This is a genomic window from Tissierella praeacuta DSM 18095 (assembly GCF_900128955.1).
In the GTDB taxonomy this organism is placed as follows: domain Bacteria; phylum Bacillota; class Clostridia; order Tissierellales; family Tissierellaceae; genus Tissierella; species Tissierella praeacuta.
The window spans coordinates 230685-288355 of the sequence record NZ_FQTY01000002.1; the positions used below are offsets into that span (position 1 = coordinate 230685).

The 57671-nt window shown below is 30.3% G+C and carries 53 protein-coding genes (2 of these 53 cut by a window edge); 47 read left to right on the forward strand and 6 right to left on the reverse strand.

The window, feature by feature from the left end:
* The 4 genes from BUB33_RS03770 to BUB33_RS03785 form a co-directional block, all read left to right on the forward strand.
* Positions 1–700: the end of a sugar ABC transporter ATP-binding protein gene (locus BUB33_RS03770; RefSeq protein WP_072973296.1), read on the forward strand. The gene continues 881 nt to the left of window position 1, outside the view; only the last 700 of its 1581 coding nucleotides appear in the window; its start codon lies beyond the left edge, outside the window; the stop codon is at positions 698–700.
* Positions 690–1733: an ABC transporter permease subunit gene (locus BUB33_RS03775; RefSeq protein WP_072973298.1), complete on the forward strand. Its 1044-nt coding sequence runs from the start codon at positions 690–692 to the stop codon at positions 1731–1733. The genes BUB33_RS03770 and BUB33_RS03775 overlap by 11 nt, the downstream gene beginning before the upstream one ends.
* Complete coding sequence (locus BUB33_RS03780) at positions 1720–2766, forward strand: ABC transporter permease subunit (protein ID WP_072973301.1); 1047 nt, start codon at positions 1720–1722, stop codon at positions 2764–2766. Before BUB33_RS03775 ends, BUB33_RS03780 begins: the two co-directional genes overlap by 14 nt.
* Positions 2767–2968: 202 nt before the next feature.
* Positions 2969–3928 carry an LCP family protein gene (locus tag BUB33_RS03785; protein ID WP_072973303.1) on the forward strand — a complete coding sequence of 320 codons (960 nt, stop codon included), beginning with the start codon at positions 2969–2971 and terminating at the stop codon, positions 3926–3928.
* Between the two features lie 68 nt (positions 3929–3996).
* Here BUB33_RS03785 and BUB33_RS03790 read toward each other — a convergent pair whose 3' ends face one another.
* The gene (locus BUB33_RS03790; RefSeq protein ID WP_072973305.1) at positions 3997–5553 is read right to left on the reverse strand and encodes an ABC-F family ATP-binding cassette domain-containing protein; all 1557 of its coding nucleotides are present in this window, start codon (positions 5551–5553) and stop codon (positions 3997–3999) included.
* A 251-nt stretch (positions 5554–5804) separates the two neighbouring features.
* On the opposite strand from BUB33_RS03790, the gene BUB33_RS03795 reads away from it, so the two are divergent.
* On the forward strand, positions 5805–7430 hold the full coding sequence (locus BUB33_RS03795) for a DEAD/DEAH box helicase (RefSeq protein WP_072973307.1): 1626 nt from the start codon (positions 5805–5807) through the stop codon (positions 7428–7430).
* Between the two features lie 244 nt (positions 7431–7674).
* Here the strand turns inward: BUB33_RS03795 and BUB33_RS03800 are convergent, their stop codons facing one another.
* Positions 7675–8316 carry a Crp/Fnr family transcriptional regulator gene (locus BUB33_RS03800; protein ID WP_072973309.1) on the reverse strand — a complete coding sequence of 214 codons (642 nt, stop codon included), beginning with the start codon at positions 8314–8316 and terminating at the stop codon, positions 7675–7677.
* 110 nt (positions 8317–8426) lie between these two features.
* On the opposite strand from BUB33_RS03800, the gene BUB33_RS03805 reads away from it, so the two are divergent.
* The 10 genes from BUB33_RS03805 to BUB33_RS16260 all read left to right on the forward strand — a co-directional run bounded on the left by BUB33_RS03805 (position 8427) and on the right by BUB33_RS16260 (position 17191).
* A complete protein-coding gene (locus BUB33_RS03805; RefSeq protein ID WP_072973311.1) occupies positions 8427–9110 on the forward strand; it encodes a GTP-binding protein in 684 nt (227 codons plus the stop codon).
* A gap of 9 nt (positions 9111–9119) precedes the next feature.
* The gene (locus tag BUB33_RS03810; protein WP_072973317.1) at positions 9120–9854 is read left to right on the forward strand and encodes an ATP-binding cassette domain-containing protein; all 735 of its coding nucleotides are present in this window, start codon (positions 9120–9122) and stop codon (positions 9852–9854) included.
* Positions 9835–10728, forward strand: a complete 894-nt coding sequence (locus BUB33_RS03815) for an ABC transporter substrate-binding protein (RefSeq protein WP_072973318.1) — start codon at positions 9835–9837, stop codon at positions 10726–10728. Before BUB33_RS03810 ends, BUB33_RS03815 begins: the two co-directional genes overlap by 20 nt.
* Entirely contained in the window at positions 10683–11498 is an 816-nt protein-coding gene (locus tag BUB33_RS03820; protein ID WP_234949976.1) for a nucleotide-binding protein, read from the forward strand. Before BUB33_RS03815 ends, BUB33_RS03820 begins: the two co-directional genes overlap by 46 nt.
* On the forward strand, positions 11479–12738 hold the full coding sequence (locus tag BUB33_RS03825; protein WP_072973320.1) for a nitrogenase component 1: 1260 nt from the start codon (positions 11479–11481) through the stop codon (positions 12736–12738). The genes BUB33_RS03820 and BUB33_RS03825 overlap by 20 nt, the downstream gene beginning before the upstream one ends.
* Positions 12739–12740: 2 nt before the next feature.
* A complete protein-coding gene (locus BUB33_RS03830) occupies positions 12741–13895 on the forward strand; it encodes a nitrogenase component 1 (protein WP_072973322.1) in 1155 nt (384 codons plus the stop codon).
* Positions 13892–15049, forward strand: coding sequence for an ABC transporter substrate-binding protein (locus tag BUB33_RS03835; protein ID WP_084725137.1), 1158 nt, complete (start codon positions 13892–13894; stop codon positions 15047–15049). Before BUB33_RS03830 ends, BUB33_RS03835 begins: the two co-directional genes overlap by 4 nt.
* Before the next feature lie 2 nt (positions 15050–15051).
* Positions 15052–16068 (forward strand): FecCD family ABC transporter permease, encoded by a 1017-nt coding sequence (locus tag BUB33_RS03840; RefSeq protein WP_072973324.1) that lies wholly within the window; start codon positions 15052–15054, stop codon positions 16066–16068.
* Positions 16065–16868, forward strand: a complete 804-nt coding sequence (locus tag BUB33_RS03845) for an ABC transporter ATP-binding protein (protein WP_072973326.1) — start codon at positions 16065–16067, stop codon at positions 16866–16868. The genes BUB33_RS03840 and BUB33_RS03845 overlap by 4 nt, the downstream gene beginning before the upstream one ends.
* A gap of 209 nt (positions 16869–17077) precedes the next feature.
* Complete coding sequence (locus BUB33_RS16260; RefSeq protein ID WP_279432562.1) at positions 17078–17191, forward strand: helicase-related protein; 114 nt, start codon at positions 17078–17080, stop codon at positions 17189–17191.
* Positions 17192–17272: 81 nt separating this feature from the next.
* Here BUB33_RS16260 and BUB33_RS03855 read toward each other — a convergent pair whose 3' ends face one another.
* A complete protein-coding gene (locus tag BUB33_RS03855; RefSeq protein WP_072973328.1) occupies positions 17273–17656 on the reverse strand; it encodes a helix-turn-helix domain-containing protein in 384 nt (127 codons plus the stop codon).
* Positions 17657–18065: 409 nt separating this feature from the next.
* Between BUB33_RS03855 and BUB33_RS03860 the strand changes: the two genes are divergently transcribed.
* Both BUB33_RS03860 and BUB33_RS03865 read left to right on the forward strand, forming a co-directional pair.
* A complete protein-coding gene (locus BUB33_RS03860) occupies positions 18066–19094 on the forward strand; it encodes a threonine aldolase family protein (RefSeq protein ID WP_072973330.1) in 1029 nt (342 codons plus the stop codon).
* 34 nt (positions 19095–19128) lie between these two features.
* Complete coding sequence (locus tag BUB33_RS03865) at positions 19129–21390, forward strand: EAL domain-containing protein (RefSeq protein WP_072973332.1); 2262 nt, start codon at positions 19129–19131, stop codon at positions 21388–21390.
* Positions 21391–21395: 5 nt separating this feature from the next.
* Here BUB33_RS03865 and BUB33_RS03870 read toward each other — a convergent pair whose 3' ends face one another.
* Positions 21396–22148, reverse strand: a complete 753-nt coding sequence (locus tag BUB33_RS03870; RefSeq protein WP_072973334.1) for a hypothetical protein — start codon at positions 22146–22148, stop codon at positions 21396–21398.
* 259 nt (positions 22149–22407) lie between these two features.
* On the opposite strand from BUB33_RS03870, the gene BUB33_RS03875 reads away from it, so the two are divergent.
* Genes BUB33_RS03875 through BUB33_RS03885 form a run of 3 tightly spaced genes read left to right on the forward strand, consistent with a single transcriptional unit; the run spans position 22408 to position 25184 of the window.
* Positions 22408–22623, forward strand: a complete 216-nt coding sequence (locus BUB33_RS03875; protein WP_072973336.1) for a heavy-metal-associated domain-containing protein — start codon at positions 22408–22410, stop codon at positions 22621–22623.
* Positions 22624–22652: 29 nt separating this feature from the next.
* A complete protein-coding gene (locus BUB33_RS03880) occupies positions 22653–24521 on the forward strand; it encodes a heavy metal translocating P-type ATPase (protein ID WP_084725139.1) in 1869 nt (622 codons plus the stop codon).
* 12 nt (positions 24522–24533) lie between these two features.
* On the forward strand, positions 24534–25184 hold the full coding sequence (locus tag BUB33_RS03885; protein ID WP_072973339.1) for a Crp/Fnr family transcriptional regulator: 651 nt from the start codon (positions 24534–24536) through the stop codon (positions 25182–25184).
* A gap of 43 nt (positions 25185–25227) precedes the next feature.
* Here BUB33_RS03885 and BUB33_RS03890 read toward each other — a convergent pair whose 3' ends face one another.
* Positions 25228–25479 carry a hypothetical protein gene (locus BUB33_RS03890; RefSeq protein ID WP_072973341.1) on the reverse strand — a complete coding sequence of 84 codons (252 nt, stop codon included), beginning with the start codon at positions 25477–25479 and terminating at the stop codon, positions 25228–25230.
* A 323-nt stretch (positions 25480–25802) separates the two neighbouring features.
* Here BUB33_RS03890 and lysA point away from each other — a divergent pair, with 323 nt between their 5' ends.
* The 25 genes from lysA to BUB33_RS04015 all read left to right on the forward strand — a co-directional run bounded on the left by lysA (position 25803) and on the right by BUB33_RS04015 (position 54672).
* Complete coding sequence (gene lysA, locus BUB33_RS03895) at positions 25803–27065, forward strand: diaminopimelate decarboxylase (protein WP_072973343.1); 1263 nt, start codon at positions 25803–25805, stop codon at positions 27063–27065.
* A gap of 40 nt (positions 27066–27105) precedes the next feature.
* Positions 27106–27903, forward strand: a complete 798-nt coding sequence (locus tag BUB33_RS03900) for a M55 family metallopeptidase (RefSeq protein ID WP_072973345.1) — start codon at positions 27106–27108, stop codon at positions 27901–27903.
* Between the two features lie 65 nt (positions 27904–27968).
* Positions 27969–29825 (forward strand): sigma-54 interaction domain-containing protein, encoded by a 1857-nt coding sequence (locus BUB33_RS03905; RefSeq protein ID WP_072973347.1) that lies wholly within the window; start codon positions 27969–27971, stop codon positions 29823–29825.
* 316 nt (positions 29826–30141) lie between these two features.
* Positions 30142–30744: a nucleoside recognition domain-containing protein gene (locus tag BUB33_RS03910; protein WP_072973348.1), complete on the forward strand. Its 603-nt coding sequence runs from the start codon at positions 30142–30144 to the stop codon at positions 30742–30744.
* Positions 30745–30764: 20 nt separating this feature from the next.
* A complete protein-coding gene (locus BUB33_RS03915; protein WP_072973350.1) occupies positions 30765–31304 on the forward strand; it encodes a spore maturation protein in 540 nt (179 codons plus the stop codon).
* A gap of 24 nt (positions 31305–31328) precedes the next feature.
* Complete coding sequence (locus BUB33_RS03920; RefSeq protein ID WP_072973351.1) at positions 31329–32258, forward strand: S66 peptidase family protein; 930 nt, start codon at positions 31329–31331, stop codon at positions 32256–32258.
* Positions 32259–32408: 150 nt separating this feature from the next.
* Positions 32409–33494: a dipeptide epimerase gene (locus tag BUB33_RS03925; RefSeq protein WP_072973353.1), complete on the forward strand. Its 1086-nt coding sequence runs from the start codon at positions 32409–32411 to the stop codon at positions 33492–33494.
* A gap of 287 nt (positions 33495–33781) precedes the next feature.
* Positions 33782–35614 (forward strand): peptide ABC transporter substrate-binding protein, encoded by a 1833-nt coding sequence (locus BUB33_RS03930; RefSeq protein ID WP_072973354.1) that lies wholly within the window; start codon positions 33782–33784, stop codon positions 35612–35614.
* A 156-nt stretch (positions 35615–35770) separates the two neighbouring features.
* Entirely contained in the window at positions 35771–36715 is a 945-nt protein-coding gene (locus BUB33_RS03935; protein ID WP_072973356.1) for an ABC transporter permease, read from the forward strand.
* The gene (locus BUB33_RS03940; protein ID WP_072973358.1) at positions 36715–37683 is read left to right on the forward strand and encodes an ABC transporter permease; all 969 of its coding nucleotides are present in this window, start codon (positions 36715–36717) and stop codon (positions 37681–37683) included. The genes BUB33_RS03935 and BUB33_RS03940 overlap by 1 nt, the downstream gene beginning before the upstream one ends.
* Before the next feature lie 10 nt (positions 37684–37693).
* Entirely contained in the window at positions 37694–38743 is a 1050-nt protein-coding gene (locus BUB33_RS03945) for an ABC transporter ATP-binding protein (protein WP_072973360.1), read from the forward strand.
* Entirely contained in the window at positions 38736–39677 is a 942-nt protein-coding gene (locus tag BUB33_RS03950) for an ATP-binding cassette domain-containing protein (protein ID WP_072973361.1), read from the forward strand. The genes BUB33_RS03945 and BUB33_RS03950 overlap by 8 nt, the downstream gene beginning before the upstream one ends.
* A gap of 124 nt (positions 39678–39801) precedes the next feature.
* On the forward strand, positions 39802–40575 hold the full coding sequence (locus BUB33_RS03955; RefSeq protein ID WP_072973363.1) for a serine hydrolase: 774 nt from the start codon (positions 39802–39804) through the stop codon (positions 40573–40575).
* Positions 40576–40599: 24 nt separating this feature from the next.
* Complete coding sequence (locus BUB33_RS03960) at positions 40600–41418, forward strand: NlpC/P60 family protein (RefSeq protein ID WP_084725141.1); 819 nt, start codon at positions 40600–40602, stop codon at positions 41416–41418.
* 162 nt (positions 41419–41580) lie between these two features.
* Positions 41581–42984, forward strand: a complete 1404-nt coding sequence (locus BUB33_RS03965; RefSeq protein ID WP_072973365.1) for a sigma-54 interaction domain-containing protein — start codon at positions 41581–41583, stop codon at positions 42982–42984.
* A gap of 246 nt (positions 42985–43230) precedes the next feature.
* Complete coding sequence (locus BUB33_RS03970; protein WP_072973368.1) at positions 43231–44160, forward strand: ABC transporter permease; 930 nt, start codon at positions 43231–43233, stop codon at positions 44158–44160.
* 28 nt (positions 44161–44188) lie between these two features.
* Positions 44189–45145: an ABC transporter permease gene (locus tag BUB33_RS03975; RefSeq protein WP_072973370.1), complete on the forward strand. Its 957-nt coding sequence runs from the start codon at positions 44189–44191 to the stop codon at positions 45143–45145.
* Between the two features lie 9 nt (positions 45146–45154).
* Positions 45155–46198, forward strand: coding sequence for an ABC transporter ATP-binding protein (locus tag BUB33_RS03980; RefSeq protein ID WP_072973372.1), 1044 nt, complete (start codon positions 45155–45157; stop codon positions 46196–46198).
* Complete coding sequence (locus BUB33_RS03985) at positions 46188–47162, forward strand: ABC transporter ATP-binding protein (RefSeq protein WP_072973374.1); 975 nt, start codon at positions 46188–46190, stop codon at positions 47160–47162. The genes BUB33_RS03980 and BUB33_RS03985 overlap by 11 nt, the downstream gene beginning before the upstream one ends.
* A 48-nt stretch (positions 47163–47210) precedes the next feature.
* Positions 47211–48965 (forward strand): peptide ABC transporter substrate-binding protein, encoded by a 1755-nt coding sequence (locus BUB33_RS03990; protein WP_072973376.1) that lies wholly within the window; start codon positions 47211–47213, stop codon positions 48963–48965.
* Between the two features lie 153 nt (positions 48966–49118).
* A complete protein-coding gene (gene eutH / locus BUB33_RS03995; RefSeq protein WP_234949977.1) occupies positions 49119–50198 on the forward strand; it encodes an ethanolamine utilization protein EutH in 1080 nt (359 codons plus the stop codon).
* A 183-nt stretch (positions 50199–50381) separates the two neighbouring features.
* The gene (locus BUB33_RS04000) at positions 50382–51809 is read left to right on the forward strand and encodes a phospholipase D family protein (RefSeq protein ID WP_072973380.1); all 1428 of its coding nucleotides are present in this window, start codon (positions 50382–50384) and stop codon (positions 51807–51809) included.
* Between the two features lie 87 nt (positions 51810–51896).
* On the forward strand, positions 51897–52655 hold the full coding sequence (locus tag BUB33_RS04005) for a class I SAM-dependent methyltransferase (RefSeq protein ID WP_072973382.1): 759 nt from the start codon (positions 51897–51899) through the stop codon (positions 52653–52655).
* A 187-nt stretch (positions 52656–52842) separates the two neighbouring features.
* Positions 52843–53358: a sigma-70 family RNA polymerase sigma factor gene (locus BUB33_RS04010; RefSeq protein WP_072973384.1), complete on the forward strand. Its 516-nt coding sequence runs from the start codon at positions 52843–52845 to the stop codon at positions 53356–53358.
* Positions 53359–54672: a DUF4179 domain-containing protein gene (locus BUB33_RS04015; RefSeq protein ID WP_072973386.1), complete on the forward strand. Its 1314-nt coding sequence runs from the start codon at positions 53359–53361 to the stop codon at positions 54670–54672. It begins immediately after the preceding gene.
* Positions 54673–54879: 207 nt separating this feature from the next.
* Here the strand turns inward: BUB33_RS04015 and BUB33_RS15795 are convergent, their stop codons facing one another.
* Positions 54880–55008: a helix-turn-helix domain-containing protein gene (locus tag BUB33_RS15795; protein WP_115322201.1), complete on the reverse strand. Its 129-nt coding sequence runs from the start codon at positions 55006–55008 to the stop codon at positions 54880–54882.
* Between the two features lie 336 nt (positions 55009–55344).
* On the opposite strand from BUB33_RS15795, the gene BUB33_RS04025 reads away from it, so the two are divergent.
* Entirely contained in the window at positions 55345–57135 is a 1791-nt protein-coding gene (locus tag BUB33_RS04025) for a flavocytochrome c (protein WP_072973390.1), read from the forward strand.
* Between the two features lie 87 nt (positions 57136–57222).
* Positions 57223–57671: the beginning of a sensor histidine kinase gene (locus tag BUB33_RS04030; RefSeq protein WP_072973396.1), read on the forward strand. The gene runs 1174 nt beyond the window's last position; the window shows 449 of its 1623 coding nt (coding positions 1–449); it begins with the start codon at positions 57223–57225; the stop codon falls past the right edge of the window.

A 57671-nucleotide genomic window follows, 5' to 3' on the forward strand; every position in this document is an offset into this window, starting at 1 on the left:
ACAAGGGGAAGTCCTTGGAATAACAGGATTGGCTGGTCATGGTCAAGAAATTTTTGGATATGGACTTATGGGACTATATAATATGACTGGTGATGTAAAGTATAAAGGAGAGAAGTTAGTTCCTGGAGATTCAACTTCTATAGTGAGAAAGGGGATATATCTTTTACCTGATGAGCGTAAAGAGATGGGATTACTTTTAAATAATAGTATTTGGGAGAATTTAGTCTTTGAATCCTATGAAAAACAAAATAGATTTATGAAGTACCCAAAATTAGGGAAATTGTCACCTTTAGATTATAAGACTATATATGAATATTCAACTAATATGGTTAGAGAATTGAATATTAAAGTTAGAGATATAAATCAAAATATAAAAGAATTAAGTGGTGGGAATCAACAGAAAGTATGTATTGGAAGAGCTATTACCATAAATCCTGAAATCCTTTTTGTTGGGGAACCTACTAGGGGCATTGATGTATATTCTAAGGAGATAATTTTAGATATGCTTTTAAAATTAAATGAAGAAAAGAATACGACTATCATTATATCATCAGGTGAAATAGCTGAATTAAAAAGGGTCTGTGACCGTATAGTCATTATGTATGAAAATCAGGTATTTGATATATTTGATAATGATTTTGATAGTGAAGCCTTTACCTTAGCCATATCAGGAAGGAGATTAGATAAGAATGGACAATAAAAGAATTAAGATAGAGCCACCACAGCTGATAATAATATTATATCTGATTATCTTAACAATTAGTCTTAAATTTATTGGTATCTCCTATATAGATATGATAAATGATTCTCTAACAAAATGGGTAATGAATGGAGTTTTAGTATTATCTTTATTACCAATGATAAATGTAGGGGCGGGGAGAAATTTTGGATTGCCCATAGGAATATCTGCAGGGTTAATTGGTATGTGTATATCTATTGAGTACAAACTAACAGGATGGATGGGATTTAGTATATCTATTTTAATAGGTATAGTTATTGCTATACTATTTGGATATATTTATTCAGTTATATTAAATAGATTAAAAGGAAATGAAGAGATAGTAGGAACTTTTGCTGGTTTTTCATTTATACCTATAATGAACTTTTTTTGGTCTTTAGCACCCTTTAAAAACAGACAAATGCTCTATCCTGTAGGGGGCAAAGGATTGAGACCAAAGATTAACTTACAGAACTATTTTGGTGGAGTTCTAGATAATTTTATAAAGATAAATATAGGGAAGTTTATTATCCCAGTAGGATTAATATTGTTTTTTCTTGTTTTATGTCTTTTAGTATATTTATTTCAAAAAACAAGAATGGGCATTGCTATGGCTGCCATTGCAGAAAATCAAGTGTTTGTAAAGTTATCAGGAGTAAATATAAATAGGTATAGGACTTTTGCTATTATATTCTCTACAATTTTAGGTGCCATTGGAATTATTGTATATTCCCAATCTTATGGATTCGTCCATTTATATGATGGACCGTTTATGATGGCTTTTCCAGCAGTATCAGCAATACTAATTGGAGGAGCATCGAAAAAGAAGGCTACTGTATTTCAAGCTATGCTGGGGACTTATCTCTACCAAACTACATCTTTACTTTCCGTTCCTGTAGCTAATGCAATTTTAATACCAGAAATGTCAGAAGTTATTAGAATGATAGTAACTAATGGAATTATTTTATATGCATTTTTATATGAAGGAGTGAGAAGAGTCAATGAAAAGATATAAAGATTATTATGTTCCCATGTTTTTTCTAATTTTATCTATGGGGGGCATTATAGCCGCTAGAGTAAGCGGTAATTTTATATTAGGGGAATTATATTCTAGATTTGTTAGAAATGGAATTTTTTTATTGGCTCTTATACTTCCAATAATGGCAGGTATGGGAATTAATTTTTCCATTACAATAGGAGCTATAGCAGCACAAATATCTATGTTAATAGTAATAGATATAGGATTAACACAAGTATGGGGATTTATTACAGCAACAATATTTAGCATAATATTGTCCATAGCATTTGGCAATATAATTGGAGATATACTTAATAGGGCTAAAGGTAAAGAAATGATAGCAAGTATGGTAATAGGATTTTTAGGAACAAATATATACCAACTTATATTTATGGTAGGATATGGTACAATAATTAAACCCTTTAATAAGGAAATTTTATTAACAAGAGGTATTGGTGTAAAGAGTATGTTAGATGCTGGGATTTATAGGGATTTATATAAGAATATACTCCCAATAAAGATTGGAGATGTAGAAGGTTCTTTAATACCTATAATAATTATTATTTTAGTAGGTACAATAGTATATTTTATAACTAAATCGAAAATAGGGTATCATATAAGAGCTGTAGGTGAAAATATGATTTTAGCAGAGAAACTAGGTATGGATGTAAACAAGATTAGAAAAACATCAATAATATTATCTACTATATTAGCTTCTTTAGCACAACTTATGTTTATACAAAATTTAGGAGTCTTAAATGTATATACGGGACATCTTAATCTGGATATATTTTCAGCAGCAGCATTGTTAGCAGGTGGAGCTACCTTTAAAAAGGCGAATATTAAAAATGCTTTTATTGGAATATTTTTATTCCATACTCTATTTATTGTATCCCCATTAGCAGGACAAAATATATTTAAAAATCCAGCCCTTGGAGAATACTTTAGGTCATTTATAGCCTATGGGACAATTGTATTTGCATTGATGATAAATTTAAAAAATGTAAAAGAAAAAAGCAGACAAAATTGATTGCCAATTTTGTCTGCTTTTTTGTTGGATTTATATTTTGTATTTGCCTTATGATTAGCAAATATGTCTTTAATTATATTGTATTATAATTTTATACAGCTATTCAACAGGTTTTAGAATTCTAAGATTGACTGCTATCTTTTATATTGATAATATATAGATAAATTGTTTTAGAATTCCATATAAAAATTGAGGTGTTCAAATGAAAAAGAAGTTTATATTATCATTTATATTATCACTAATATGTTTTACTTTAGTATTTAAACTATTTGGTGATAAAATTTTTTTAGGAAAGAATTCAATACCAGTTACAGATAATGTTCCTCAAAAAGAATTAGATTTAGGAGAAGATAATAAAATAGAGAAAAGAGTTGAAAATGAAATTCTTTTTTTAATGATGGGTGTAGATGCTAATGGGACAGGTGAATATAAAAATATTCGTACAGATACAATGATGTTATTTAAAGTCAATTTTCAGAATGGAGAAATAAATTTACTTTCTATACCTAGGGATACAAGGGTTCTTGTAAAAGGAAAGAAGGACAAAATAAATCATGCTCATTCCTATGGAGGACCAGAACTTACAATGAGAACTGTAAGGGATTTTCTTAATTTAGATATAGATTATTATGTAAAGGTAGATTATAATGCAGTAATGAAAATAGTAGATGCCATAGGTGGAGTAGAGATAGATGTACCTTTTGATATGAAATATAAAGATAATACTCCAGGTTATCCACCACTTAATATAAATATAAAAAAAGGATTAAGAGTACTAGATGGAAAGAATGCCCATGATTTTTTAAGATGGAGAAAAAATAATTCTAGAACAGTACAATATCCAGAAGGTGATGTAGGTAGAATTAAGGCTCAGCAAATGTTTATGAGAGAATTAATAAAGCAGACTTTGAAGCCTAAAAATATAATAAAGATACCTTTTCTTGTAGAAACATATATAAATAATGTGGAAACAAATATACCTACAAAGGAAATTCTTAAGGGAGCAAAGCTGGCAAGTAAAATAGATATAGATAGTATTAAAACAGATATAATCCCAGGAGGAGGAAAGACCATTAGGGGAACATCATATTTTATATATGATGAAGCTGAAACTGAAGAATTAGTAAGAAGTATATTTAAGGATTATTTACTTAATGAATAATTACATATTATATAAAGTAAATAACTGATAAAATTGGTCACCAATTTTATCAGTTATTTATTTTTAGGCTAAAATATTTTCGTTGTCCAGTTTTCACAATTCCAAATATCAGTTGCTACATCTCTATAAAAATCGGGTTCGTGAGATATAAGGAGGATACTTCCTTTATAAGCCTTTAATGCCCTTTTCAGTTCTTCCTTAGCATCAACATCTAAATGGTTAGTAGGCTCATCTAGTATAAGTATATTGGTTTCTTTGTTGATAAGCTTACAAAGTCTTACCTTTGCCTGTTCTCCACCAGATAAAATCATTACCTTAGATTCAATATGTTTAGTAGTCAATCCACATTTTGCTAGAGCTGCTCTAACTTCATATTGTGTATAACCTGGAAATTCCTGCCATATCTCATCTATACAAGAATTGTTGTTTTGAGTCTTGATTTCCTGCTGGAAATATCCTATTTGAAGATTATCTCCTAATTCAACACTACCTGATACGGATTTAATTTCACCAAGGATACTCTTTAATAAAGTAGTTTTACCTAAGCCATTAGCTCCAATTAGGGCTATTTTTTGACCTCGTTCCATTATTAGATTAAGAGGTTTTGATAAAGGTTCATCATAACCTATAACTAAATCTTTAGTTTCAAATATAAGTCTACCTGCAGTTTTGCCCTCTTTAAAATTAAACTCTGGTTTAGGTTTTTCACGAGCCAATTCTATTATTTCCATTTTATCTAGTTTTTTCTGTCTAGACATTGCCATATTTCTAGTTGAAACCCTAGCCTTGTTTCTAGCTACAAAATCTTCAAGTTCTGCGATTTCTTGTTGTTGTTTTTTATAGGCTGCTTCTAATTGAGCTTTTTTAGCTTCATATACTTTCTGGAAATTATCATAATCCCCTACATATCTGGTTAATTCCTTATCTTCCATATGATATATTAAGTTGATAACAGAATTTAGGAAAGGAATATCATGGGATATAAGGATAAAAGCGTTCTCATACTCTTGAAGATATCTTTTAAGCCATATAATATGTGGCTCATCTAAATAGTTAGTAGGCTCATCAAGTAGTAGTATATCTGGTTTTTCTAACAGTAATTTAGCAAGAAGTATTTTAGTTCTTTGTCCTCCTGATAAGTCATTTACATCTCTATCAAGACCAATATCATCAAGACCAAGACCCCTTGCTATATCTTCTACCTTTGCATCTATTATATAAAAATCATTATGGTCTAGTATATCTTGTATAGTACCTACCTCTTCTAATAAAACTGAAAGCTCATCTTCTGATACATCGCCCATTTTTAAATACATATCCTGCATTTCTTGTTCTAAATCAAATAAATATTTGAAGGCACCCTTCAGTACATCCCTAATGGTTTGACCTTTTTCTAATGTTGTATGTTGATCTAAATATCCAACTCTAACTCTTTTAGCCCATTCTATTTGACCTTCATCAGGCTCTAATTTTCCAGTTATTATATTCATAAAAGAAGATTTACCTTCTCCGTTAGCACCTATTAGACCCACATGTTCGCCTTTTAATAGTCTAAAGGACACATTTTTCAATATTTCTCTATCTCCAAAACCGTGACTTAAATTTGTTACAGTTAAAATGCTCATTTATATCTCCCTTCATTGATAGAATCATCTTTAAAGATTATATAAAAAAAACACTAGCAAGTCTAGTTTTTTATAAAGAAAAAGCCTTCTGTAAATTGATTTTGATAAAATTTACCTTAATATGTTTTTAATAGAAGTTTTTTTATAATTATGGGTATAATATTGTTAATAGCACAATGTTTTTCTTGCAATTAGTTAATATTATATGTATACTTAATAGGTTATAGATTAAGGAGGACGATTTTAAATACATGGAAAAATTAAGATTTGAAGAGATGAATTTATCAATAGAGGTACAAAAGGGAATTAGTGATATGGGATTCGAGGAAATGTCTCCTATTCAATCTCAAGCAATACCGGTAATATTAGAAGGTAGAGATATTATTGGGCAAGCACAGACGGGAACAGGTAAAACTGCTGCATTTGGTATTCCGATTATTGAAAAATGTAATCCAGATGAAAAGTATGTTCAAGCATTGGTTTTATGTCCAACTAGGGAGCTTTCAATACAGGTAGCTGAAGAGATCGGAAAACTTGCTAAATATAAAAAAGGCATATCAGTAATCCCTATATATGGAGGACAGCCAATAGATAGACAGATTAAAGCTTTGAAAAAAGGTGTTAATATTGTAATTGGTACACCTGGAAGAGTGTTAGACCATATAAGAAGAAAAACATTAAAAATTGACAATATTAGAATGATGGTGTTAGATGAAGCAGATGAAATGTTTGATATGGGTTTTAGAGATGATATTGCCCTTGTAATGAATGGTTTAAGTGAAGAAAGACAAACCATATTTTTCTCGGCAACTATGCCATCTGAAATTATGAAATTTGCTGCAAGCTATCAAGTAAACCCTGAGATTATTAAGGTTGTTCACAAGGAACTTACAGTGCCAAAGGTAGAGCAAGTTTATTTTGAACTAAAACAGCATATGAAAACTGAAATCTTATCTAGGCTTATAGATATGTACAATCCAAAATTGACTGTAGTATTTTGTAATACGAAGAAAAAGGTTGATGAATTAACAGAAGAATTACAAGGAAGAGGATATTTTGCAGATGGATTGCATGGAGATTTAAAACAAAATCAAAGAGATAATGTAATGAGTAAGTTTAGAAAGGGTACTATAGATATTTTAATAGCCACTGACGTGGCAGCAAGAGGTATAGATGTAGATGACGTAGATTTAGTTATTAACTATGATATGCCTCAAGATGAGGAGTACTATGTTCACAGAATAGGTAGAACTGCTAGAGCAGGTAGAGAAGGAAAAGCATTTAGTTTTGTAGCTGGAAGAGATATCTATAAGTTAAGGGATATACAAAGATATACTAAAACAAAAATTACGAGAATGGATTTACCAACTCTTAGAGATATAGAGACAAATTATACTACAATAATGCTTCAGAAAATAAAAGAAGAAATTGATAAAGAGGATTTAAGTAAGTATGAAAAGATTATAGAAACTTTACTTGAGGAAGATTATACCTCTTTTGATATAGCAGCTGCATTATTGAAATTCTATATGGCTGATAATAGATTAGAAGGACATGAAGAATTAGATATGGTAGATTTTGGAGGGAAATCTAAATCAGGTGGAAAATCCAAATCATTTAAACCTTCAGGCTCTTCAACAAGAATTCATATAAACATAGGTAAGAAAAAAGGTATAAGCCCAAGACATATACTAGCTGCTATAATACAAGAAACAGGAATAAGTAAAGGCTTGGTTGGAAATATAGATGTATATGATAAATTTACATTTGTAGAGGTATCAGGAGACTATGCCGAAGATATTTTAGAAAAATTAAATGGTGTAAGGATAAAAGGAACAAAGGTTAAAGTTGAAATAGCGAATCCTAAAAGGAAATAATATAGAACAAGTTAAAAAACTACTCTTTCTTAGTCTGAATTTTATTCAGTTACTAAGAAAGAGTAGTTTTTTTTAAGATAAATTAAAATTAGAAATACAAAAGTTGTTCAGATATTCTATTAATTATCTTTTTTAAAGATTTTAATGCATTTGTAAATGTCAACCATTTTCACATTAATATTTACACTAGGAGCCAAATATCTATTGAAAGATATTTTTTAATATGCTTTTTTATTCCATACTTTTATCTATTATTCAAATCTAGTTTTAAACTAATACTTCCATCTGAATGTTTTTTTATGTATTGTTCGTTTTCAAGTTGGTTTAAAGCTCTATATAGAGAAGCATGACTTATGGATAATTGATTAATAAGTTTAGATTTATTAAGTTTTATCCTATCTTCTTTATGTTTAATTTGTTGACATATAAAACATAATAATCTTTCTTTTGTATTAGATATAGCAAGCAACTCAATTTTACTGATCAAATAGCGTAAGCGACTGCTTATATAAACCATGAAGTTATTAAAAATAGTACAATCTAACTCAAAAAGCTTTAAAAGAGATTGTTGAGTTAGAAAAAGTATAGTACATTCACAATTTGTTTTAATAAAAGCAGGAAATACTTTATTTCCACTCCATGGACAACTAAGACCGATAATATCATTATTGCATAGTTGATTGATTATAATTTCATTACCACAATAAAGATTTGCATATACAGTGACTTTGCCTTTTAAGATAATTCCTATCTTTGAATTAGATTCAAAAGGAGTCCAAATAAGTTCTCCGCAACCATAAATTTTAGTAGCTGATTGAACACAATCAAGTAATTGTTGAATATATGCGGGTTCCAATCCTTTAAAAAGAACACAATTGTTAAGCAAGATATCATTTCCTTTCAAAATAATGATAATTTGTATCAAATGATATAGATTATCATTATCATTATCATTTATAATATACTAAAATAAATATAAAATCAAGGGGGATTTTCGTGCATTTAGTAATAATAGGAGGACCTACAGCAAGTGGTAAAACCGCTATTGCCTCAAGGCTAATTGAAAGCTTGAAGGAGAAGAACATAGAAATAAGTGTAGTGAAAATTGATTGTTTGACTACGCAAGATGAGGAAGTTTATAAAAAATTAGGAGTACATGCTATAAGTGGTCTTAGTCAAGATATTTGTCCGGATCATTTTTTAGCAACCAATTTTTTAGAGATTTTTAAATATGGTAAGCAAAATAATAGTGATGTTTTAATTATTGAAACAGCAGGTCTTTGTAATCGTTGTGCTCCTTTTTTAAATAATACACTTAATATATGTTTAGTTGATGCTTTTTCTAGTTTTCAAGCACCAAAAAAATTAGGACCTATGCTAACAACTGCGGATATTGTTGTGATTAATAAATGGGATATGATTTCTAGATGCGAAAAGGATGTGTTGAAATATAATATAAAACAATTAAACAGTAATGCAAATATTATAGAGATGAATGGTGTTAGTGGATATGGTAAGCAAGTATTAAGAAAGGAAGTTTTAAAATCTAATCAATTGGAGAATCTTGAAGGAAGTATGCTAAAACATCAAATGCCTTGTGCTACGTGTTCTTATTGTGCTGGAGAAACACGTATAGGAGCTGAATTTGAGCAGGGCATTGTGAATAAAATAAGTTATTAGGAGAAAAAAATGAGAAATTTTATTGAAATTAAAAAGGGTAAAAGTAAAAATAAAAAAGATGAAATATGGATAAAGCTAGATTTTGGACGAACTTATACAGTTGTAGGTAATACAGGTTCAGGAAAGAGTCAATTGATTGAAGATATAGCTTCTTTTAGCCAAGGAGATTCTATAACACAAAGGATAGTAAGTTCTAAGCATCCTATTAATTTAGAAAGTGCTATTGCTCATCTAAGTCAACATATGACTTTTGTAGCAGATTATTCTGTAAAAGAGTTTTTTGAAATTCGTTTCCAGTGTCAAAATAAACCTGCTAAATATTATAAAGAAGTTATAAAAATAGCAAATCAATTAACTGGTGATGGAATTAAAGAAAGTAACATTATGACAAAATTAAGTGGTGGACAAACTAGGGCATTAATGATTGCAGACATTATATTAAATAAGGAAGCATCAATTATTTTGATAGATGAAATAGAAAATGCAGGCATTAATAAGTCAAAAGCTATCCAAATGCTCCAAGCAAAAAATAAGTTAGTTATTATAATTACTCATAATCCAAGTTTAGCCCTTCTGGGAGAGTATCGTATTGTAATGAGGGATGGCGGAATGTATCAATGTCTAAAAAGGGAAACAGATGAAATCAAAGTTCTTAAAAGGCTACAGAGTTTAGAAGTAAGGTTAGAGCAAATTACTGAAAATATTAGAAAAGGAAAGATAATAGATGAAAGTTTATTGGAATAATATATGTTTAATTTCTAGGTTTGAAAAATCATATATAGAAGAAAAGTTGAAAGAATGTAATCTGGAAAAAGAGTTTCAATTTGAATTTTTTGGCTTAGGTAAAGAAACCGAATTGTTTACAAAAATACAGAGAGATATAAAAAATGATAGTTTACCAGATGTTATCATTTCAACGGATTTTGAAATATTTCGCAATAAGGAGGGGTTATTAAACAAACAGGATTTATTACAAGATTATAAGCCATGGGGATTTAGAAAAGAGCTAGTCCATGTTTCTTATCAAGAAAAGTTTCAGCCAATGTTATATATACCTATGGTTATGATTGCAAACAAGGAAAGGGTAGATAATATTCCCAAATCTATTAGAGAAATATTAGAAGATGATACTTATGAGGGGCAGATTAGTTTTGGAGGAATGTTAAATTCAGCGGGGAAAATACTTTTAGCAACTGTGGAATATTTATATGGGAAAGAAAAAAGTGAAAAGTTGTTACATTGGTCAAATACAACATCAATGCCCATAGGTGCTTTTAAAAATGTAGTAGATGGAAAAAGTAAAATAGGATTTGTTCCGACTATTTTTGCTATGAGGGATGGCATAGATAAAATAGAAATTATATGGCCTAAGGAAGGTGCCATAGTTATACCATCATTTGTAATAATAAAAAAGGAAGCCAACAAAGATAAATTGTATCAACTATTTAATAGAATAATCAATACAGAGTTTATTGAACAAATAAGTAGACAAACAGGAGTTATTCCTTGCATAAAGGATACTCATACTATAAGGAAGTTCCAAAAATATGAAAAACAAATAGTTTATCCTTCATGGCAATTTATAAGAGAACAACAAGAGAAAGGAAGAGATCAGTAGTGATAAAAATAGCTATTTATGGTAAAGGCGGTATTGGTAAATCAACGACTACATCTAATTTAACGGTAGCACTTATTGAACAGGGGTATAAGGTGATGCAAATTGGTTGTGATCCTAAGGCAGATTCGACAAAAAATTTACTAGAAGGTAAAGAAATCAAAACAGTGCTTGATACGATTAAAGAAAAGGGAAACAATATAGCATTAGAAGATTTGGTAGTGGAAGGATATAAAGGGGCATTGTGTGTAGAAGCTGGTGGGCCTACTCCGGGAATTGGTTGTGCAGGTAGAGGAATCATTACAGCTTTTGAAAAGCTAGAAGAACTTAATGCGTATGAAGTATATAAGCCAGACATTGTAATTTATGATGTGCTGGGGGATGTTGTATGCGGTGGTTTTGCAATGCCTATTAGAGGTGGATATGCAGATTATGTATTTATTGTATCTTCAGGTGAAATGATGGCTCTTTATGCGGCAAGTAATATTGTGAGAGCAATTAAAAACTTTGGGAATAGAGGATATGCAAAGTTAGGGGGAGTGATTTTAAATGCTAGGAATATAGAAAATGAGGATGAAATTGTAAATAAGGCAGTTTCAGAAATGGACACAGTCGTAATCAAAAAAATTCCCCGTGATGGGTATGTTCAAAGGGCAGAAGTACAGGGAAAAACAGTTGTTCAAGCTTTCCCCCAATCGGATATTGCAAAACATTATAGAGAACTTGCTGTAAAAATGATGGAGGCGGTTAAAGATGAATCAGAAGCTATGTAATCAGGATACTGTCCATTATTGTTCTCCAGCTCATGGAGGATGGGGTATTGTAAGAGTAGGAATGTTGGTTCCAGAAAGTTATCAGCTTTTTGTATGTCCCTTTGCATGTGGTAGGCATGGAGCTTTGGGAGCATTACAACAAGGAACTAAAGACCGAATTTCATATTTATTTATAGATGAAGCGGATATTGTTTCAGGAAGTTATGAAAATCTCATAGAAGAGAGTATTGGTCAAGTATTAGAAGCTATTGAGTATGCACCAAAGGTTATTTTTATAGGCGTAAGTTGCTTAGATGATTTACTAGGTACAGACCATACTTCTTTATTGGAGCGTTTGAAAGAAAGATATCATATAGACTTTCAAGTTTTACATATGAATCCTATTACTATTGGTTCAAAGAATCCGCCTCCAGTGTGTATTCAGAGGAATATGTATGCATTAATTAAAGGTGAAGCTAAATCTAATGGGATTTTAAATTTTATTGGTAACTTTATACCTGTAGCACCAGAGTGTGAATTGTTTGACATATTAAATCAACTAGGTATTCAAAAGACAAAGCATATTAGTCAGTTTACAAGCTATGAAGATTTTCAAACTATGGGAGAGAGTCAATACAATATGGTTTTAAGACCAGAGGGTTTATTAGCAGCTAAGGATATGGAAGAAAACAATAAAATAGAGTTTTGTTTTACACCTGTAAGTTATGAAATAGAAACAATTAAAGAGTATTATCAACTACTTAGACTTATGATAAATCCAAATATAAATATAGATTTAAGTTCTTATGAATCTAGTGCTTTGAACAAGATAAATAAAACAAAAGAGTTAGTAGGAGATACACCTATTTCAGTTGATACTTCTTCTGTATGCAAACCATATAATCTAACAAAGGCATTAATAAATTATGGATTTAATGTAGTTACTATTTATGCAGATGAGTTGCCTAAGCATGAAGAAAATTCTTATCATTGGCTTTTGGGCAATGCACCACATTTGAATATTTATCCTGCACAGCATCATTTGATGATAAAGAGAGAAAAAATAAAAGATTCTAGTGAAATAGCTATTGGTTATAATGCAGGATATATGTCAGGGACAGATAAAGTAGTTGATTTAGTATATGATGAGACCATGTTTGGATTTCATGGAATATGTCAGCTTATGGATAAGATAGAAGAAGCATATTTAAATCCTAAAGATTTAAAAAGGATGATTGAGAACTATGGACTGGTGGTGTAAAAATGAATAAATTATGTATAAAACTGCCCCCTTTAGCCCCAGATTATTCTGGAGTATGTTCGGCTTTGTATGAATTTGAAGGAATGAGTATTATTCATGATGCATCTGGATGTACAGGTAATTATACAGGGTATGATGAGCCAAGGTGGTATGAAAATCAGAGACTTGTTTTTTGTTCAGGGCTTAGAGAAATCGATGCTATCTTAGGAAATGATGAAAAACTTGTTAATAAAGTAAAAAAAGCAGCAGAAGATTTAAAGCCTAAATTTATAGCGGTATTAGGAAGTCCAGTCCCAATGATTATAGGTAGTGACTTAATAGGGATAGCAAAAGAAATAGAAAATGAAACTAAAATACTAACAATAGGTTTTAATACTAAAGGCTTACAATATTATGATATAGGTATTCAGAAGGCTTATATGGAAATTGCTAAAAGATTTTTAAAAGAAAAAAAAGAAACCATTAATAAAAGTGTTAATTTATTAGGGGCTACACCTTTAGACTTCTCTATTAATTCCAATGTACAAGATTTAAAGCAATTTTTTATATCCAATGGATATAGTATTAACGCTTGTTGGAGTATGGGATGTAGCTTTGAAGAAATAAAAAATACAACAAAAGCTGAAATAAACGTAGTTGTATCAGTAAGTGGTTTAGAATTGGCAAGATACTTAAAGAAAAAATTCGACATGCCATATATAGTAGGTCTACCAGTAGGAGAAACAGGTGAAATGAAACTTTTGAATCTTTTAAAAGGTAATCAGCCAATGAAATTTTTTAATATGTATACAAATAAACAGAAAGTTTTAATTATAGGTGAACAGGTACTAAGCAACAGTTTAAGAGAGCTATTGCAGCAAGAATATAATCAAGAAACTATAGATGTAGCAACCTTTTTTATGTTAGACAAAGAAATTGCTCAAAAAAATGATATTTTTATTGAGAATGAAATGCATTTAATAAAATTATTGGGACAACAGAAATATACCACCATTATAGGGGATCCTTTAATTAAGGGCTTATTATCTAATGATAATGTGAAATATATAGAATTACCTCATGTTGCCGTTTCAAGTAAAATTTGCTTTAATAAAAATTCAGAAGTTATATCAAATAAAGTATATAGATTATTTAAGGAAGAGGAGGAGATAATATGAAAAAACTTAAGAATATATTTGCTATAATATTGAGCTTGTGCATGATTATGAGTATTTTTGTAGGATGTGAAAATAAGAAAATAGATTCAACTATGGATGAAAATCAGACAACTCAAGTAAAGCAGGGAAAAGATGATAAGGTAGAAGGAAGGGTAATTACTGATCAGGTGGGGCATGAAATTGTTTTACCTGATAAAATAGATAGAGTAGTTATCAGTTCATTATGGCCATTGCCATCTGTGTACTGTTTATTTCAAGGTTCAGCAGAAAAGTTAGTGGGAATACATCCAGCATCTAAAAGTGCGGCAGTATATTCTTTATTGCCTAAAATTGCTCCGGAAATAAAAGATGTAGAAACAAGCTTTATTCAAAATGGAGAAATGAATGTAGAAGAATTATTAAAATTAAAACCAGATATTGTATTGGGTTCAAATGCAGCGGAATATGAAATGGTTACAAAGGCAAACATACCATATGTTCAATTTGTTGCTAATCCTAAAGGAGATGGAAATGCTATTGAATCTGTAGGAGCGTGGCTTAAATTATTAGGTCAAATATTTGATAAAGAAGACAGAGCAGAAACAATTATGAATGAAGGATATGAAGTATTAGAACAAGTACAAACCGTTGTCAATGAGATTAAAGAAGATGAAAAAGTAAGAGCCCTTATAATTTTTAAATATGGTGAAGGTAAGCTAATGGTGGCAGGCAAAGGTCACTTCGGTGATTTTTGGTTAAATCAAACAGGAGCCATTAATTTAGCAGAAGAAATAGAAGGCATTAAAGAAGTGAATATGGAACAAATATATACTTGGAATCCAGATAAAATATATTTAACAAACTTTACTAGCTACATGCCAGAAGATTTTTATAATAATATTATTGAAGGACATGATTGGAGTGGTGTAAAAGCAGTGCAAGACAAAGAAGTTTATAAAATCCCATTAGGTATGTATAGATGGTATCCACCATCATCAGATACGCCACTAATGCTTAAATGGCTTGCACAAAAAAATTATCCAAAATTATTTGAGGATATGGACATATATGAAGAAGTAAGAAAATATTATAATGAGTTTTATGAGATGGATCTTGATATTAAAGAAATAGAAAAAATCTTTATGCCTAGTAGAGAAGCAGCTAAAGGAGTTTAAAAATGGGGAAAGGAAACATAAAAAGGCGTTTAAGGGTATTTCTAATATTGATGCCGATAGTAGTAGGGTTTGTTGCTCTATGTATAGGTAGATATATGGTAGAACCTAAACAAGTAATAGATGTGTTGACTAATCAATTTCTAGGATTTCCAGAAATAGTGGAGGATATTGATTTATCAGTTGTATGGAAAATTAGATTACCTAGAATTTTCCTATCTATGTTGGTAGGTATGGGACTTGCAGTATCGGGTGCTGCTTTTCAAGGGTTATTTAGTAACCCTCTAGCAACACCTGATACTTTAGGTGTTGCTGCAGGGGCTGCATTTGGTGCGGCCTTAGGTTTATTGTTAACATCTAATATGTTTCTTGTTCAAATTATTGCACTTATATTTGGAATTATTGCAGTAGGGTTAACCCATGCCATTAGTAAGATAAAAGGTATAAGTACAAATTTAATGATAGTACTTGCAGGGATGGTAACATCTGCGTTTTTTCAAGCATTGATTTCTCTTATTAAATATGTAGCAGATCCAGAAACTAAGTTGCCAGCGATTACTTACTGGTTAATGGGAAGTATGTCAAGTATATCATTTAATGCATTGATGACAGGTGCCCCTTTTATATTAGTTGGTGTAACCATATTATATATTTTAAGATGGAAACTAAACATATTAGCACTTAGTGAGGATGAAGCTAAAACTATGGGAATCAATGTTACCTATTTAAGAGGATTGGTAATTGTTGCATCAACACTTATAACAGCTTCTACAGTATCTATGTGTGGACAAGTTGGTTGGGTTGGTTTATTAATTCCACATACTGCAAGAATGTTAGTAGGTAGCAACAATCAAAAAGTTATTCCCGTAAGTATTGGTTTAGGTTCAACATATATGATTATTATAGATACATTAGCGAGAAGTGCTATAGCAGCTGAAATTCCACTATCTATACTTACTGCATTAATAGGAGCACCTTTTTTTGCATACTTACTGCGTAAAACTGGAGGCGGATGGAGATGATTTTTGAGGTAAGAAATGGATGTTATGGATATCTAGAACAGGAAACTATATTAAATGATATTAATTTTACAATTAAAGATGGGGAAGTATTAGCTATTTTAGGTTCTAATGGGATAGGTAAGACAACTTTACTAAAGTGTATGATGGGACTTTTAAAATGGAAAAGTGGTACAACTCTTATAGATGGAAGGAGTATATTTGATTTAACTATTAAGCAGATATGGCAAAATATTGGATATGTGCCACAAGCTAAAACAACTGTTTTACCATATACCGCCAAGGAAATGATTTTGCTAGGTCGTTCAGCCCATATTAACTTATGGGAACAGCCTAAAAAAGAAGATTTAGAAATAGTTGATGAAGTAATAGAAATAGTAGGTATTCAAAAGTTGAGAGATAAAAGTTGTACTAGAATGAGTGGTGGAGAATTACAAATGGTTCTTATAGCAAGAGCACTTGCTTCAAAGCCTAAAATGTTAGTCATGGATGAACCAGAATCTAATCTGGATTTTAAAAACCAATTAATTATTTTAGAAATTATTAAAAAATTATCAAAGATCCATAATATATCTTGTGTTCTTAATACACATTATCCAGAACATGCGTTAAGAGTAGCAGATAAATCCCTAATATTGTGTAAAAATGGGAAAAAACATTATGGAGAAACTAGAAAAGTAATTAATGAGAAAAATATGCAAGAAGCATTTGAGGTAGAGGTTATATTGGAAAAAGTTAAAATAGAAAACAATACTTTTTCATATATATTTCCTATTAAATTTAGTGATGAAGTTAGTTTTTAAGGATGACAAGGGGACTGATGTTAGTATATAGGTATGGACACAAAATAAGGTTTCATATATACTAATAAACGAATATGAAAACTAAATCTTATCTAGGCTTATAGATATGTACAATCCAAAATTGACTGTAGTATTTTGTAATACGAAGAAAAAGTTTGATGAATTAACATAAGAGTTACAAGGAAGAGGATATTTTAATAGCCACTGAAGTGGCAGCAAGAGGTATAGATGTAGATGACGTATATTTAGTTATTAACTATGATATGTCTCAAGATGAGGAGTACTATGTTCACAGGTTAAAAAACTACTCTTTTTTAGTCTGAATTTTATTCAGTTACTAAGAAAGAGTAGTTTTTTTAAAGATAAATTAAAATTAGAAATACAAAAGTTGTTCAGATATTCTATTAATTATCTTCTTTAAAGATTTTAATGCATTTAGTAATCTTATTAATATTTTGTAAAGACATATTATCAAGTTCAAAAAAAAGTTTTTCCATGGCCTCCTTTTTTTCAAAAAAATTATCTGAAGTCTGTTCTTTAGCCTGGGAGGGATTTTTTAAATGTTCGTTTACAAATAAAAACCGAATATTAGAAGTACCTATAAGATAATCTATAGAAACAGAAAAAAGTTGGGAGATTTTGATAAGAAGTTGAACATCATTTGGAAATCGTGTGCCGTTTTCATAATTACTAACAGATTGTCTACTAATATTTAACTTCTTAGCCAATTCGCCTTGGGTTAGAAAGTTTTCTTCCCTAAGAAGCCTTAACCTCTCGGAAAAAGTCATAAAATCACCTCATAAATATGGTAACATAAAAACATTCCTGCTAATAGTAGGACACAAAAAGAGTGATAATGCATACTAATGTCAAATACTGTTGCAAAATGGAATTAATTATGTTAAAATTCAAATAAATAAGATTAAAATCCAAAATATGGTTATAAGAAATTTAAAGTTTTTTAAATTTTAATAATAATGCTATTTAACATTAATATTTACTTACTTTAAGAAAATTATTTTAAAGAATTATTTAATATATACTTGTTAGGTATGATAATTCTATTAATTTTTAGGGTTAGGATTTTAGGACTAATGTGCCAATATACCTATTTAGTTTAATTGTCAGTTATAGTATAATAAAGTATATAATTGACAAAATTAAAGGGGTTATAGATAGTTAAATTTAGGGGGGAATATGAAAATGTTTATGAGTGATAATAACTCCGGAGTTCACCCAGATATAATTGAAGCAATAATAAATGTTAATAATGGTCATGATTACTCCTATGGCAATGATATTACAACAAAGAAAGCCATTGAAAAGATTAGAGAATTATTGGGAGTGGAAGCAGATATATACTTTGTAACTACTGGTACAGCTGCAAATGTTATTGGACTTAGTGGATTATTAAAGCCTTATGAAGCAGTGGTATGTGCCAATACTGCTCATATAAATGTAGATGAATGTGGAGCCCTAGAGAAATTTAGTGGCTCAAAAATATTGCAGATATCAACTGAAAATGGAAAGATATCTAAGGAAGAGGTAATAGGTTTTCTTCACCCTTTAGGAGATGAGCATCAATCTCAGCCTAGGATAATTTCCATATCTCAAACTACTGAAACTGGTACCTTGTATTCAATAAAAGAAATTAAAGATTTAGCTAATTTTGCTCATAAAAATAATATGTTGCTGCATGTAGATGGAGCAAGAATAGCTAATGCAGTTGTAGCCCTAAATACTACCTTTAAAGAGATGATTACAGATACAGGGGTAGATTTATTGTCCTTTGGAGGAACAAAGAATGGTATGATGATAGGAGAAGCCATAGTTTCATTAAATAAGGATTTAAGTAAAGGATTTAAATTTTATAGAAAACAAGGAATGCAGCTATTGTCTAAAATGAGATTTGTATCTGCACAATTTGTCGCTTATTTAAGTAATGAATTATGGAAAGAAAATGCATCCAATGCAAATAATATGGGTAAGTATTTTGCAGATAGATTATTAGAAATTCCGGGAGTTACTTTAAAGTCTAAACCAGAGACTAATATGCTCTTTGTATATATGAAAAAGGATTTGATAAATTCATTACAAAAAGAATTTGATTTTTACTTAATAGATGAAGAAACAAATTTAATTAGATTGGTTACATCATTTGATACTAGTAAGGATGATATAGATAATTTTATTGAATTCATAAAAAATATACGAGAAATTGAATAGACAGGTCAGCATGAACCAATGAATAAGGGGGGTGATGATTATTATATTCAGAGCTAAGAAAAATATAAAAGTATTGTTAATGATATTAGCGTTGGTTTTCACTCATATTTTATTTATAAATATCAGAAACAGTTATTCTATAGATAATTTAAAAACTATTAAATTTGCAGGAGATTATAATCATCCACCCTATGAATATATTGATGAGAATGGAACTTATAAGGGATATAATATTGATATAATAAAAGCAATTGCTAATGAAATGGGGTTAGATATTGAAATTATACCAATGGAATGGAATGATGCAATATTAGCCTTAGATAATAAAGAGGTTGAAGGTATTATAGGAATATCCCAAAACCAAGAAAGATTATCAAAATATAAATTCACTTCACCAACAATTATTAATGAGCAGGTAATTTTTGTAGGTAAGGACATTGTACATATAAATGAACTAAATGATTTAAAGGGATTAAAAGTAGCATATCAAAGAAATGATTACAATGAATCTCTGATTTTTAAAATACCTAATGTTTTACAATTTCCTAAAGGTACTCAGGAGGAAGCATTAATCAGTTTAAAAAATGGAGAAGTAGATGCCGTACTGGGAAATAAATTAGTTGGAATATATCATTTACAGAAGAATAAGATGACAGAAGCAGTTAAAGTAGTGGGAGAGCCTATTTCTACGGTAAAATATGGGCTAGCTGTTGGTAGAGATAATGAAGAACTTTTCAGGGTATTAGAGAAGGGTTTGGAAACTATTAAGAAAAATAAAAGATATGATAGAATTTATAGGAAATGGTTTGGTGAAGATATATCTTCAATAATGTTATTATATAATATTTATGGGAAGCAAACCATATTTATAGGAGTAGTTGTAGGTTTAATATTTTTATTTTTATATTTTTATAATAAAAAGCTTCAAAAAGAAGTGCTAAAAAGAACTTGCGAATTAGAGATGGCAAATGAAGAACTCATAATACATCAGAAAGAAATATATAATTTAGCTTATTATGATTCAGTTACATCTCTTCCTAATAGGATATATTTTATAGAAGAGTTAAACAATGTATTTGAAACAATCCATAAAAAAAAGAACTTATTTGCAGTATTACTCTTGGACTTAGATAAATTTAAACATATTAATGATACACTAGGACACAATATTGGAGATCATGTATTAAAGCTTTTGGGAACAAGGCTTTGTAATCTAGTAAAAGAAGAGGATATAGTAGCTAGAATAGGTGGGGATGAGTATTTCATACTTATGAAGAATCTTAATAAGGATGATGATGTAATAAATATGGTTGATGCTATAATAAAGGATTTTAAAAAGCCATATAGAATTAAGGATTATGAGCTATATTTAACTACAAGTATTGGCATAGCATTATATCCTGATGGAGGATTAGACTCTGAATCTATGATTAAAAATGCTGATCTTGCCTTATATAAGGCTAAAGAATTAGGAGGAAACTCTTATTATTTTTATGGGAAGGAAATTCAATCTAAGGGTCTTGAGAGAATGATGCTCTTAAATCAGTTAAGGCAGGCTGTGGAAAATAACCAATTAGTATTACATTATCAACCTCAAATAGACATAGCAACAGGTGAAATTACAGGATTAGAAGCTTTAGTAAGATGGAATCATCCAGATAAGGGGTTATTATATCCAGATAAATTTATTCCATTAGCAGAAGAAACGGGATTGATAATTCAAATAGGAGGATGGATATTAAAGGAGGCCTTAAATCAAGGAAAGGAATGGATTGATTTAGGTTATGATATAATGGTATCTGTGAATATTTCAGCTAAGCAGTTTCAACGTAAGGAATTTATTGATGAATTAATAAAAATATTAAAGGAAACGGGATTAAACCCTAAAAATCTAACATTAGAGATAACAGAAACTACTGCTATATCAGATATTTCTTATACTTCGAAAGTGTTAGATACCTTAAAAGCCCTTGGTATAGCAGTTGCTATAGATGATTTTGGCACAGGTTATTCTAGTCTCAATTATTTAAACCAAATGAGTGTATCCGAGCTTAAAATAGATAGGTCATTTATTTGGGATATTGAAAAAAATGAAAAAAACAAGATGATTTCAAATACTATAATAGTTTTAGCAAAACAATTAGGATTAAAGGTAACTGCTGAAGGAGTAGAGAATACAGAGCAACTTCATATATTAAAAGAAATGAAATGTGATACAGCACAGGGATATTATTTTAGCAAGCCAGTATCAAAGGAGAAAATATATAAAATGATAAATGAAAAAAGCCCTATATAGGGCTTTTATTTATATCCTAGAGGTGCTTGATGGAACATATTCACATCACCGTGGGTAGTAAAGCTTATTCTACTAATAAAACTATTTGAATTCTTATCAAATCTATATTCTGTAAGTTTTAGATTAGCTGTACCCGATTGAATTGTAGTTATTACAAAGTTTTTATCTTCAAAATATGCATAAAAACTAATTCCTCCTAATTGTACATAGTCCTCAAAGAGTACATAGTCCTTATCTGTATCTTTCACCACTAAAATCCAGTTTTGACCATCATCCCATGCAATTTCCCCTTTATATCTTTCAGCAACTGTATATAATTCGATAGATTCTTCTGTTCCATCCTCATCAAAGTCAACATTCATAGAATCAAGTAAAGTTAAATCGCTATAATCGACTTTATCAGTAGGCTCAATGGTAATATTTTCTGATTCCATATAATTTGAAACAACATGTCCTATAAAGGGTTTAACATCTATTGATTTCACTATATTATCTTGATTAAATGCTACCATATAATATTCATTTATGGTTAAGCTAGATACAAGGTTTTTATCAACTACTTCTAATTTTAAACTATCTTCATTTGTTGTAATAGTAATATAGTTTTTCCCATTTTCAGTATTTATTTCACTTAAGTAGCCTGAATCTATAGACAGCTTATCTTCTGCCGAATTTTCCTTGGGAGTACAGCCAAAGGGTATACTTATTACTATTATAAATACTGAGATTAATAGAGATTTTTTAATGAGATTTCTCATATTATCACCATCCTTTTCTATTAATAAGGTAACATAATTCTAATTTCTTTACAAGGAATATAGAATTACAAATTGATTACAATAATAAATAATAGTTTCACGTAATCTAATTAATAATATTAAAATAGGGTATTAATAAAAATAAATCTAATTGTCCTCAAAAATTGAAATATATTATTAAATTTTGACTTAGGTCAAAGTAAATAATATAAATTTTATTTACAATAAGATTACAAATAATAACATAGGAGGTAATGAAATGATAACAAAAACTTATCAATTAGAAACATTAACTTGTCCAAATTGCGTGGCTAAGATTGAAGGAATGATGAAGAAAACCAAAGGTATATCTGAAGGAGAAGTATTATTTAATACTTCTAGAGTAAGGATAAATTTTGATGAAGATATATTGAGTTCAGAAGACATAATTGCAAAAATTGAAAAATTGGGTTTTGATGTTCTATGTGAAAAATAACAAATAAATTTGAGAGGAAGAGTATTAAGGTGAAACTAAGAAAGACTCAGAGAGTTTGGATCTCAGGTATATTAGTAGTAATAGGGTTTATACTTAAAAATACTATAGGGCAACAAACCATAACATCAGCAGTCATGATTATTGCAGCCATAATTGCAGGTACTCCCATAATTAAAAATGCCATATCTGCTGCAAGATACTGGATAATAGGAATAGATGCCTTAGTATCCATAGCAGTTATAGGTGCAATATTTATAGGAGAATATTGGGAAGCAGCAGCCGTTACATTTTTATTTATGCTAGGTGATTATTTAGAATCTAGAACTATAGAAAAGACAAGATCTTCAATTAAGGCCTTATTGGACTTAGCTCCAGATACAGCTAGGGTCATAAGAGATGGAGTAGAAAAATTAGTATTACCTGATGAAGTAATTAAAGGAGAAAAGATAATTGTAAAACCTGGAGAGAAAATTTCAGTAGATGGTATTGTTATAGAAGGCTCTTCCTATGTAAATCAATCAGCTATAACAGGAGAGTCAATACCTATCAATAGGAATATTAATGATAATGTTTTTTCAGGAACAATAATAGAATCAGGTTATTTGATAATAGAAGCAACTAGAGTAGGTGACGATACGACCTTTGCCAGAATACTTCAAATGGTAGAAGAAGCACAGGATAAAAAAGCAAAGACTCAAAAATTTCTTGAGAGATTTTCAAGATACTATACTCCAGCAATAATTGTATTAGCCATAGGATTTTATTTATTTACAAAAGATTTAGTATTAGCTCTTACTTTACTGGTCATTGCCTGTCCGGGAGCCTTAGTTATTTCAACTCCTGTATCTATTGTAGCAGGCATAGGAAATGGGGCTAAGCATGGAGTCCTTATTAAAGGTGGAGAAATAATGGAGAACTTGGGGAAAATTAAGGTCTTAGCCTTTGATAAAACAGGAACATTGACTATTGGAAAACCAATGGTAACATATATAAAGACCTATAATATAAATGAAAGAGATCTTCTAAAAATAGCTGCAATAGGGGAAGCATATTCAGAGCATCCATTAGCAAAAGCAATTGTTGCTAGGGCAGAAAAAGATTTAGGAAGGATTAAAGATATTCCTGAAGAATCGGAGATAGTAACTGGACAAGGAATTAAGACTAAAATAGAAGGTAGAACGATTTTAATAGGAAATAGAAAACTATTTTTAGAAAATAAGGTGAATATTAGCGAAGATATAGAAATGTATTTACAATCAGAAGAGGACAAAGGACAGACGGCTATAATAATTGGAGATAAAGAAAGAATATTAGGGGTTATATCCATTGCTGATATTGTAAGAGAAGATGCTAAAAATCTAATATCCAATTTAAAAAAATTAGGTGTAGACAAAATAGTAATGCTTACTGGTGATAATAATAGGGCTGCTAAGGCAATAGCTACAGAAGTAGGATTGGATGATTTCTATGCTGAACTTCTTCCTGAAGATAAGGTTAGGGTGTTGAAGGAATTGCAAGAAGAATATGGAGTAGCAGCTATGGTAGGAGATGGAGTAAATGATGCACCAGCCTTAGCTTCTGCAGATTTGGGGATTGCCATAGGTGGAGCAGGGACAGATGTAGCTATGGAAACAGCAGATGTAGTGTTAATGTCTGATGAGATAAAGAAATTGTCCCATGCCATAGGATTAAGTCGTGCCACAGTAAATAATATGAAACAAAATATTTATTTTGCCATAGGTGTAGCAGTATTGCTATTAGCAGGAGTATTGATTAAAACAGTTAATTTATCTTTTGGAATGTTAATACATGAATTATCTGTTCTATTGGTTGTAATTAATGCAGTTAGACTTTTAGGTTATGGAGATAGGGGTAAATCAAAGAAGATGGTTGCTTGAGGAGATGGTTAAATGGATTGTAACTGTTTTAATAGAGAAGGAAAAGGTTGTATAGAGATAGTTCCAATCTTTAGTAATCTAAGTTATGAAGAAATGATGGAAGTAGCTAAAGTAACAAGAGAGAAAATTTTTGAAAAAGGTGAAAAGCTTTATGTAATCCACTCTGGAAAAGTAAAAATAACTAGATTTACGGATACTGGTAAAGAACAAGTAATCAGAGTATTAGGAACTGGAGATTTTATGGGGGAACTGTCCCTCTTTAGTCCATTACCATTGACTGATAATGGAGAAGCATTATCTAGAACAATAGCGTGTATAATAGATGGGAAGAAGTTAAAGGATTTAATGAAAAAATATCCAGTCATAGCATTCAAGATAATGGAGGAGTTAAGTCAACGACTTGAGAAGGCGGAGAATTTAATTGAGAATATAAGTTTATATGGGGTAGAAAGAAGATTGGCTCTCACATTGATTAATATGGCAAATGAAAAGAGAGAGGTAAATTTAAGAATGAGTAAAAAAGACTTTTCATCTCATTTAGGAATGAGCCAAGAAACTTTAAGTAGAAAGCTAACATCATTTCAAAATATGGGAATTATAAAGTTAATAGGTCATAGAAGAATAATTTTATTGGATATAGAAGCTTTAAGAGAGATAGGATAAGATAAGGTTCCCCTCCAATCTTAATTTAATTAATAACCTATAACTATAAATATTTCTTTTCTAATATCTCTAACAAATTAATATATTTTTCTTGAATACCAGTATCCGTAGCTAATTCTTCTGCTTTTTTACATTTATCCTCAAGGAAGGATTTACTATTATTGCTTAACATGTTTCCAGCAAATTTATATAGGGGAGTATTTTCTTCTTTACCATAATGATGTTTATCAGCATAATTTCTTACGAAATCAATGACTATATGAAAATCAGTTATATCATATTTGGGATTAGTCATAAGATTATAGCAAAGTTTCCTAATTACCCTTATTTCCATAAAAAAATAACAAGTTAATAATAGTTTATAATGGAAAGGGGTAAGTATAATTTAAGATTAAATAAAAAGCTAATTAAGCAGAGAAATTATAGTATATAATTTGGAATGCAGTTTTATAAATATATTCCGGAAAGACGGAAAATAAGATAGAAAACAGGAAAAAGGATTAATGAATTTAAAATATGTCAAGCTAAATAGTAGCAATAAGCTATTTATTTACTTGGCATATTTTTTGCTTATAAATAAGTAATTATATATATTATTTGTAGAGGAGCTGTTATTAAATGAGTAATTTTATATTTGCAGGATGTGATACGGTAAAATTAGCCGAAAAATATAAAACACCTCTTTATGTAATGTCAGAGGATTATATTAAAGAGAGGTTAAAAGAAATAAAAAAAGATTTTCTAGAAAAACATGAAAAAACCATGGCAGTATATGCCAGCAAGGCATTCCTAACTAAGGAAATGGCTAGAATAGTGAAGGAATCAGGTATAGGCATGGATGTAGTGTCTGGAGGAGAGCTTTATACTGCAATTCAAGTTGATTTCCCTATGGAAAAGATAATCTTTCACGGGAATAACAAGACTATAGATGAATTAGAGTTAGCAATAGAAAATAATGTAGGACGAATAGTCGTGGATCATTTAGAAGAAATTGATATGATTGAAGAAATAGGAAAAAAATACAATAGAAAAGTTCATATATTATTTAGAATAAGCCCTGGTATAGATAGCCATACACATAAATATATTCAAACGGGGCAAGTAGATTCTAAATTTGGAATTCCCTTAGAAGAGAAGAGTATAAAGTCCGCAATGGAAAAGGTTCTGAAATTGAAATTCACTGAGTTAGTAGGATTTCATTTCCATATAGGTTCTCAAATTTCAGATAATGAAAATCATATTAAGGCTATTAGAATAATGGCTCAATTGATTAAAAAAGTCAAAGATGACTATGGATTCATAGTTAAGGAATTAAATACTGGAGGAGGATATGGTATTCATTACTCTGAAAATGAAGAAAGAAAACCTTTAGCATATTTTACAGATTCCATTATTAAAGAAATTGAAGAAAGATGTAAAGAATATGGTTTAGAAAGACCATTAGTAATAATAGAGCCTGGCAGATGGGTAGTAGGAGAAGCTGGTATTACAATTTATACAATAGGAGCTATTAAGGAAATTCCAGGGATAAGAACTTATGTTTCTGTTGACGGAGGTATGCCTGACAATCCAAGACCTAGTCTATACGAGGCGAAATATGAAGCCGTTGTTATAAATAAATTAGATAAAGAACCAACAGATTTAGTTACTATAGCAGGAAAATGCTGTGAATCTGGTGATATTCTAATTTGGGATTTAAAGGTGCCAACTTTAGAAACAGGAGATAAGTTGGCAGTTCTTTCAACAGGGGCGTATAATTACTCAATGTCCAGCAACTATAATAGAATACCAAGACCTGCTGTAGTTATGATATCTGAAGGAAAAGATAGATTGATAGTTAAAAGAGAAACTTATGATGATATATTGAGAAATGATATATAATAGATATAAATAATATTTAAATATAAAAGGAGTTGATAAGATGAAAATTTATATTAGTGTAGATATTGAAGGGATAACAGGGGTGACTAGCTGGGGTGAAACTGAATTAGGCAATAGTGAACATATATGGGCTGCCAATCAGATGACAAAAGAAACCATAGCTGCATGTGAAGCGGCTATAGAAATGGGAGCAAAAGAAATAGTTGTAAAGGATGCCCATGATTCTGCAAGAAATATAGATATATCAAAACTTCCAATGGGAACTTCTGTTATAAGAGGTTGGACTTCTTCTCCAGAATCAATGATGGCAGGTATAGATGAGAGTTTTGATGCTACAATTTTTATTGGATATCATTCTGCAGCAGGGCATAATGGTAATCCATTAGCTCATACAATGGATTCTCAAAAAGCAGTATATTTTAAAATCAACGGGGAGATAGTATCAGAGTTCACAATAAATTCATTTATATCTGCATATTATGGAGTTCCGGTAGTGTTTTTATCTGGAGATAAGATGCTTTGTGAGAAATCTAAGGAATTAGTTCCAAATATGGAAACAGTAGCAGTAAAGGATGGAGAAGGTGGTGCCACATTTAATATGCATCCAAATAAGGCGTGTGAATGTATAAAAAATGGAGTAAAAGAAGGTTTGAAAAAGATTAATGAATGTAAGATACAATCTCCAGAAGAATTTAAGCTAGAAATAAGATTTAGAGAACATAAGGATGCTAATAGGGCAAGATATTATCCAGGAGCAAAACTTATAGATGATCATACAGTGGAATATGTTGCAAGAGATATTCAGGATATGATAACTGCTAAGATGTTCATGCTATAAAATACTATTAGAATAATCCCCATCGTGATATAATTTAAGTATCAATATATCTAAAGGGTGATTTAATGTCTTCTAATGCAAAATCTTATGTAAAAACCTTTACCAATATGATGTCAGAAGGTTTTATAGTAATAGACAATGAAGGTAAGATACAAATTTATAATGATAAGGCAAAAGAAATATTTGGAATAAAGTATGATGGGCAAAGTAACCATGATAGGGGAAAGCTTAATATAGGAGATATAGTTATTATTGCTGATAATTCAGTTGGTCAAGATGATGGAAAATTAGATTCTGATTCATTAAAGTTATTGGGAGTGAAAGATACTGTAAAAAATGGTGATTCAATAATTGCTATAGGAATCTTTAAAAAGACTGGAATAGCAAGCCCAATATTTAAGAACTTGAAAAAGGGACATAAAGAAGATATACTATTGATAAGAACTAATTTTCTGGAAATTGACATAGAAGTTGAAATAAACTTCATAAATAAGATAACCTCTATTAAGGTAAGAGATGAAAAGTTTATAATGAGCTATATAAATGCAATAGGAAATATGGTAATTTTAGATGGTAATACAAAGAAAATGAAATTTTATCAATCCCATGGATATACAGCTAGGGGAGAAAGTATAAATGATATATTAAATGGAAAGGAATATAGAGCCAAAGGTCAAGGCACTGAAGCCTTAGATGTAATTGGGAAAAATATATTTGAAATCCATAAATCAGATTCCATAATTCAGCAATTTTTTAATGTAGCTAGAGGAGAAAACATTAGCTATAAGGATAAATTTGAGGAAATAAACGGTTACCCCACAATGTGTACGCTTTTGCCTGTAGAAGACCAAAACAAGAGAATAGGTGCTGCATTAAAAGTAGAAGATATTTCAGAAATAAAAAGAATTATAGTGGAAAGAGATAATGCAATTAGCCAATTGGAAAAAGCCCAATCACAGCTTATAGAAGAAAAAACATTAAGCAAAGCTTTTCCAAACTTTGTAGGAGATAGTGAGGAAATTCAGCATGTAAAGAGAATGGCTTTAAAAGCTTCTAAGACTAATTCAAATGTATTGATATTAGGAGAAAGTGGAACTGGTAAGACCATTTTAGCCAAGGCAATTCATCAAAATAGTAAGTTAAAGGATAAACCTTTTATTCATGTGAATTGTGGAGCAATATCTGAAAGTTTATTGGAATCTGAACTTTTCGGCTATGAGAAAGGTGCTTTTACAGGAGCTAGAGTTGAAGGGAAAAAAGGGTTCTTTGAGATTGCTAACAATGGAACTATATTTTTAGATGAAATTGGAGATATATCTACGAATTTACAAGTTAAATTATTGCAGGTTATTCAGGAGAAATGTTTTTATAGGGTAGGTGGAACTAAAAGTATTACTGTAAATACAAGAATTATTGCGGCTACCAATAAAAACTTAGAAGATGAAATGCTCAAAGGAAATTTTAGGGAAGATTTATATTATAGAATAAATGTATTTCCTATATGGATACCACCATTAAGGGAAAGAAAGCAAGATATAACCGCATTAATAGAACTTGTACTTCCTAAAATATTTGATGAAATAGGCTGTAAACCTAAGAGAATTTCCTCAGAGGCAATTAATTTAATATTAAAACATGATTGGCCAGGAAATGTAAGGGAATTGGAGAATATCTTAGAAAGGGCTGTTAATTTAGCAGAAGGAAAGAATATATTTTCAAAACACATAACTTTAAAGCTTAGTAAGCAGGAGAGTAAGGATATTCAGATAAGTTCATTGAAAGACCATTTAGAAGAATATGAGAAATCTGTTATAAAGAGAACATTGTTAGCATTTAAGGGAGATAAGAAAAAGGCAATGGAGGCTTTAAACATTAGTAAGACTACATTTTATGAGAAGATAAAAAAATATAATATAGAATAAGATGACCAAGGGAGATAGCCCCTTGGTATTATTTTACATTTATAGATTTTTTATTGTTTGGAATAGATTTAATGAATTATAATAGAGATTATTCAGTTATTCCATATTTCCGGAATAATGTTCTATTTATGGTACAATCTAACGAAAATTTTATATATTAATAAAGTTAATAAGTTATATAAAGTGGGACAAGTTATCTTACTAAAGAGAACTACATTATTATCAAGGTAACAAATTAAAGTTATAAATTATGGCATGTTAATTGCAATAAATTTTATTGCAATTAAATATAGAAAATTATAAGGAGGTATTTTTAATGATTAATTTTATTTGGGCAGGTTTACTTATCATTGGATTTGTAGTTGGAGCTATAACAGGGAACATTGAAGCAGTTACAAATGCAGCCATAGATAGTGCAAGGACAGGAGTAGACTTGGCTTTAGGACTTATTGGGATAATGACATTATGGTTAGGACTTATGAAAATTGCAGAGGATTCAGGTTTAGTTGAAAAACTTGCTAAAGCATTAAAACCATTGATGGTATGGTTGTTTCCAGATGTTCCAGCAGATCATCCTGCAATGGGGGCAATGATAATGAATATTGCTGCAAATATGCTAGGATTAGGTAATGCGGCTACTCCATTAGGGTTAAAAGCAATGAAAGAACTACAAGAGTTAAGTGATGACAAAGAAACAGCAACAGATGCAATGGTTACATTCTTAGCTATTAATACTTCCTCAGTAACTCTTATTCCTGCAACAACTATTGGAATATTAGTTTTATCAGGAGCAAAAAATCCTACAGAAATAATAGGACCAACATTAGTAGCTACAACAGTATCAACAATTGTTGCAATTATAGCATCCAAGGTATTTCAAAAATTGCCTAAATATCAAATGAAAAAGGTTAACAGCTAATAGGAATAGGGGGAATATAAGTGTTTATTAAAGTAATTGAAGCTATATCAAATTATGCAATTCCATTAATAATTGTAGGTTTTTTAGTTTTTGGAATGTCAAAAAAGGTTAAAGTATATGAATCCTTTACAGAAGGGGCTAAGGAAGGATTTACTACAGCAGTAAGAATTATTCCCTTTTTAGTGGCTATGTTAGTTGCCATTGGTGTTTTTAGGGCATCTGGGGCTATGGGTTTATTAACTAAAGCTTTAAGCCCTATTACTAATTTAATTGGTATGCCAGGAGAGATTTTACCAATGGCATTTATGAGACCATTATCTGGTGGTGGAGCTGAAGGAATTATGACGGATTTAATAACGACTCATGGACCAGAATCTTTAATAGGACGTATGGCAGCAGTTATGATGGGTTCAACAGAAACTACTTTTTATGTTTTATCAGTATATTTTGGTTCGGTATCAGTCAAAAAACAAAGACATGCTCTTCCAGTGGGGTTATTAGCTGACTTAGCAGGATTGATTACAGCTGTTTTAGTAACAAGATTATTCTTTGGAATGTAATATTTCGTATAGGGGGATGTAAAAGTGATTAAACCAAAGGCGTTGAAACTAGGTGATACTCTAGGGATTATAGCTCCCGCTAGTCCTGCGGCAGAAGAAAAGGTCAAAAAAGCTCATGATAAACTTATTGATATGGGATTTAAGGTAAAGATGGGAAAAAGCCTCTATGAAAGATATGGATATTTATCGGGAAAAGATAGCATAAGGGCAGAAGATATAAATGAAATGTTTAAGGATAAAGAAGTAAATGGAATTATATGTATTAGAGGAGGATATGGGACTCCACGTATTCTTGATTTATTAGATTATGAAATTATAAGAAATAATCCAAAGGTGTTTGTTGGATATAGTGATATCACTGCTCTACACATATCTTTTGCCCAATTGGCTAATTTAGTTACTTATCATGGTCCTATGGCAGCTTCAGATATGATAGATAATTTTTCCGATTTTTCTAAGAGTAACCTTTTCAGAGTTATTATGAATACGGAACCAATAGGTAAAATATCCAATCCAGAAAAAGAAAAAATTATCACTATAAACGGTGGTGTAGCTGAGGGCTTTATAATTGGTGGAAATCTATCCTTAATTGTTGATACAATAGGTACACCCTACGAGATAGATGTAAAGGGAAAACTTCTATTTATTGAAGAGGTGGGAGAAGAACCTTACAATATAGATAGAATGTTAAACCAATTAAGATTGTCAGGTAAATTGCAAGAAGCCAGTGGCATTATACTAGGGGATTTTAATGACTGTGAATCCAAAAATCCTGATGAAAATTTAACTCTAAAAGAAGTAATTAATGATCAAATTAAATTAATTCATAAGCCAACAATATATAATTTACAAGCAGGACATTGTAATCCAATGGTTACATTGCCATTTGGAGTAAGAGCCAGATTAGATGCGGATAAAAAAGAACTTATAATACTAGAAAGTTGTACAAAATAAAAAGGTATTGCCTTGTGGACATTGATCCACTTTGGCAATATTGTTTTATAAAGATAAATAAAAACTCTATTATTTCTAGGAGTTAATTCATAAACTTCTATAAGGATATAAGGAATGAGTTATTAAATTTATAATAAGGAGGCTTTTAAAATGAAAATAAAAGAGATACAAGTAGGACAGATATCTGTACCACTTAAAAAATCATTTAAAACTGCACTTAGAACCGTTGATAAAATTGAAGATATAGTAGTTAAAATAATTACTGATACAGGACATATTGGATATGGGGAAGCAGCACCTACTGCAGTAATTACTGGTGATACTAAGGGTTCTATAAAATGTGCAGTAGAAAATTACATAGCACCACAAATAATAGGATTAGAAATTGAAAATATAGAAGAAATAATGAATAGGATAGACAAATCATTAATTAAAAATACATCTGCTAAGGCTGCTGTGGATATAGCAATATATGATCTTTTTGGGCAATTTCATAAATCACCTATATATAAACTTTTAGGAGGATATAGAAAAGAAATCATCTCTGATTTAACCATAAGTGTAAATTCTCCTGAAGAAATGGCAGAGGATAGTATTGAAGCTGTGAAAAGAGGATATAAAACCCTAAAGATAAAAGTTGGATTAGATTCTCAAATGGATATTAAGAGAATACAGGCAATAAGAGATGCTATAGGGTATGATATAGATTTAAGATTAGATGCAAACCAAGGATGGAAACCAAAGGAAGCAGTTGTATTGCTTAGAAAAATGGAAGATAAAGGCTTTAATATAGAATTAGTTGAGCAACCAGTTATTGCTAATGATTTAGAAGGATTAAAATATGTTACTCAAAATGTAAATATACCTATATTAGCTGATGAATCTGTATTTTCTCCAGTTGATGCATTAAAGATAATTCAAAATAGGGCGGCAGATTTAATAAATATTAAATTAATGAAAACAGGTGGTATACATAATGCACTAAAAATATGCTCCATTGCAGAAGTCTATGGTGTTGAATGTATGCTAGGTTGCATGCTTGAAAGTAAATTAAGTGTTAGTGCAGCAGTTCATTTGGCAGCTTCTAAAAAGATTATAACAAAAATAGATTTAGATGGACCAGGACTATGTAAGGAAGATCCTATTGAAGGAGGACCTGAATTTAAAGATTATAAAATTACTTTAAATGATGAACCAGGATTAGGATTTAAAAATATTGGAAATTTAAGCATATGATAATTACGGAAATACGGAATTATTCCGTATTTCCGTAAAAAGAATTTATTTTATTTTTAAAAGTCAAATAATTTTATAGCCTAGATTGTATAATTTATGATAAAATGCTAGATAACTTGAATTTTTCTTGTTTATAAAATTACTAAAATTGCTGGCACAATATTTGCAATATTTTAATTAATGCAAGTATAGATGGGTATTTATAGCAATATTATTTAGGAAGGGGGAAAAAGTAAAATTTAAAAGTAGGAAATCATAAGAATTTTGAAATTAAAGGGGGAGTAAAAATGAAAAGGCTCATGGCTTTAATGTTGGCAATAATGATGATTATGGCAGGTTGTTCTACATCTAAGACTTCATCAGATGGAAAAGAGTTAAGGGAATATTCTGTTGTATACTCTGGAGAAATTACTACGTTAAATTATTTAGTGACTGCAAGTACAAATGAATTTTCATTGGCTGCAAATATGGTAGATAGTTTAATTGACTATGATAAATATGGAGTACCAGTACCAGGATTAGCAACTGAGTGGGAATCTTCTTCAGATGGATTAGTTTGGACTTTAAAAATTCGGGAAGGAGTAAAATGGGTTACTTATGAGGGAAAAGAGTATGCAGAGGTTAAGGCAAAGGATTTTGTAGATGCAGCAAAATACTTATTAGATCCAAAGAATGAATCTAAAACGGCAAATATATTTTATAGTGTAATTAAAAACGCAGAAGAATATTATAATGGTGAAATAGAGAATTTTAATCAAGTAGGTGTAAAAGCAGTAAATGATTATACATTAGAATATACTTTAAAACAGCCTACACCATATTTTCTATCTATGCTAAACTATGTTTGCTTCTTACCAGTTAATGGAGATTTTTTAGAAGAAGTAGGAGATAGATTTGGAACAGACAACACTAATTTGTTATATAATGGTGCTTTTATAATGGAAACCTTTGAGCCTCAGACTAAAAGAATTCTTGTAGCAAATAAGGATTACTGGGATAAGGATAATATATTTATAGATAAGATAAAGATGACGTATAATAAAGAAGCAGCGACCTTAGGTCCAGAGCTATTTTTACGTGAAGAAATAGATCATACTGAAATATCGGCTTCTTTAGTTGAGGAATGGATAAAGGACCCAGATAAAAAGCATATGTTTAGACCACAGAGAACAAGCTTCTATACTTATTTTTATGCTTTAAACTTTGACCCTAAATTTGATGCTGAATATGAGCCTGAAAATTGGAAAATGGCTGTAAATAATCTTCATTTTCGTAAATCTCTATTTCATGCATTAGACAGAAAATCTGCAATGATAACAGCAGAGCCTTATAATCCAGAGCAAAGATTATCTAATACTATTACACCAAAGAGCTTTGTTGATTTAGATGGAATAGATTATATTGAACTAGGAGGATTAAAGGAATTTTCAAATAGGGATTCTTTTAATGAAGACTTAGCAAAGGAATATAGAGATAAGGCTATGGAAGAGTTAAAAGGAAAAGTAAAATTCCCAGTAATAGTATATATGCCATATAATTCAAGTATGCCTGAATTGGCAAATAGAGTACAGATTATAGAACAACAAATGGAGAATTTACTGGGTAAAGATTATATTGATATTCAAATAGATCCAAAACCACCTACAAATTTTTTATCGGAGGTAAGACGTTCAGGAAAATATGCATTTTTAGAATGTAACTGGGGTCCTGATTATGCAGATCCTGAAACCTATACAGATCCTTTCGTCCCTGGCGGAGATTATAACTTTCCAGAATATGTAGAAGGATATAATGAACCTAATGGAGAAAAAGTATATACTAATTTAGTAAATAAAGCTAAGGGAGAAGTAATAGATGTAAATAAAAGATATGAACTATTTGCTGAGGCAGAAGCATTTTTAATAAAAGAAGCCTTTGTTATACCTTATGCATTAGGTGGAGGAGGATATGCAGCTTCTAGATTAAATCCATTTGAATCCCAATATTCACCATTTGGAGTATCATCAGAGAGATATAAGGGACAGGAATTATTAGAAAAACCTATGAATACAGAAGAATATAAAGCTGCCCTTGAAATATGGGAAAAGGAAAGAGAAGAAGCACTTAAAAATAGCAAATAATTATAAGGACCTAAGGATTGTTAATTAACAATTCTTAGGTCTAAAAATAAAATACTATAAATTAGATGGAAGATATTTATTAAAATACATATCTATGAAAAAGAAAGGTTTTGTCAGTATTCAATATATATATGACATAAAAAGAGGGGGAAAAAAATGTTTAAATATTCTATTAAGAGATTATTACAATCTTTATTTACCCTGTTTATTATAGTTACCATAGTATTTCTTCTAATGAGATTATTACCTGAGGAAGGATATTTTGGGGATTCCTATGAGAAATTAGATGAACAGCAAAGGGAAGCAATACTCACCAGTATGGGACTTAGAGATCCGATATACAAACAATTAGCTAATTTTTATAAAAATATATTAGAAGGTAATTTGGGACAGTCTATTACATTTAGACCCAAGGTTCCAGTTATGGATATAATAAAGGCCAAAGTACCCTATTCTTTATATTTTGGATTGGCAGCCATAGGTATATCTTTGTTGGTGGGAATAACATTAGGTATAGGAATGACTAAGAGTAAAAATAAATTTTGGGATAAATTAGGTACAGGATATGTTGTCTTTATAAAGGCAGTTCCTTCCGCTGTATATTTTCTTTTTTTACAATTATATTTAACTAATTTATTTAAATTGCCAATATTATTTGATATAGATAAACCTATAAGTTGGATTTTACCAGCCATATCTATGTCCTTAGGTGGAATAGCAAGTTATGCCATGTGGATGAGAAGATATATGGTAGATGAGCTTAATAAGGATTATGTTAAATTGGCTAGGGCAAAAGGATTAAATAATAGAGCTGTAATGGTAAAACATATATTTCGTAATGCTTTTGTTCCAATGGCACAATATTTGCCTGCTTCCATACTTTTTACCATAGCAGGTTCAATTTATATAGAGTCCCTATATTCAATTCCTGGCATGGGTGGACTTTTGGTGGAAGTTGTTAGAAGACAAGATAACACTTTAGTCCAAGCCTTAGTACTTATATATTCGTCAATAGGAATAGTGGGATTATTTTTAGGAGATATACTTATGGCTATATTTGATCCTCGTATAAATTTGCAGAAAAAAGGAGGCGCTAGATAATGGGAAAAGGGACAGTAAATAAATTGACTAATTCTATAAATGAAGAGCTATTTACGTTTGCAGAATATGACGAAGAAGAAGCAAAACGTGGAGGATATTCTAATTACTCATATTGGCGCTCTACTTGGAAAGTTTTTATTCAAAATAAATTAGCAGTTTTTCTTTTAACTTTGATGTGTGCTTTATTGGTATTTACAATAATTCAACCATATTTACCAAATCAGAAAATACCAACGGAAATTCATATAAATCCAGATACGAAATTACCACTTTCAAATAATCCGCCTGATTCAGAATTTTGGTTTGGAACTAATTCAATTGGTCAGGATCTTTGGTCTCGTATATGGAGTGGATCTAGGACATCTTTATTAATAGGTATAACAGTAGGAATTTGGGAAGCTATAATAGGAATTACAATAGGTGCTATGTGGGGGTATATAAGGTGGTTAGACCGTCCTATTACAGAAATATATAATATACTTAGCAATATTCCTCAAACAATAATATTAGTATTGATGACTTATATAATGAAACCAGGGTTGTCTACTATGATTATAGCCATGGGATTAACATCTTGGATAGAAATGGCTCGTTTTGTAAGAAATTTGACAGTGATTATTAGGGATAGGGAATATAATCTAGCATCAAAATGTTTAGGAACTCCTACTAGAAGGATAATAACTAAGAATTTACTTCCATATTTGGTTTCGGTTATCATGTTAAGTGTAGCGTTATCTATTCCTCAGACCATAGGATATGAAGTATTTTTAACATATATAGGACTTGGGCTGCCAGTTAGTATACCATCATTAGGCAATCTTATAAATGAAGGAAGACTTCTTATGATGGTTCCATCTCAAAGATATCAGTTAATTTTTCCATCAATAATTATATCCTTAATAACTATTTCATTTTATATGATGGGAAATGTTTTTTCTGATGCAGCAGACCCTAAGAATCATGTATAGGAGGTATATTATGGAAGATAAAAAAATTATATTATCTGTAAAGGATTTAGTTATTAAGTTTAGATTAAGAGGAGATGTTTTAACAGCCATAAGAGGAGCATCATTAGATATATATGAAGGAGAAAGCTTAACCATAGTAGGAGAATCTGGTTCTGGTAAATCCGTTTTTACAAAGAGTTTTATGGGATTAATAGATGGAAATGGATGGATTGATTCAGGAAGTATAATTTTCGAAGGAGAAGAAATATCAAAATATAAGAGGGAGAAGGATTGGCTTAAAATTAGAGGGAAAAAAATTGCTATGGTTTTCCAAGATCCTATGACTTCATTAAATCCTTTAAAAACAGTTGGTAAACAAGTACAAGAAACCGTTGAATTACATCAAGGACTAAAAAATGAAGAAGCAAGAAGAAAAGTAATAGAAATATTGAAAGATGTAGGTATAAATGAACCTGAAAGAAGATACAAACAATATCCCCATGAGTTTTCAGGGGGTATGAGGCAAAGAGTTGTCATTGCCATAGCTATAGCTTGTAATCCACGGATTTTAATATGTGATGAACCCACCACAGCATTAGATGTAACAATACAAGCTCAGATTTTAAATTTATTGAAAAAGCTTAAAGAAAAATATCAATTGACCACTGTATATATTACCCATGACTTAGGAGTTGTAGCTAATGTTGCAGATAGAATAGCAGTGATGTATGCTGGAGATATAATTGAAATAGGACAATGTGAAGAAGTGTTTTATAATGCACAACATCCATATACATGGGCATTACTATCTTCGCTTCCACAATTAGGGGTAAAGGGAGAACCTTTATTTTCTATTAAGGGGACTCCGCCAAATTTGTTTTATGAAATAAAAGGAGATGCCTTTGCACCGAGAAATCCTAAGGCATTAAAAATAGATTTTATAGAAAAACCGCCATATTTTGATGTAAGTTCTACTCATAAAGCAAAGACATGGCTTCTAGACCCTAGAGCACCAAAGGTTAATCCGCCTGAATCAATAAAAATATTAAGGCAACAGTGGGAGGGTACAACCAATGAATGATAAACAAAAAGAAGTTTTATTAGAAGTAAAAAATCTAAGGGTAGAGTTTGGGAGAAAGAAAAATAAATTTGTAGCAGTAAAAGATGTAAACTTTAATATATATAAGGGAGAAACCTTTGGACTTGTTGGAGAATCTGGGTCAGGGAAAACTACAATAGGAAGAGCCATCGTTCGTCTAAATGAAACAGCTGGTGGAGAAATTATATTTAATGGTAAAAAGATAAATGGCAAGATAAGTAAGGAATTAGATAGGGAAATAACCAAAAAGATTCAAATGATATTTCAAGATCCTATGGCATCATTAAATGAAAGAGCAAAGGTAGACTATATTATATCAGAAGGGTTGTATAACATAAGAAATTATAAAAATGAAGAGGAAAGAAAAATAAAGGTAGAAAATGCACTTCTTGATGTTGGGTTGTTGCCAGAGTTCTTGAGTCGTTTTCCTCATGAGTTTTCAGGGGGGCAAAGACAGAGGATAGGAGTAGCAAGGGCTGTTGTAATGGAGCCTGAGTTAATAATTGCAGATGAACCAATATCAGCCTTAGATGTTTCTATTCGTGCACAAGTATTAAATTTAATGTCAGAGTTACAGAAAATTAAAGGATTAACATATTTATTTATTGCCCATGATTTATCTGTAGTTAGATTTATAACTGATAGAGTAGCTGTAATTCATAAAGGGAAAATAGTGGAAATGGCTGAAACTGAAAAACTTTATAGAAATCCTCTTCATCCCTATACTAAATCTTTATTTTCTGCAATTCCATTGCCTGATCCAAGGAAGGAAAGGGCTAAAATATTAGAAGTCTACGATCCTAACTGTCATGATTATGAAAATGATCCACCAAGTTGGGTAGAAATAGAACCTGAACATTTTGTTTTAGCAAATAGTAAGGAAGTAGAAGGATATATGAAAATACTAAATAAATGAAAGTCTAAAGATTTTACTTAAAGTAAATGTCTTTTAGATTCTATAAATAAAAATAAGGCAAGGTATTAGCCTTTAAGAGTGTATGGAATAAGATGAAGATATTATATATAAAAGGTGATAGAAAATGATAAAAGATATTATTATAAAAGAAATAGATTCTGTAGATGAAGAGGTTTCAATTATAATAAAAGATTTAACCAATGACCGATGGATTTTAAAGTATAATGAAGATAGAGTTTTTCCATCTGCCAGTTTAATAAAAATTCCTATAATGATAGAGGTATTAGAAAGGGTTGAGAAGGGGGAACTTAGTTTAGATAAAAAAATAAAAATTAAAGCAATTGATAGAGTGGACTATAGCATTATATCTGAACTTACACTAAAAGAATATACCTTAATAGATTTAATTACTTTAATGATAATTCTTAGTGATAATACTGCTACTAATGTTTTAATAGATTTACTGGGATATGAGAAAGTTAATGAAACTGTAAAAAAATTAAATTGTAATAATACAATATTAAAAAGAAAAATGATGGATTTTACAGCTGCAAAGGAAGGCAGAGAAAATCTTACAAGTCCTATGGATATGGCTCTATTTATGGAAAAAATCTATAATAAATCCATTATTAGTCCTAAAATCTGTGATGTTATGATAGATATTTTAACTAGACAAAAACATAGGGATATGTTGCCTAGATATATTTTAGATGAAGTGAAAATAGCAAATAAGACAGGAGAGTTAAGTGGAATAAATCATGACATAGGAATATTTTATCTAGAAAACATAAATTATCTAATAGGCATATTTACAACAAACGGAAAAGATGATTTAGTTGGGAAGAGAACTATAGGGAGGATTTCAAAACTTGTATATGATAATTTTTTAAGATATTAAATAATATTATATGAGGTGGTAAAATTGAATAAAGATAAACTTGGAATTTTAAATAAAACTGTGGTTCCTATTAACTTAAATCCAATATTTGATAGTGAAATGGCTGATGAAGGTTTATATGGTATGATTGTAAGGATTTTGGAAGATGCTCAAGATGGATGGTACTATGTTGAAACACATTATAATTACCATGGATATATTCATGAATCAAATATGGTTATAGATACTATGGAAGCAAATGAATGGATGAGCAAAGCAAAAAATATAATTATTCATTCAGTAGTTGATGTAATGTCTAATGCAAGTTATAAAGGTCATATAAAAGAAGTTTTAACTAGGGGGGCTATAATAATAGTAACTGGAAGGGAAGAGGGAGGTTGGGCAGAAATTCAATTGGTTGATAGAAGTACAGGGTGGGTTAGAAAAGATTTTATAGGGAGGATAATAAACTCTTATAATAAAAATGATGAAAAAGATTTGAGAGATAAATTGGTAAAAACTGCCATGCTGTATTTGGGAACACAATATAGATGGGGAGGTAAAAGTCCTTTAGGTTTAGATTGCTCAGGATTATGTTCTATATCCTATATGCTAAATGGAATTATAATATATAGAGATGCCATAAGAAAAGATGAGTATATGAGGAAAATAGAATTAGAAGAAATAAAATCTGGAGATCTTCTATTCTTTCCAGGCCATGTAGCTATGTATATAGGTGATGACAAATACATACATTCAAGTGCAAGTATTAATGGTGTTGGCATAAATAGTTTAAATCCCAAGGATATAGACTATAGGGAGGATTTGGCAAATACTATAACAGATATAGGTACCATATTTTAAAAATAATTGTATACAAAATATAATAATACTTCCTTTAAAGGGAGTATTATTATATTTTGTATTAGTATTTAAAATATAAAATTAGACAATAATGGGATAGTTTAGTAAAATTATATATATACATATTGTATGAAATCAAACAATAAAGAATGGTGGTATAGTATGGACTATAAAAAGATTATTGAGTTGATGATTAACAATTTAGAAGAAGGAATAATAGTTGTAGACTCAAATCTAGATATTAGATATTTTAACGAACCATCCATAAACATTACAGGATTTAATCCCAAAGAAGCCATAGGGAAAAATATTCTTCAAGTCTTTCCCAATATTCCTAAAGAAAATAGTACCTTTTATAAGGTTATCAATACTAAAAAACCTATAATCGACCATGTCCAAAATTATATAAATTATGTGGGAAAGAATGTGTCAATAGTTACATCAACAATTCCTATAATTAGCAATGATAAAATTGAGGGTGCAATTGAAATCTTTAAAGATTTGAGTAATGTAATGGAGTTATCTGAAAAGATACTTATGTTACAAAGTACATTATATAGTAAAGATATTGGTTCTAATGGTTTTCTACAAAATGGAACTCAATATAGTTTATCTGATATAATTGGACAAAGTGAATCTATAATTCGATTAAAGGAAAAGGCAAAGAAAATAGCAAATAGCAATTCCCCAGTATTTGTCTTTGGAGAAACAGGTACTGGTAAGGAGCTAGTAGTACAAGGACTACATAACTTAAGTTATAGAAGGAATAAGCCTTTTATAGCACAAAACTGTGGTGCATTACCTGAGAACCTACTTGAAAGTATACTTTTTGGGACAGTCCAAGGAAGTTTTACTGGTGCAAAAGACAAGCAAGGATTATTTGAATTAGCCCATGGGGGTACTTTGTTTTTAGACGAATTAAATTCTATGGAGTTAGGTCTGCAGTCAAAGTTATTGCGTGTAATAGAAGATGGGGTAATAAGGAGAGTAGGAAGCACTAGAACTACTGTTGTAGATGTGAGGTTGATTGTAACATCTAATGAAGATCCTAAGAAACTTATAGAAGAAAATAGACTTAGGGAGGATTTATATTATAGATTAAATGTACTAAATCTGAATATGCCACCCCTTAGAAATAGGAAAGAAGATATTCCAATTTTGGTTGAATATTTTATCAAAAATTGTAATGATAAAATGAATAAATCAGTAAAGGGTGTTGATAAGCAAGTCATGGAATATTTTTTAAACAATGACTGGCAAGGTAATGTAAGGGAGCTGCAAAATACCATTGAAAGTGCTATGAATTTTGTAGAAGATGACTGTATTAGACTGGAAGATTTACAAACATATAATGGTCCATATAACATAGAAATAGAAGATTTTGGTTCTAGGATACCAAAAGATATAAGCCTTAAAATGGCAGTAGAAGAATATGAGAAGAATATCATTAGATCAGCCCTCGCTGAGACGGGGAATAATTGTGCACAAGCAGCAAGAAACCTTAAGGTACCAAAACAAACTCTTCATAGTAAAATAAGAAAGTATAAGCTAGATTTAAAGAATTAAAATTTATTATAGTCTGAAATTTCATACTAACTTTAAAACAATTGAGAAAAAGTATTAAATTTAATACTTTTTCTCAATTGTTTTTTATTTCAGCGTATGAATACATTGATAATACTAGAATTTATTAAAGTAAGTATTTGGCATGAAGATTGCTTTATAACTATTATGAAAGGAGGTAGACAACAAGTATTATAGTAAGCAACATAAATTTCACTATTAAAAATCATAAGAAAGGTAGATTGATTTATGTTTAAATTTGTAATGAAAAGAATAATGTACTCATTAATTACTTTGTTTCTAATTATTACTGCAACATTTTTTTTAATAGCAGGTGCTCCTGGAGATCCAATTGCAGCTAAAGTTGGACAAATGCCTGAAAAGGCACAGGGGGTAATTCGTGCTAGATATGGTTTGGATAAACCAGTTACTGAAAGATATATAATTTATATGAAACATCTTTTAACTACTGGGGATTTTGGAGAGTCCATTATCTATACAGGAAAGTCTGCAAACGATGTTATCAAAGACAATGCTCCTATTTCAGCTAGAATAGGAATTATAGCTATAGCATTACAAATCACTATAGGAGTATTGTTGGGTCTTGTTTCAGCTCTTAATAGGGAAAAATTAGGAGACCATATAATACGGGTATGTGTTGTTCTAGCCATATGTGTTCCTAGTTTTGTAGTTGCAGCATTACTTCAATATTTTGTGGCTTTTAAGTGGAAATTAGCTCCAGTCTTTGGATGGGGACAATTAAAACATTATACTTTGCCAGTAATAGCATATGCAGCTGGAGGTATTGCAAGCTATACAAAGTTTATGAGAAGTAGTACCATTTCCGTAATTAGCGAAGATTATATTATTACTGCAAAGGCAAAGGGATGTAAGAAAAAAAGAATTATTAAAAAACACATTTTAAGAAATTCTATGATTCCTATTGTGACCATGATTGGTCCAGCAGTTGCAGGAATATTTGGAGGTTCTTTTATACTGGAAAAGATGTTTTCAATACCTGGACTTGGTAATTACTATATAAAGGCTGTTTCTGACAGCGATTATACCATGATAATAGGACTTACCATATTTTTTGCAATACTATATACCATAGCATTAATTTTAGTTGATATCTTATATGGTATTGTTGATCCAAGAATTAGAGTTGCAAAGTCTTAGACAAAAATAATAGCGAGGTAATGATAATATGAATAGTTTAGAGAGTAATATAGGTATAGTTCATAGTGATGTGGTTATTACAGAGGATATGTTTAAAAGAGTTGGTACAGAAGGACTATCTGGTGAGCAACTATCTAAGCCTTCCCTAACTTATTGGGCAGACGTTTGGAGAAGATTTAAGGCAAATAGATTAGCAATTATAGGATTAGTATTATTGATATTGGTGGTTTTGACCATATATGTTGGACCATTGCTTTCAGGTAAAGATTATCAGTATATGGATTCATCAGTAAAAAGCTTACGACCTAATAGTGAATATTGGTTTGGTACTGATGATATGGGTAGGGATATTTTTACGAGAGTATGTGTTGGAGGACGAATTTCCATATTAATAGGGCTTAGTTGTACACTTGTAATGTTTGTTATTGGTTCCTTATTAGGTGCTGTTGCAGGACTGAAGGGTGGTTGGATTGATAACACTATTATGAGATTTGCCGAGTTTATTGGAAATTTACCTTATTTAATTATTGTGTTAATACTTTCTGTAGTGTTGGGAAGAAGCATATTTTCATTAGTATTGGCAATGAGTCTTACGTCTTGGGTGGGAACTACTAGAATGGTAAGAGGGCAAATATTACAAATTAAAGAACAGGATTATGTTGAAGCTGCTAGAGCCTTAGGTTCCAATACTGGAAGGATTATTATGAAGCATCTTTTGCCAAATACATTGGGGATTATAATGGTTGATATTACTATGTCAGTACCAGGGTTTATTTTTGGTGAAGCATTTCTTAGCTATATAGGTTTGGGAGTAAGAGCACCTAAGACCAGTTGGGGTGCTTTGGCATCTGCAGGGCAGCAAAGATTAATGTTTTATCCTCATGAATTATTTTTCCCTTGCATGATGATTGTTTTGACCATGTTGGCATTTCATCTAATAGGTGACGGTCTTTCAGATGCATTAGACCCAAAGTTAAGAAAGTAGGTGTACTAAATGAATGATAAAAGGATATTAGAGGTAAAGAATTTAAATGTTTCATTTAATACATATGCAGGTACAGCATATGCAGTTAGGGGTATTGATTTTTATTTGGATAAGGGAGAAAATCTGGCTATAGTTGGAGAATCTGGATGCGGTAAGACGGTAACATCTAAGGCTATCATGGGACTGCTGCCTAGTCCTCAATCAGTAGTTCAGAGAAAAGATTCTGCTATTAATTTTTGTGGTAAAAATCTTCTTGATTTTAATGAAGCTGAGATGGCGGGAATTAGGGGGAAAGAAATTTCTATGATATTTCAAGATCCTATGACATCTTTAAATCCTACTATGAAAATTGGAGAACAAATAGCAGAAAGTGTTTTTTTACATAATAATGTATCTCATAGTGATGCTAGGAAGATTGCTCTTAAAATGCTTGAATTAGTTAAAATACCTAATGCAAAGATGAGATTAAAACAATATCCCTTTGAATTCTCGGGAGGAATGAGGCAAAGAGCCATGATAGCAATTGCCCTTGCCTGCAATCCAAAGATATTAATAGCCGATGAGCCTACAACCGCATTAGATGTAACTATTCAAGCACAAATTATGGAGCTAATAGCTGATTTACAGAGAGAACTAAATACTGGTGTTATATTAGTTACTCATGATTTAGGAGTTGTAGCAAGTGTTGCAGATAGGATACAAGTCATGTATGCTGGTAAGATTGTTGAAAGAGGTACTGTAGATGAAATTTTCTATAATCCAAAACATCCTTATACCTTTGCACTTTTAAAATCTGTGCCAAAATTGAGTTCCAATAACAAAGAAATATTATATTCTTTGACTGGTACGCCACCTGATTTAATAAATCCACCTATAGGTTGTCCATTTGCACCAAGATGTGAGTTTGGAATGACGATTTGTAGAGTAAAGTATCCCGAGACAATATCTTTTGGAGAAACACAAGAATGTTCTTGTTGGCTTCATGATAAAAGGGCTGATGTTAGGGGTGTGCCAAGGGAATTATTACAAAGGGGTGAAGTATATGGAAAATAAAGAGGTACTAATCCAAGTAAAAAATTTAAAAAAATACTTCGAAGTTGGAAGAAATAATATATTAAAAGCTGTTGATGATGTGAGCTTTAATATATATAGGGGTGAAACCTTAGGGCTTGTTGGAGAATCTGGCTGTGGGAAAACTACTTGCGGGAAAACTGTAATGGGCTTGTATGATGCTACTGGTGGAGAAATAGTTTATGATGGAGTAAATATACATAGTTTGAATCCTAGGGAGAAAAAGGAATTTACTAAAAAAGCTCAAATTATATTTCAAGACCCCTATTCTTCTTTAAATCCAAGAATGACAGTAGGAGATATTATTAGTGAAGGTATAGATATCCATGGTCTGTATAAAGGTAAGGCTAGGGAGGAAAAAATTTTTGAAATGCTTGAAACTGTAGGATTAAATAAAGAGCATGCTTCTAGATTTCCCCATGAATTTTCTGGAGGACAAAGACAAAGAATTGGAATAGCAAGGGCATTAGCTGTGGAGCCTGATTTTATAGTTTGCGATGAGCCTATTTCAGCCCTTGATGTTTCAATACAAGCACAAGTTGTAAACCTTTTAATTGAGCTGCAAAAGACAAGAGGTCTTACATATTTATTCATAGCACATGATTTATCAATGATTAAACATATATCAGACAGAGTCGGTGTAATGTATCTTGGCAGTTTAGTAGAATTTACAACTAGCGATGCACTTTATAAAAATCCATTACACCCATATACAAAGGCCTTATTATCTGCAATACCAATACCTGATCCTAATGAAGAGAGGGAGAAAAAACGAATACCAATAGATGGAGAAATACCAAGCCCTATTAATCCTCTTCCTGGATGTAAATTTTCTTCAAGATGTAAATTTGCTATGGAAATATGTAAAGAAAAGATGCCCTCACTTATGGAAGTGGGCAAGGAGCATTTTGTTGCTTGTCATATGATAAAAAATACTAGCCTTTAATAGCATTAGCTTTTAAAGTATAAAATCAATGTCAATAAGGAGGAGAAAATGAAAAATTTTAAGAAGGTAATAGTTTTAATAATTGTTTTTACTTTGTGTTTTGGTACATTAACCGGATGTGGAAAGAAAGGAGATGCACCGACAAATACGGGAAATGAAATAGGTACAGATTCTAATAATAAAGACACAATCCAAATGGACAAAGAACAAGTTTATAGGTTTAGTGATAAGAGTGATATAACAGGTCTTAACCCAATGCTCAATACTACAGGCCCTGATAATGGCACTCATGATTTTATTTTTGAAACCTTAGTTGCAGATGTGGCAGATGAAAATTGCAATTCAATAATAAAGCCAGCAGCAGCAAAGGACTGGACAATTAGTGAAGATGGAATGGTTTATACTTTTAATATTAGAGAAAATGCCCTATGGAATGATGGTGTTCCTGTAACAGCAAATGACTTCTTATTTACATTTAGGACAATGGCTACACCAGAAATAGGCTCTACCAATGCTTGGTTATTTGATGGGATTATTTTAAACTTTGCAGAAGCACTTTATAATGATGGTACAAACCCAAAATATAATAAAAAGCCTGAAGATATTGGTGTAAAAGTAATTGATGAGAAAACCATTGAATTTACATTGACTAAACCCTATGGGTATTTTCTTGATTTGCTTTCTGGTGCAAAACCAATTAGACAGGATAAATATGAAGAGTATGGAAGTTCATATGGTTCATCTATAGATAAGATTGTAATGAATGGACCATTTATAATGGAAAGCTGGGATCCAAATGTTCAAATTACCTTTGTTAAAAATGAGAAATACTGGAACGCAGAAAATATAAAACTTCAAAAAGTTGAGAGAAAAGTTATTCAGGATACTGCTACAGCTGCACAGGCATTAATTAGTGGAGAAATTGATGTTGTTGATACAAATGATCCCGATTGGAAAAAGCTTATTAGTGAAGATGGAAGATTTGAAACTATAGTTGTACCTGATAATGCACCTGAATTTTTAGGATTTAATTGCAAAAACAAATATTTCAAAAATCCAAAGATAAGATTAGCTTTTTCATTGGCATTTGATAGGGAAAAATATCTTGATGATTTAAGAGAAGGACAGGGTGAGCCGCTTTATTCATTGATGCCAGGTATCACTAATGTTGGAGATGAATTATATAGTGAAAGAACTAATGGCAAAAATCAAGTTCTAAAGGAACTTATGAAACAATATCCAGACCCTAAGGCACTTTTAATAGAAGGACTTATAGAGGAAGGATTTGATCCAGATCCAGCAAAGATGGATATTAGTTATGCTACAAGGGGCACAACTGAATATTCGAAGAAATCAGCAGAGTGGTTATTGCAGCAATGGAAGGAAAAGCTAGGTGTTGAAATAAAAATTGATATGATAGAATGGAATGTTATGTGGGATAGAGTTGATGCAGGGGATTACGATATCTGTACTGCTGGTTGGGGACCTTATTATAATGACCCTAATGCTTTATTAGAATTATATGATCCTGTAAATGGATATTTCAACACTGCTAAATCTGGTTGGGATGGACCAGACGCCGATAGATTTGTTGAAATATTAGAGAAGGCATCTAATACTCCTGACAACCAAGAAAGGGCAGAATTGTTTGTAGAAGCAGAAAAAATTCTTGTAGGGACAGGTGTAATAGCTCCAACTTATTCTAAATCATTAACAACATTTTTAGCCAAGTATGTAAAGGGATACTATGTTAATCCACATTCTAGTTTAGATTATAGTTTAATTTATATATCAGGAAGGTAAAGACTTATTTTATAGATTGTAGGAAATTTTAAATACTCCCTTAATCTATTTATTTTAGGCAAGATATATTTTATTTTTACATTATATCTTGCCTAAATATAGATTATAGTATATATTATTGTTCGATGTATAATATTAATTTTGAGGTGCAAAGTGATTTACATAATGATAGTTTTTTCAATTATAGCAGGAATAGATAAGATATTAAATAATAGATTTGGACTAGGAGAGAAATTTGATGAAGGATTTAAATCTTTAGGAGAATTAGCTCTAACTATAATTGGTATCTATAGTTTATCACCAATTATAGGGAAGAAACTTGTATTTCTATTGGATCCTTTAGCTAAGTTAATTAAAGTAGATCCTTCTGTTTTTTTAAGCAGTATATTGGCTGTAGATTTAGGTGGGTATGCAACCAGTATGGAAATAGCACATTCAGAAATAATAGGAAGATTTAATGGACTTATATTGGCTTCTATTTTAGGTGCTACAATTTCTTTTACAATTCCAGTGGCAGTTGGATTTATATCTAAGGAAGATTTTAAGTTCTTTGCTAAGGGAACCTTAGCAGGTATTATTACCATACCCCTTGGAATGATTGTAGGCGGAGTTATGATGGGGATTGAATTCATAGATATTATTTTAAATCTAATACCAGTTACAATATTTTCCATTATAATAATTTGGGGACTATTTAAATCTCCAAATAATATGATTAAGGTTTTCAGCATAATTGGTAGGATAATTATAATCATCAGTACAATAGGACTAATTGCAAATATTATTAGTTTTATGTTTGGATATAATTTAATCAAAGGCATATTGCCTATAGAAGAAGGGGCTATGCTTGTGGTGAAAATTGGTATTATATTATCTGGTGCCTATCCAATGTTTTATTTTTTATCAAAGATATTAAACAAATATTTGTCTAAAATAGGTAAAGAGTTTGGATTAGATGATTATTCCATACTTGGTATACTTAGTTCCTTAGCTAATTGTATTCCTATGTTGGGAATTTACCATAAGATGAATGAAAAAGGGAAGATACTAAATGCTTCCTTTGTTGTGTCTGGTGCATTTACTTTTGGCGGGCAACTTGGATATATATCATCAGTATCAGAAGAAACAGTTGCTCCATTTATAGCTAGCAAATTAGTAGCAGGAGTTAGTGCTATTTTTGTAGCTATGTTATTAATAAGATTAGAAAATTCTAAGGGTGATAGCAATATTTGAAATTGAATCCGTATTTAAATGAAAAAATGCTCATTTCTGATAAAAATCGAAATAAGATTAAAATCAGAAATGAGCATTTTTTATAGCAACAGAAAGAAGGGAAAAAATAAGTTAAAACAATTTATTAAAAATTATGTTATTATTAAAGAAAATATTATATAAAATTTATAAGGGGGGAAGTAAATGAAAAAGGAGTTTAAATACAAAAAGTTGATATTAGGTCTTATACCGATTTTTATATTAAACGGATTTATTACACCAATACCAAAAGAAACTTCCTTTGAAGGCATAGATAGAAATGCTCAAAATATTGAGTTTTTATATGATTTAACTTATAAAAAAGATGGGAATTCAGTTAAAGAACAAAGCATATTCAAGGAACAATTAAAGTTAATTGAAGAGGCAGAAAAATTTATAATTGCAGATATGTTTTTATTTAATGATGATTACAATAGAAAATTTAAAGTAGAATATCCAAATATATCAGAACAATTGACTAATGCTTTGATTAAAAAGAAAAACAGTAATCCAAAAATAAAGATTATATTCATTACAGATGAAATTAATAATTTTTATGGTGTATATGAATCCCATTATATTAAAAGATTAAAGGACAATAATATTGATGTAGTTATTACTAACTTAGAAAAACTGAGGGATTCCAATCCTATATATTCAGGAATTTGGAGAAGTTTAATTAAATGGTTTGGAACATCGGGAAAAGGCTGGTTACCAAATTCTTTTAGACCTGATTCATCGAAAGTTACATTAAGAGGATATTTAAAACTATTAAATTTTAAAGCCAATCATAGGAAGGTTATTATTTCAGAAAAAGATGCAATTGTATCATCTATGAATCCTCATGATGCTAGTGGATATCATTCAAATATAGGATTTAAAATGAATGGAGATATTATTTTGGATTTAATTTCATCTGAATTGGAAATTGCTAAATTATCTGGCTATAAAGGAGAATATGAGTTTAAAATTTCTCCAAACTTAAATGTAGAAGAAATCAATTCAACAACAATAGCTCTTATAACTGAAAGTAAAATACGAGATAATCTTATAAAAGAAATTAAAAATACTAAAAAAGGCAATAAAATTATGATAGGTATGTTTTATTTATCCCATAGGGATATAATAAATGAATTAATTGATGCAGATGAACGTGGAGTAGATGTAAAAATAATATTAGATCCTAACAAAGATGCTTTTGGGATTGAGAAAAATGGTATTCCCAATAGACAGGTTGCATATGAAATGAAGAAAAAAAGCAATAATTCTATAGATATAAAGTGGTACGATACTTATGGAGAACAATATCATAGTAAGATAGTCATAATAGAAAAAGAAAATCAAGTTGTTGTAATAGGAGGTTCTGCTAACTTGACTAGAAGAAATCTAGATGATTATAATTTAGAAACCAATGTAATGGTTAAGACTTTAAAGGATACTAAATTATATGAAGATATAAAAGGTTATTTCAATAGGATATGGACAAATGAAGATGGGAATTATACCATTGAATATGAAAATTATAGAGAGGGTTCCTTTATGAAGACATTGATTTATCGTTTCCAAGAATGGAGTGGACTGTCTACTTTTTAAGTATAAAATGAGTATAGATAATAAGTAAAATATGTTAATATATTATATATTAATATATTTTATTAGGAGAAAGAAAGGGGATATAAGATGTTAAGCTATTATGGTAGTTTGTCATCAGAAGTATATGATATGGATAAACCTATAGGTCATTCTTTTGGTGATGTAGAATTTTATATAAATAGATTAGAAACCTGTAAAGGACATATTCTTGAACCTGCAACGGGAACAGGGAGAATATTAATTCCTCTTTTGGAAAAAGGATTAAAGGTTGATGGTTTTGATAGTTCAAAAGAGATGTTGAGTATATGTGAGAGTAATTGTAAGAAAAGAGGCTTACAAACTAAACTCTTTGAGGCAAGAATGGAGGATTTTTCACAAGATAAAAAATATGATGCTATTATAGTTCCAACAGGAACATTTCTTCTGCTACATAAAAGATCGGATTCAATAAAGGCACTAAAAAACTTTTATAATCATTTATCTAATGGGGGTAGATTAATTTTAGATATATTTTTGCAAAGGGATATTTCTATAGGCATAGTTTCTACAAAAACTTGGGAATGCTCTAATGGAGATATAATTACATTGGAGAATAAAGTTGTAGAAGTTGACTATATAAATCAATACACAATTTCCCATGGCAGATATGAAAGGTGGCGTGAAGGAGTGCTTTTACAAACTGAACTAGAGCATTTCCCATTACGATGGTATGGGGTAGAGGAATTTAGATTAATACTTGAAGGTATAGGATTTAAGAATATTGTGATTTCTTCAGATTATAATTTTGGGAAGTATCCATCAAATACTGAAGAGATAATCACTTTTGAAGCTGTTGCTATTAAATAATGTCCTAAAATCCCAATATGAAATATTTCTAAAATACTTTTATAAAGAAAAGTGGAAGGTTATTTATCCAGATTAAAGTTTTAATTATAGTTTAGTTCATTTATATTGAAAGATATTATAATATCTTTCAATATAAATGAACTTTTTTAGTGTTACAATACTCTTATATAGAGATAGGGGTGAGACGGTGGAGGAAAAACTATTAATCAAACAAGCAAAAGCTGGGGATAAAGGTGCCTTGTTACAACTGGTTATGGTCAAAAAATCAGAATACTATAAATTAGCCTATGTTTATATGAAAAATGAAGATGATACCTTAGATGCAATGCAAGACATGATAATAACTCTATATGAAAACATACACAAGCTTAAGAAAGAAGATGCATTTTACAGTTGGAGTAAGACTATATTAGTTAATTCTTGTAAGACTATATTAAAAAAGAAAAAGAAGATTATTTTCCTAGAAGATATAGAAGAAGAGGCTGTTTATGAAACCCATGAAAATTCAGAAGATAAAATAGTCTTAGAAAAATACTTATCTAAGTTAAGTTCCAATCATCAGGAAGTAATTAGATTAAGATATTTTCTAGACCTTGACTATGAAACCATAGGACAAATACTTAAAATTCCTCTTGGTACAGTAAAGTCGAGGATAAATGTAGCTATGAAGAATTTAAGAGAATCCGTGGAAAGGATGATATAAATGGATAATATTGAAAGACTATTAACTGAAAGTAAAGAGGAATTAAATAGTTTGAAAATACCAGAAGATATAGAACATAGATTGAGAGATGCTCTAGACAATATACCTAATAAAAAAAGAAGATTTAATATTAAAGGAAAAGTGGCAGCATTAATTATTGCAGTGCTAATTATAGGCTATAATGCAGATACTTTAGCTTATTATGCAAAGAAATTAATTGGATATGATAGTGTAATGGATGGAACTTTACAAGAGTTAAATGAATTAGGGAAAGGTCAAAGTATAAATAAATCATATACATTTAAAAATGGGGTTAAAGTTACATTAGATGGTATAATGTTAGATGATAATAAATTAATAGCATTTTATGCCATAAAAGATCCTTCAGGGAAGGTGCAGGAAGTTTCTCGGGATTTTGGGTTTATGAGATTACAAGGGTTATTGGGAGTTAATTATAGCAAGAGCGGGTATGGTGAAGCAAATGAAGATGGTACAGAAATGAAATGGGTAATGACTTGTGACAAGCCCATGTTTTTTGAGAGAAAAATGGAAATGACAATGAATTCAATGAGTATGAAAGAAACAGGCACAATTCCATTTACCTTAGATAGAAATAAAGCTATGGGTCATAGTTTAAAAATAGGAATTAACAAAGAAATTGAATTAGATCAAAGAAAAATAAAAATTAAGTCTTTAATAGCATCTCCAACATCTACTGTTATAAAAGGAAAAATTCAAAATATAGTTGAAATAGGAATAGAGCAAATTAAAGGTGAAAGATTTATACCACGAGATATAGAACTAACCCTAATAGCCGATGGCAAGGAAGTTGAGCAAACAGGTTCAAGCATGAGCAGAAGTGCTAAAGGGGGAAGATTTAATATATCTTATGATGCCTTACCTCATGATACAAAAGATATAGATATAAAATTAATATCATTTACAGGAAATCATGATATTAAAGAAACTATAGAACTTGGAAAAGGAAAGTTAAATAAAGATGTTAAAATCTTTGATAAGAATATGAAGATTAATGAGGTTTATGAGTCAGAAGGAAATACCTATATAAATATAACTACAGATGAAAACTTAACATTGAGTAAAGTGTTTTTAGATATAGATGGGGAAAAAATAGAGGCAGAGAGAACTTTTTCTGGGGACTATGAAAAAATAGTAGAAGGAGATAATGAAAAAATAAATTATATTAGAACCATTGAATTTAATGGAACTGGAGAAAGATTGACATTAGATATCCAAAGAATTAGATATAAGAAAACATATGATGAAATAATATATGAATACAGTGTAAAATAATCTATAAGTTAGGATTTATTCCTAACTTATAGATATATAACCATTTCTTCAGGTAAAGATTTGATTTCATAGTATAAAATATCTTTAAAATCTATAATAAATTCTCATTTATATCTTTAAAAACAGAAAGGGAGGTTTTACTGAAGTTTTTATAAAAAGATATTATGTTATAATTTGAAATAAAGATTATGTATTTTTTATTCATGGTTAAGATTTTTTTAAAAATATGTTTCTAGAGTCATAATCTATTATTCCATCATCTTTCATTTTTTTTAATTCTCTTTGTAATGAAGGTCTTTCAACTCCAAACTTCTCAGCTAAGTCTTTTAGATTCAAAAATCAAAAAATCCATAATCTTTTCTCTAATGGTCTTCATTGCTAAAGAGTGAATTTTAGTAGTTAAAACTAATGCCTTATTTGAAAGAGTTTCTAGAAAACTTATTAGAAATCTTTTATTTTCTTGATATAAAAGTAACTTTAGTTACTTTTATTATATCAAAATAGTATATATTTTAGAAGTAGGAAATAGTGGTGAAAAAGTTATATAAAAAATTACTAATTTAATTGTTTTAATGCAAAAAATCTTGATTATGTGCAAATACAAATACCTATATATATTCTATAATGATGATAGATATTTAACAAACAGTACATATATAGGGAGGAATTAAAATGAAAAAAAGCTTTAAAATCATATCACTACTGTTAATTTTTACAATGACATTTGGAATACTAACAGGTTGTGGTAAAAATGGCAAGAGTGAAGGAAGTATGTCTTATAAAGATGGAGTATATGAAGGAATTGGAACCGGAAATGGTGGTCAAATTAGATTAAATCTAACAATAGAGGGTGGAAAGATTGCCTCAATAGATGTATTGGAACATAAGGAAACAGAAGTCCTAAGTGATGCTGCCTTTGAAAAAATACCACAGGCAGTAGTAGATAATCAAAGTGTAAATATTGATGGTGTAACTGGTGCAACTTATACAAGTGCAGGGTTAATACTAGCCATAAAAGATGCATTAAAAAAGGCTGGAGGAAATGAGGAAATATTTAATAAAGGTGAGAAAATTAATTTAGCTGAAAAAGAGGAAGAATTAGAACAGACTTATGATGTTGTAGTAATTGGTGGAGGTGGAGCTGGATTATCTGCTGCAGTAGAGGCTCAATCTTCTGGGGCTAAGGTAGTATTATTGGAAAAGATGAGCAGTTTAGGTGGCAATACATTAGTATCTGGTGGCGGACTCAACGTCCCAGGAACAAAACAACAAAAAGCTTTAGGAATAGAGGATAGTGTAGAATTATTTATAGAGGATACTATGAATGGCGGAGATAATATAAATAAAAAGGAATTAGTTACAGTTATAGCCAAAAATGCTCTGCCAACTACAGAGTGGTTAGTTAATGAAATAAATGTAGAATTTATGCCAGATCGTCTTCAACAATTTGGTGGACATTCAGTACCGAGGGCTTTAATATCTAAGAACAATCATGGAACTGAATTGATTAGAAAACTTAAGGCATATGGTGATAAACTAGGTGTAGAATTTAAGATGGAAACAAGAGCAGAAGAGTTAATTATGGATAATAACAGAGTAGTGGGAGTAAAGGCAAAAAATGCTGCTGGACAAGAGATTATCTTTAATGCTAATAAGGGAGTTATTATAGCAACTGGAGGTTTTGGAGCAAATAAGGAAATGCGTGTAAAATATGATCCAGATAAAGATGATAAATATAAGACTACTGATGTATCAGGAACTACAGGTGATGGAATTATAATGGCAGAAAAATTAGGTGCTGATCTTATGCATATGGAATATATTCAAACATATCCAACTTGTAATCCTAAAACAGGAATTATATCTTATGTAGCAAATTCTAGATTTGATGGTGCTGTATTATTAAATCAGGAAGGTAAACGTTTTGTAGAGGAAATGGATAGAAGAGACGTTATATCTAAAGCTATTTTAGAACAAACAAATAATGAAGCTTATTTAATATGGGGACAAGAGATTGAAGAAGTTGGTAATATGACAAAGGTACACGAAGATGAATATAAAGTATTTGAAAAGATGGATTTAATTTATAAAGCAGATACATTAGAAGAGTTAGCAAAGCATTTTGAAGTGGATAAGGATAATCTTTTAGCAAGTATAGAAAAATATAATAGATTTGTAGAAAATGGAAAAGATGAAGATTTTAATAGAAGGGGAAAATTAAGAACTATTGAAAAAGGACCATTTTATATTCAAAAGGTAGCACCAGCTATACATCATACTATGGGTGGAATAGTTATAAATGAAGATGCAAAAGTATTGGATAATAAAGGTAAAGTAATTGAAGGACTATTTGCGGCTGGAGAAGTTACTGGTGGAATTCATGGTACAAATCGCTTAGGAGGAAATGCTGTTACAGATGTAATTGTTTTTGGTAGAATAGCTGGGCAAAAAGTAGTAGAATAGAATTTATTATAAGAAAAAACTGTATGATATCATACAGTTTTTTCTTATAATAAATACAGGAATGTTTCGTTATATTAGGAGGATAGTATGAGTAGAATTCAAAATAAAATAACTTTGTATGTAGTTGCTAGTTTATTTATATTATTTATACTTTTATTATGGAATATAGATATGGAGATGGATAAATCAGTAATACCACTTAGTAAGAACTTGACTCAACAAATGGTAGATGCTAGGTCTGAGCAAATTTCCAATTGGATTGAAGAAAGAATTATAGAAATTAAATTAATAGGGGAACAAATTGGCTATCTAAATATGAGTTTAGATGAAAGTTTAGAATATATGAGATTTTCACTTGGAAATAATAATATATATGAATCTTTAGGAATTATAGATGAAGATGGAATAGCGTGGATAACAGATAATTCAAGTTTTTCAATAGCTAATAGGGATTATTACAAAAAGATAAATGAAGAAAGAACTCCTTTTGTTATTAGCAATCCATTGAAATCTAAGTCCAATAAAGTAGATATAAT

Excerpts from the sequence above, each read along its gene's own strand:
- BUB33_RS03775 (WP_072973298.1), top strand. The coding sequence starts at position 690 with ATGGACAATAAAAGAATTAAGATAGAGCCACCACAGCTGATAATAATA.
- BUB33_RS03780 (WP_072973301.1), top strand. The coding sequence starts at position 1,720 with ATGAAAAGATATAAAGATTATTATGTTCCCATGTTTTTTCTAATTTTA.
- BUB33_RS03785 (WP_072973303.1), top strand. The coding sequence starts at position 2,969 with ATGAAAAAGAAGTTTATATTATCATTTATATTATCACTAATATGTTTT.
- BUB33_RS03790 (WP_072973305.1), bottom strand. The coding sequence starts at position 5,553 with ATGAGCATTTTAACTGTAACAAATTTAAGTCACGGTTTTGGAGATAGA.
- BUB33_RS03795 (WP_072973307.1), top strand. The coding sequence starts at position 5,805 with ATGGAAAAATTAAGATTTGAAGAGATGAATTTATCAATAGAGGTACAA.
- BUB33_RS03810 (WP_072973317.1), top strand. The coding sequence starts at position 9,120 with ATGAGAAATTTTATTGAAATTAAAAAGGGTAAAAGTAAAAATAAAAAA.
- BUB33_RS03815 (WP_072973318.1), top strand. The coding sequence starts at position 9,835 with ATGAAAGTTTATTGGAATAATATATGTTTAATTTCTAGGTTTGAAAAA.
- BUB33_RS03820 (WP_234949976.1), top strand. The coding sequence starts at position 10,683 with ATGGCAATTTATAAGAGAACAACAAGAGAAAGGAAGAGATCAGTAGTG.
- BUB33_RS03825 (WP_072973320.1), top strand. The coding sequence starts at position 11,479 with ATGAATCAGAAGCTATGTAATCAGGATACTGTCCATTATTGTTCTCCA.
- BUB33_RS03830 (WP_072973322.1), top strand. The coding sequence starts at position 12,741 with ATGAATAAATTATGTATAAAACTGCCCCCTTTAGCCCCAGATTATTCT.
- BUB33_RS03835 (WP_084725137.1), top strand. The coding sequence starts at position 13,892 with ATGAAAAAACTTAAGAATATATTTGCTATAATATTGAGCTTGTGCATG.
- BUB33_RS03840 (WP_072973324.1), top strand. The coding sequence starts at position 15,052 with ATGGGGAAAGGAAACATAAAAAGGCGTTTAAGGGTATTTCTAATATTG.
- BUB33_RS03845 (WP_072973326.1), top strand. The coding sequence starts at position 16,065 with ATGATTTTTGAGGTAAGAAATGGATGTTATGGATATCTAGAACAGGAA.
- BUB33_RS03855 (WP_072973328.1), bottom strand. The coding sequence starts at position 17,656 with ATGACTTTTTCCGAGAGGTTAAGGCTTCTTAGGGAAGAAAACTTTCTA.
- BUB33_RS03860 (WP_072973330.1), top strand. The coding sequence starts at position 18,066 with ATGAAAATGTTTATGAGTGATAATAACTCCGGAGTTCACCCAGATATA.
- BUB33_RS03865 (WP_072973332.1), top strand. The coding sequence starts at position 19,129 with ATGATTATTATATTCAGAGCTAAGAAAAATATAAAAGTATTGTTAATG.
- BUB33_RS03870 (WP_072973334.1), bottom strand. The coding sequence starts at position 22,148 with ATGAGAAATCTCATTAAAAAATCTCTATTAATCTCAGTATTTATAATA.
- BUB33_RS03875 (WP_072973336.1), top strand. The coding sequence starts at position 22,408 with ATGATAACAAAAACTTATCAATTAGAAACATTAACTTGTCCAAATTGC.
- BUB33_RS03885 (WP_072973339.1), top strand. The coding sequence starts at position 24,534 with ATGGATTGTAACTGTTTTAATAGAGAAGGAAAAGGTTGTATAGAGATA.
- BUB33_RS03890 (WP_072973341.1), bottom strand. The coding sequence starts at position 25,479 with ATGACTAATCCCAAATATGATATAACTGATTTTCATATAGTCATTGAT.
- lysA (WP_072973343.1), top strand. The coding sequence starts at position 25,803 with ATGAGTAATTTTATATTTGCAGGATGTGATACGGTAAAATTAGCCGAA.
- BUB33_RS03900 (WP_072973345.1), top strand. The coding sequence starts at position 27,106 with ATGAAAATTTATATTAGTGTAGATATTGAAGGGATAACAGGGGTGACT.
- BUB33_RS03905 (WP_072973347.1), top strand. The coding sequence starts at position 27,969 with ATGTCTTCTAATGCAAAATCTTATGTAAAAACCTTTACCAATATGATG.
- BUB33_RS03910 (WP_072973348.1), top strand. The coding sequence starts at position 30,142 with ATGATTAATTTTATTTGGGCAGGTTTACTTATCATTGGATTTGTAGTT.
- BUB33_RS03925 (WP_072973353.1), top strand. The coding sequence starts at position 32,409 with ATGAAAATAAAAGAGATACAAGTAGGACAGATATCTGTACCACTTAAA.
- BUB33_RS03930 (WP_072973354.1), top strand. The coding sequence starts at position 33,782 with ATGAAAAGGCTCATGGCTTTAATGTTGGCAATAATGATGATTATGGCA.
- BUB33_RS03935 (WP_072973356.1), top strand. The coding sequence starts at position 35,771 with ATGTTTAAATATTCTATTAAGAGATTATTACAATCTTTATTTACCCTG.
- BUB33_RS03940 (WP_072973358.1), top strand. The coding sequence starts at position 36,715 with ATGGGAAAAGGGACAGTAAATAAATTGACTAATTCTATAAATGAAGAG.
- BUB33_RS03945 (WP_072973360.1), top strand. The coding sequence starts at position 37,694 with ATGGAAGATAAAAAAATTATATTATCTGTAAAGGATTTAGTTATTAAG.
- BUB33_RS03950 (WP_072973361.1), top strand. The coding sequence starts at position 38,736 with ATGAATGATAAACAAAAAGAAGTTTTATTAGAAGTAAAAAATCTAAGG.
- BUB33_RS03955 (WP_072973363.1), top strand. The coding sequence starts at position 39,802 with ATGATAAAAGATATTATTATAAAAGAAATAGATTCTGTAGATGAAGAG.
- BUB33_RS03965 (WP_072973365.1), top strand. The coding sequence starts at position 41,581 with ATGGACTATAAAAAGATTATTGAGTTGATGATTAACAATTTAGAAGAA.
- BUB33_RS03970 (WP_072973368.1), top strand. The coding sequence starts at position 43,231 with ATGTTTAAATTTGTAATGAAAAGAATAATGTACTCATTAATTACTTTG.
- BUB33_RS03975 (WP_072973370.1), top strand. The coding sequence starts at position 44,189 with ATGAATAGTTTAGAGAGTAATATAGGTATAGTTCATAGTGATGTGGTT.
- BUB33_RS03980 (WP_072973372.1), top strand. The coding sequence starts at position 45,155 with ATGAATGATAAAAGGATATTAGAGGTAAAGAATTTAAATGTTTCATTT.
- BUB33_RS03985 (WP_072973374.1), top strand. The coding sequence starts at position 46,188 with ATGGAAAATAAAGAGGTACTAATCCAAGTAAAAAATTTAAAAAAATAC.
- BUB33_RS03990 (WP_072973376.1), top strand. The coding sequence starts at position 47,211 with ATGAAAAATTTTAAGAAGGTAATAGTTTTAATAATTGTTTTTACTTTG.
- BUB33_RS04000 (WP_072973380.1), top strand. The coding sequence starts at position 50,382 with ATGAAAAAGGAGTTTAAATACAAAAAGTTGATATTAGGTCTTATACCG.
- BUB33_RS04005 (WP_072973382.1), top strand. The coding sequence starts at position 51,897 with ATGTTAAGCTATTATGGTAGTTTGTCATCAGAAGTATATGATATGGAT.
- BUB33_RS04015 (WP_072973386.1), top strand. The coding sequence starts at position 53,359 with ATGGATAATATTGAAAGACTATTAACTGAAAGTAAAGAGGAATTAAAT.
- BUB33_RS04025 (WP_072973390.1), top strand. The coding sequence starts at position 55,345 with ATGAAAAAAAGCTTTAAAATCATATCACTACTGTTAATTTTTACAATG.